This window comes from Coprococcus sp. AF38-1 (assembly GCF_003603945.1).
GTDB classification, from domain to species: domain Bacteria; phylum Bacillota; class Clostridia; order Lachnospirales; family Lachnospiraceae; genus Coprococcus; species Coprococcus aceti.
In genome coordinates this window covers 115,343-173,013 of sequence record NZ_QVGO01000005.1, presented here as the reverse complement: position 1 = coordinate 173,013, position 57,671 = coordinate 115,343, and the positions used below count along the sequence as shown (strand labels likewise).

43 protein-coding genes, 1 tRNA gene and 1 other annotated feature (2 of these 45 running past the window's edge) are annotated in these 57,671 nt (G+C 42.6%); of the genes, 2 read left to right on the top strand and 42 right to left on the bottom strand.

Features of this window, described 5'->3' with window-relative positions:
- The 22 genes from ilvA to DW025_RS08715 form a co-directional block, all read right to left on the bottom strand.
- Window positions 1–249: the 5' portion of a threonine ammonia-lyase gene (ilvA, locus tag DW025_RS08820; protein WP_119999599.1), read on the bottom strand. Its footprint begins 996 nt before the window's first position; 249 of the gene's 1,245 nt are visible here — the first part of the coding sequence; its start codon is at window positions 247–249; its stop codon lies off the left edge, out of view.
- Between the two features lie 107 nt (window positions 250–356).
- Window positions 357–1,334 (bottom strand): signal recognition particle-docking protein FtsY, encoded by a 978-nt coding sequence (gene ftsY, locus DW025_RS08815; protein WP_022216450.1) that lies wholly within the window; start codon window positions 1,332–1,334, stop codon window positions 357–359.
- A gap of 30 nt (window positions 1,335–1,364) precedes the next feature.
- Window positions 1,365–4,922, bottom strand: a complete 3,558-nt coding sequence (gene smc / locus DW025_RS08810; RefSeq protein ID WP_119999597.1) for a chromosome segregation protein SMC — start codon at window positions 4,920–4,922, stop codon at window positions 1,365–1,367.
- Window positions 4,923–4,925: 3 nt separating this feature from the next.
- Window positions 4,926–5,615 (bottom strand): ribonuclease III, encoded by a 690-nt coding sequence (gene rnc / locus DW025_RS08805; protein WP_117548951.1) that lies wholly within the window; start codon window positions 5,613–5,615, stop codon window positions 4,926–4,928.
- Entirely contained in the window at window positions 5,615–6,625 is a 1,011-nt protein-coding gene (gene plsX, locus DW025_RS08800; RefSeq protein WP_118649149.1) for a phosphate acyltransferase PlsX, read from the bottom strand. Before plsX ends, rnc begins: the two co-directional genes overlap by 1 nt.
- A gap of 229 nt (window positions 6,626–6,854) precedes the next feature.
- Entirely contained in the window at window positions 6,855–7,037 is a 183-nt protein-coding gene (gene rpmF, locus DW025_RS08795; RefSeq protein WP_004850916.1) for a 50S ribosomal protein L32, read from the bottom strand.
- 13 nt (window positions 7,038–7,050) lie between these two features.
- Window positions 7,051–7,566, bottom strand: a complete 516-nt coding sequence (locus tag DW025_RS08790) for a YceD family protein (RefSeq protein WP_119999595.1) — start codon at window positions 7,564–7,566, stop codon at window positions 7,051–7,053.
- A 118-nt stretch (window positions 7,567–7,684) separates the two neighbouring features.
- Complete coding sequence (locus tag DW025_RS08785; protein ID WP_118016537.1) at window positions 7,685–8,878, bottom strand: acetate/propionate family kinase; 1,194 nt, start codon at window positions 8,876–8,878, stop codon at window positions 7,685–7,687.
- Between the two features lie 57 nt (window positions 8,879–8,935).
- The gene (pta, locus tag DW025_RS08780; RefSeq protein ID WP_055222666.1) at window positions 8,936–9,967 is read right to left on the bottom strand and encodes a phosphate acetyltransferase; all 1,032 of its coding nucleotides are present in this window, start codon (window positions 9,965–9,967) and stop codon (window positions 8,936–8,938) included.
- Between the two features lie 132 nt (window positions 9,968–10,099).
- Window positions 10,100–10,708: a dephospho-CoA kinase gene (gene coaE / locus DW025_RS08775; RefSeq protein ID WP_242992605.1), complete on the bottom strand. Its 609-nt coding sequence runs from the start codon at window positions 10,706–10,708 to the stop codon at window positions 10,100–10,102.
- Window positions 10,695–13,340, bottom strand: coding sequence for a DNA polymerase I (gene polA / locus DW025_RS08770; RefSeq protein WP_119999593.1), 2,646 nt, complete (start codon window positions 13,338–13,340; stop codon window positions 10,695–10,697). The genes coaE and polA overlap by 14 nt, the downstream gene beginning before the upstream one ends.
- Window positions 13,341–13,382: 42 nt before the next feature.
- Window positions 13,383–13,922, bottom strand: a complete 540-nt coding sequence (locus DW025_RS08765) for an anti-sigma factor family protein (protein ID WP_022216444.1) — start codon at window positions 13,920–13,922, stop codon at window positions 13,383–13,385.
- Window positions 13,923–13,931: 9 nt separating this feature from the next.
- Window positions 13,932–14,429, bottom strand: coding sequence for a transcription elongation factor GreA (gene greA, locus DW025_RS08760; RefSeq protein WP_015534956.1), 498 nt, complete (start codon window positions 14,427–14,429; stop codon window positions 13,932–13,934).
- A gap of 203 nt (window positions 14,430–14,632) precedes the next feature.
- Window positions 14,633–15,658 carry a ketol-acid reductoisomerase gene (ilvC, locus tag DW025_RS08755; protein ID WP_015534957.1) on the bottom strand — a complete coding sequence of 342 codons (1,026 nt, stop codon included), beginning with the start codon at window positions 15,656–15,658 and terminating at the stop codon, window positions 14,633–14,635.
- A 70-nt stretch (window positions 15,659–15,728) separates the two neighbouring features.
- Complete coding sequence (ilvN, locus tag DW025_RS08750) at window positions 15,729–16,205, bottom strand: acetolactate synthase small subunit (protein WP_015534958.1); 477 nt, start codon at window positions 16,203–16,205, stop codon at window positions 15,729–15,731.
- Between the two features lie 186 nt (window positions 16,206–16,391).
- A complete protein-coding gene (locus DW025_RS08745) occupies window positions 16,392–18,818 on the bottom strand; it encodes a homocysteine S-methyltransferase family protein (RefSeq protein WP_117548945.1) in 2,427 nt (808 codons plus the stop codon).
- 17 nt (window positions 18,819–18,835) lie between these two features.
- Window positions 18,836–19,318 carry a ribonuclease HI gene (gene rnhA, locus DW025_RS08740; RefSeq protein ID WP_022216442.1) on the bottom strand — a complete coding sequence of 161 codons (483 nt, stop codon included), beginning with the start codon at window positions 19,316–19,318 and terminating at the stop codon, window positions 18,836–18,838.
- Between the two features lie 15 nt (window positions 19,319–19,333).
- Window positions 19,334–20,149 (bottom strand): purine-nucleoside phosphorylase, encoded by an 816-nt coding sequence (locus DW025_RS08735; protein WP_242849647.1) that lies wholly within the window; start codon window positions 20,147–20,149, stop codon window positions 19,334–19,336.
- A 68-nt stretch (window positions 20,150–20,217) separates the two neighbouring features.
- Window positions 20,218–20,305, bottom strand: a tRNA-Ser gene (locus DW025_RS08730).
- Between the two features lie 9 nt (window positions 20,306–20,314).
- Window positions 20,315–21,919 carry a L,D-transpeptidase family protein gene (locus tag DW025_RS08725; protein ID WP_165854772.1) on the bottom strand — a complete coding sequence of 535 codons (1,605 nt, stop codon included), beginning with the start codon at window positions 21,917–21,919 and terminating at the stop codon, window positions 20,315–20,317.
- Window positions 21,920–22,045: 126 nt separating this feature from the next.
- Window positions 22,046–22,900, bottom strand: coding sequence for a metallophosphoesterase (locus tag DW025_RS08720; protein ID WP_242992604.1), 855 nt, complete (start codon window positions 22,898–22,900; stop codon window positions 22,046–22,048).
- A gap of 10 nt (window positions 22,901–22,910) precedes the next feature.
- The gene (locus DW025_RS08715) at window positions 22,911–24,158 is read right to left on the bottom strand and encodes a D-alanyl-D-alanine carboxypeptidase family protein (protein ID WP_119999589.1); all 1,248 of its coding nucleotides are present in this window, start codon (window positions 24,156–24,158) and stop codon (window positions 22,911–22,913) included.
- A 149-nt stretch (window positions 24,159–24,307) separates the two neighbouring features.
- Between DW025_RS08715 and DW025_RS08710 the strand changes: the two genes are divergently transcribed.
- Window positions 24,308–25,336 (top strand): 3-deoxy-7-phosphoheptulonate synthase, encoded by a 1,029-nt coding sequence (locus tag DW025_RS08710; RefSeq protein ID WP_022216437.1) that lies wholly within the window; start codon window positions 24,308–24,310, stop codon window positions 25,334–25,336.
- A 108-nt stretch (window positions 25,337–25,444) separates the two neighbouring features.
- Here the strand turns inward: DW025_RS08710 and DW025_RS08705 are convergent, their stop codons facing one another.
- From DW025_RS08705 to DW025_RS08665, 8 genes are all read right to left on the bottom strand, one after another.
- Complete coding sequence (locus DW025_RS08705) at window positions 25,445–25,774, bottom strand: hypothetical protein (RefSeq protein ID WP_117548940.1); 330 nt, start codon at window positions 25,772–25,774, stop codon at window positions 25,445–25,447.
- A gap of 14 nt (window positions 25,775–25,788) precedes the next feature.
- Window positions 25,789–26,451, bottom strand: coding sequence for a DivIVA domain-containing protein (locus DW025_RS08700; RefSeq protein WP_117548939.1), 663 nt, complete (start codon window positions 26,449–26,451; stop codon window positions 25,789–25,791).
- A gap of 166 nt (window positions 26,452–26,617) precedes the next feature.
- The gene (gene dtd, locus DW025_RS08695) at window positions 26,618–27,064 is read right to left on the bottom strand and encodes a D-aminoacyl-tRNA deacylase (RefSeq protein WP_118016541.1); all 447 of its coding nucleotides are present in this window, start codon (window positions 27,062–27,064) and stop codon (window positions 26,618–26,620) included.
- Between the two features lie 81 nt (window positions 27,065–27,145).
- Window positions 27,146–27,652 carry an acetolactate synthase small subunit gene (ilvN, locus tag DW025_RS08690; protein ID WP_022058961.1) on the bottom strand — a complete coding sequence of 169 codons (507 nt, stop codon included), beginning with the start codon at window positions 27,650–27,652 and terminating at the stop codon, window positions 27,146–27,148.
- Between the two features lie 81 nt (window positions 27,653–27,733).
- Window positions 27,734–29,458 carry a biosynthetic-type acetolactate synthase large subunit gene (gene ilvB / locus DW025_RS08685; RefSeq protein WP_022216433.1) on the bottom strand — a complete coding sequence of 575 codons (1,725 nt, stop codon included), beginning with the start codon at window positions 29,456–29,458 and terminating at the stop codon, window positions 27,734–27,736.
- A 101-nt stretch (window positions 29,459–29,559) separates the two neighbouring features.
- Window positions 29,560–29,848: a binding site (T-box leader), on the bottom strand.
- Window positions 29,849–29,922: 74 nt separating this feature from the next.
- Entirely contained in the window at window positions 29,923–31,233 is a 1,311-nt protein-coding gene (locus DW025_RS15180; protein ID WP_243104953.1) for a GNAT family N-acetyltransferase, read from the bottom strand.
- A gap of 15 nt (window positions 31,234–31,248) precedes the next feature.
- On the bottom strand, window positions 31,249–32,625 hold the full coding sequence (locus DW025_RS08670) for an MATE family efflux transporter (RefSeq protein WP_119999587.1): 1,377 nt from the start codon (window positions 32,623–32,625) through the stop codon (window positions 31,249–31,251).
- A gap of 211 nt (window positions 32,626–32,836) precedes the next feature.
- Entirely contained in the window at window positions 32,837–33,670 is an 834-nt protein-coding gene (locus DW025_RS08665; protein ID WP_119999585.1) for an Rpn family recombination-promoting nuclease/putative transposase, read from the bottom strand.
- Between the two features lie 172 nt (window positions 33,671–33,842).
- Here DW025_RS08665 and asnB point away from each other — a divergent pair, with 172 nt between their 5' ends.
- The gene (gene asnB / locus DW025_RS08660) at window positions 33,843–35,699 is read left to right on the top strand and encodes an asparagine synthase (glutamine-hydrolyzing) (protein ID WP_119999583.1); all 1,857 of its coding nucleotides are present in this window, start codon (window positions 33,843–33,845) and stop codon (window positions 35,697–35,699) included.
- A 106-nt stretch (window positions 35,700–35,805) separates the two neighbouring features.
- Here the strand turns inward: asnB and DW025_RS08655 are convergent, their stop codons facing one another.
- The 12 genes from DW025_RS08655 to DW025_RS15320 all read right to left on the bottom strand — a co-directional run.
- Window positions 35,806–39,867, bottom strand: a complete 4,062-nt coding sequence (locus DW025_RS08655) for a leucine-rich repeat protein (RefSeq protein WP_165854771.1) — start codon at window positions 39,865–39,867, stop codon at window positions 35,806–35,808.
- Window positions 39,868–39,909: 42 nt separating this feature from the next.
- Window positions 39,910–40,563, bottom strand: coding sequence for a TetR/AcrR family transcriptional regulator (locus DW025_RS08650; RefSeq protein WP_119203055.1), 654 nt, complete (start codon window positions 40,561–40,563; stop codon window positions 39,910–39,912).
- A gap of 163 nt (window positions 40,564–40,726) precedes the next feature.
- Complete coding sequence (locus DW025_RS08645; RefSeq protein WP_117548932.1) at window positions 40,727–41,677, bottom strand: HipA domain-containing protein; 951 nt, start codon at window positions 41,675–41,677, stop codon at window positions 40,727–40,729.
- On the bottom strand, window positions 41,674–42,009 hold the full coding sequence (locus DW025_RS08640; RefSeq protein WP_082418041.1) for a HipA N-terminal domain-containing protein: 336 nt from the start codon (window positions 42,007–42,009) through the stop codon (window positions 41,674–41,676). The genes DW025_RS08645 and DW025_RS08640 overlap by 4 nt, the downstream gene beginning before the upstream one ends.
- The gene (locus DW025_RS08635; RefSeq protein WP_015534972.1) at window positions 42,009–42,209 is read right to left on the bottom strand and encodes a type II toxin-antitoxin system Y4mF family antitoxin; all 201 of its coding nucleotides are present in this window, start codon (window positions 42,207–42,209) and stop codon (window positions 42,009–42,011) included. Before DW025_RS08635 ends, DW025_RS08640 begins: the two co-directional genes overlap by 1 nt.
- A gap of 232 nt (window positions 42,210–42,441) precedes the next feature.
- On the bottom strand, window positions 42,442–43,023 hold the full coding sequence (locus DW025_RS08630) for a dipicolinate synthase subunit B (RefSeq protein ID WP_118757737.1): 582 nt from the start codon (window positions 43,021–43,023) through the stop codon (window positions 42,442–42,444).
- Between the two features lie 47 nt (window positions 43,024–43,070).
- Window positions 43,071–43,982 carry a dipicolinate synthase subunit DpsA gene (locus tag DW025_RS08625; protein ID WP_165852751.1) on the bottom strand — a complete coding sequence of 304 codons (912 nt, stop codon included), beginning with the start codon at window positions 43,980–43,982 and terminating at the stop codon, window positions 43,071–43,073.
- Between the two features lie 66 nt (window positions 43,983–44,048).
- On the bottom strand, window positions 44,049–45,236 hold the full coding sequence (locus DW025_RS08620; RefSeq protein WP_119999689.1) for a D-alanyl-D-alanine carboxypeptidase family protein: 1,188 nt from the start codon (window positions 45,234–45,236) through the stop codon (window positions 44,049–44,051).
- 101 nt (window positions 45,237–45,337) lie between these two features.
- Entirely contained in the window at window positions 45,338–46,012 is a 675-nt protein-coding gene (gene scpB / locus DW025_RS08615) for an SMC-Scp complex subunit ScpB (RefSeq protein WP_015534975.1), read from the bottom strand.
- Between the two features lie 13 nt (window positions 46,013–46,025).
- The gene (locus tag DW025_RS08610; protein WP_022216424.1) at window positions 46,026–46,784 is read right to left on the bottom strand and encodes a segregation and condensation protein A; all 759 of its coding nucleotides are present in this window, start codon (window positions 46,782–46,784) and stop codon (window positions 46,026–46,028) included.
- A 122-nt stretch (window positions 46,785–46,906) separates the two neighbouring features.
- Window positions 46,907–48,373, bottom strand: coding sequence for a stage IV sporulation protein A (gene spoIVA / locus DW025_RS08605; RefSeq protein WP_119999580.1), 1,467 nt, complete (start codon window positions 48,371–48,373; stop codon window positions 46,907–46,909).
- Between the two features lie 174 nt (window positions 48,374–48,547).
- Window positions 48,548–57,671, bottom strand: the 3' portion of a protein-coding gene (locus DW025_RS15320; RefSeq protein WP_119999578.1) for a Cna B-type domain-containing protein. 1,559 nt of this gene lie beyond the right edge of the window; the window shows 9,124 of its 10,683 coding nt (coding positions 1,560–10,683); its start codon lies off the right edge, out of view; the stop codon is at window positions 48,548–48,550.

The window sequence follows — 57,671 nt, the reverse complement described above, 5'->3', positions numbered from 1 at the left end:
AGAAGCTGTTATCAGTCCCTTCTGTCTCTCTTCATCTGAAAGAGTGCTTATCTTGTAATATGCACCCCTGATCTTGTATGCACCGGTCTTCTGAAGGTTCTCAGGTTTGAAGTATACCTTGTTGCCTGTTATCCCACTGAAATAGTCACTGTATATGAGCTTTGTAGGGAGAACCACCTTATGTACAATGTCGTAGGCCTCCTCAAATTTCGCAAGTGTCAGTTTGTCTGTTGTGTTCTGTTCTGCCATTTGTTAATGTCTCCTTATGTAAAAATCCTTTTGAAAATCATATATGGTTGTGCACAGATATAAGTACATTGACATACATACATATGATCATTATATATGCCGTAGTATTACATGTCATCGCCGATGAGCATATCGATCTCGGATCTGTCCTCGTCAAAATCTGCGAACAATGCGTTGACATATTCCTGAGGGTCAAATCTCTGGAGATCACCGATCTTCTCACCAACTCCGATAAACTTGACCGGTACGTCAAGCTCTGCCTGGATCGCTATCGCAATACCACCCTTGGCAGTTCCGTCAAGCTTGGTGATAACTATACCGTCAAGCTCAGTTACATTGCTGAACTGTCTTGCCTGTTCAAGGGCATTCTGACCTGTTGTTCCGTCCAGAACTATGAGCGCCTCAACATTTGCCTCCGGATAATCCCTTGTGATGATCCTTCTCATCTTTGCAAGCTCGTCCATGAGATTCTTCTTGTTGTGAAGTCTTCCCGCTGTATCAACGAGAAGGATATCCGTATCTCTTGCCTTGGCGGCAGCCACTGCGTCGTATACAACTGCAGCGGGATCAGCGCCCTCATTGTGTGAAATTATATCAACCTGTGCCCTGTCAGCCCAGGTCTTTAACTGATCTATGGCGGCAGCTCTGAATGTATCGGCAGCAGCCATGAGAACCTTCTTGCCTCTCTGGCGGTACTGGGCAGCAAGCTTTCCGATGGTCGTTGTCTTGCCGACACCATTTACCCCGATGACCAGCACAACGGACTTCTTATTCTCGAAGTCGTACGCTGAATCGTCCACAGACATCTGGTTCTTGATTATATTGATCACAAGTTCCTTGCAGGCAGCAGGTTCTTTGATGTGTGAATCCTCAACCTTCTGCTTAAGTCCCTCTATAACCTTCTCAGTCGTCTCATATCCCATATCAGCCATGATAAATGTCTCTTCAAGATTCTCATAGAAATCATCATCTATATGGGATGCACCGAATACATCTGTAAAGCTTTCTACTATATTATCTCTTGTCTTTGCAAGACCTGCCTTAAGTCTCGCAAAAAATCCTTTTTTCTCTTTTTCCTCTGCCATGACATACCTCCTGTTTAATATCTTCTATTGTTATTTATCCAGATCGTTCTCAATAAGGTTGACTGATACGAGGGTAGATACACCCTTCTCCTGCATGGTTATACCGTACAGGATATCAGCAGCCTCCATGGTTCCCTTTCTGTGTGATATAACTATGAACTGCGTATCCTTTGTAAGCCTGTTGAGATACTGTGCAAATCTTCTTACGTTCGAGTCGTCAAGAGCCGCCTCTATCTCGTCCAGCAGACAGAAAGGTGATGGCTTCAGACTCTGAATTGCAAATAACAGTGCTATGGCGGTGAGGGACTTCTCTCCACCTGACAACTGCATCATATTCTGGAGCTTCTTTCCAGGTGGCTGTGCTATGATCCTGATACCTGTTTCAAGAAGATCCTCGGTATCAACCAGCTCAAGTGCACCACGTCCACCACCGAACAGCTCCTTGAATACCTTGTCGAACATGACCTGTATCTCCTTGAACTTCTCGGCAAACTGCTCCTGCATTGATTTTTCAAGCTCCGCAATGATATTTACAAGGTTGGTCTCCGCACTGACTATATCGTCATGCTGTCCCTTGAGAAATTCGTATCTCTCAGAGACTTCCTTGTAGTCATCTATGGCATTGACGTTGACATCTCCAAGGGATTTGATCTTGGCCTTTACTGCAACGATCTCCTTCTTTAGTGCCGGCAGTTCAGGAAGATTATCGTCCTTGAGTTCCTGGGCACTGCTGTATGTAAGCTCATACTCCTCCCACATATAGTTGCTGAGTTCGTCTGCTTTCTCAGTGTTCTTCTCGATTATCGATGTGAGCTTGTATGAGTCCTTCTCGAGTCCTGCAATCTTTTCGGAAAGTTCTTCTCGTCTGGCAAAGAATTCCTTGTGGCTCTGCTGTAATTCCTCTCTCTTGACTGAGAATTCGTTTACCTTGTCCTCGTTGTCAGCGATACTTCCGGTTCTGCTTGCGATATCTGTCTTTATAGCAGCTATCCTGTCTTCCAGCTCTGTGATCTCACTGAATGATGACTCCACGCGGCTTGTAAAGCCCTCAAGTTCTTCCTTGTATTTTTCGATATCCATATTTATTCTTCGGATATTTTCTACAATGAAGTCCTCTTTCTGCTTGACGGAATTAAACTTAATCATAAGCTCAGATACCCTTGCGTTTGCAGCGGTGAGCTTATCCTTGTTCTCCTGTCCCTGTCCCTCAAGTTCTTCCACTCTTGCCTCAGCTTCAAGCCTCATGGCTTCATGCTTTTTGTTGTTGTCGGCAAGAGAATTCTTATTGTTGTTTATCTCCGTTATCTGATTATTGAGCTCTGCTACCTCTTTCTCAATCGAGACAAATACTCTTTCAGATTCGGCAAGCTTTTCTTTGACCTGTTCAATACTCATGGTCAGAGTATTCTTTTTCAGATATGCCTGCTGCAGTTCGGAGTTGTATTTGTCTATATCCTGTCTGAGCTGATCTCTTGAAGTCTTAAGTTGTGCGTCGAGAGCCGCAGCCTTTGACGCTGTTGATTTCAGGTTATCGATCTGCTCCTTGAGTTCATCCAGCTCCCTCTTCCTTCCGAGAAGGTTACTGGAATTCCTGAATGCACCTCCGGTCATTGATCCGCCCGGATTTATCAGTTCTCCCTCTATGGTGACAAGTCTGAGCGACTGATTGTTCTTACGCGCTACAGCCAGGGCATTATCGATATTGTCGACAACTATGATCCTGCCTAAAAGGTTCTTTACCAGCGTGTTGAATTTGGAATCGACCTCAACAAGATCTGATGCAACTCCTATGACTCCTTTTTCCCTGAGCACATCATTTCTGACGGAACCGCGGTCTGTTATGGTGTTAAGCGGAAGAAATGTTGCACGTCCGAGTCTGTTGGTCTTCAGATATGAGATCATTCTCTTGGCAGTGGCATCGTCCTCAGTGACAATGTTCTGTATACTTCCGCCAAGGGCAGTCTCCACAGCGACCTCGTACTTCTGATTTACCGTGATTATGTCCGCAACAACGCCTATTATACCCGGATTCCACTGCTTCTGTTCCATGACTCGTCTGATACTGTTGCCGTATCCGTCGTATCTCTCAGTTATATTTCTGAGAGCCTCCATCTTGGACTCTGTTGCCGAAAGCTTCTCGTTGGTGTTGTGGATCAGCTCACGGTTAGTTTTGTTTCTATTCTGATTCTGGGCAAGCTGATCGGTTGCACTGTCCAATCCCGCGAGAATGGCCTTTGCTCCCGCCTCAAGTTCGGCAAGCTGTGATGACAGTGACTCATAGTCCTTCTTGTCCTCGGCATCGTCGCTCTTAAACTGCAGAAGTCTCTGGTTGAGCTGTGTCTTTCTAAAGTTGATATTCTCCAGCATGGCGTCATATCTTCCGACCTTTGCCTGGAGATTACCGCTCTCATGCATATATTCTATGATGTCAGCCTTGCAGCTCTCAATCTCCTGCTGGCAGGCCTCTATGTAGGAGGTCATGTCGGAGCTTTCCTTCTGGGCTGTTTTAAGTGCCTGTTCAACTTCTGAGATAGAGTCATCCAGTTCATCTTTCTGGGATGTGTAATCTGTGAGTTCTTTCTCGCCGGACTCGATCTGACTGTTGATTCGGTCTATCTGATCATGTATGTTCTGATCGTTCATTTTGAGTGTGATTATCTGCTGGTTGATAACATTTATCTCACCTTCAGCACGCTCTTTTGCAAGCCTGTTCTCATGAATCTCGTTTTTAGATGACTCAATTATGGAATTGAGCTGCTCTATAGCAGTCTCTATCTGGTCGTATTCTTCCTTTGTCTGTTCATACGCCTGCTTGCTCTCATCTATATCATCGTTTACGATAGTGAGCCTGTTCTGATCTTCCTCGAGAGCTGTTTTAAGTTTCTCTGTCTCGAGAAGGAATGCATTCACATCGAGTTTTTTTAATTCATTTTTAAATGCCAGGTATTTCCTTGCGGTCTCAGACTGCTCCTTGAGTGGTCCGACCTGTTTTTCAAGCTCCTTGAGAATGTCGTTGACACGGCTGAGATTGTCCCTCTCTGCTTCAAGTGATTTCTCCGCAGCAGCCTTGTTCTTCTTGAACTTTACGATTCCGGCAGCCTCGTCAAAAAGCTCTCGTCTCTCCTCAGGTTTACCATTGAGGATCTTCTCGATCTGGCCCTGTCCGATGATTGAATAACCCTCCTTACCGATACCAGTGTCAAAGAAGAGAGAATATACATCCTTCAGTCTGCTGACAGTACCGTTAATCAGATATTCAGACTCTCCTGATCTGTATACTCGTCTTGCAACTGTGACTTCATTATAATCTATAGGAAGGCTGTGATCGCTGTTGTCAAGAGTTATGGCAACATATGCGGAGCCCTGCGGCTTTCTGAGCTGTGTTCCCGAGAAAATGACATCCTCCATCTTGGAACCACGGAGACTCTTGGCACTCTGTTCACCCAGAACCCATCTCACTGCATCCGCTACATTGCTCTTACCCGAACCATTAGGTCCAACGATACAGGTTATTCCGTGATTGAATTTGAATACTATCTTGTTTGCAAATGACTTGAAGCCATTTACCTCTATACTCTTTAAATACATAAATTAATCCTGCTTTTTTCTTAATTGTAACAATGTTTTGTATGCAGCCATCTGTTCGGAGTTTTTTCTGTTTGAACCCTCACCTCTGGCTGTAGCCTGGCCATCTATCATGGCATCCGATACAAATATCTTGTTATGTTCAGGCCCCTTCTCCTCTATGAGCTCATACTTTAATTCTTTTCCATTCTTCTGGCAGAATTCCTGAAGGGTTGACTTTGCATCGTAGAACAATGATTTTGTCTCAACGTCATCCAGCAGGAACTGATGGACAAACTTCTTGGCGACATCCATTCCGCCATCAAGATACATCGCACCGAGAACGGATTCAAAGAGATCACACAGAATGGATTTCCTTGTTCTTCCGCCTGTCTGGGCTTCACCCTTGCTAAGAAGGACAAATTTGCCATATCCAAGACTCTCGGATATCTGTGAAAGAGTAAATTCGCATACGAGACTTGCCCTCAGCTTTGTGAGTTTTCCCTCCTCATATTCTCTCTTCTTGTGGAAGAGATAGTCACTCACAATATACTCAAGGATGGCATCCCCGAGAAACTCAAGTCTCTCATATGACTCAGTTTTATTAACCTTAAGCTCATTTGCAAATGACGTGTGTGTCAGAGCCGTTATCAGAAGTCTTATATCCTTGAATTCGTATCCTATTCTTTTTTCAAGCTCACCATAATCCTTCTTCATTATGCCTGCTCCTCACTCAGCTTATCAGCTATCTTGGCATTTACACCGGTCTCGCTGAAACTGATACACTGGAATATTGCACTTTTAACTTCTTCGTTATGTGAATTGCCGTGGATCTTGACAACAAGACCCTTGAGACCGAGGAGCGGTGCGCCACCCTTAGTCTTGGCATTAAATCTCTCCTTGAGCTCGCCGAGTGAACCTTTTATCAGTGCGCCTCCGATCTTGGATTTGAATGAGGACATGACCGCCTTCTTTATCTCTCCAAGAAGCATTTTTGCAAGCCCCTCATAAAGCTTTAATATTACATTTCCCACAAATGCTTCACAGACAATTACATCTGCAGCACCGTTTGGTATCTCACGAGCCTCTATACTTCCGATAAAGTTGATATCCTTACATTCCTTAAGAAGCGGGTATGTCTCCTTTACGAGAGCGTTGCCCTTCTCTTCCTCGTCGCCGATATTCACAATGGCTACTCTAGGTTTTTTGATCTTCTCTATGTTCTCCATATATACAGTGCCCATCTTAGCAAACTGAACAAGATGCTCAGGTCTTGCATCAACATTCGCACCACAGTCTATGAGCAGGGAGTATCCTTTTGTTGTTGGGATGAGAGGCGCAAGTGGTGATCTCTTAACACCTTTAGATCTTCCAACTATTAGCTGACCTCCTGCAAGTATGGCTCCTGAGCTTCCCGCAGATATTATCGCATCTGCATCACCGCTTTTCACCATATTCATTCCAACTGTAAGTGATGAGTCTTTCTTGCTTCTGATTGCCTGAACAGGTGCATCGTGACATGTGATCTCCTCAGTACAGTTCTTTATCTCTATCTTGGAGGTGTCATATGTGTATTTTGCAAGCTCACCCTTTATGACAGCCTCTTTTCCAGTGAGAATTATATGAGCCTTTGCCCCTTCGTTCACAGCTTCTACAGCACCTCTTATGATCCACTCCGGTGCATAATCTCCGCCCATAGCATCTACTACAATTCTTGTATCGCCCATATCAAAACTCTCCTATCTTACGTGTATTATGGGATATCCCACCATATAATTATTTTTAGGTGCAAACGCACAAGGTCATTATATATTTCTGAATTGTCAAAGTCAAATATTTCAGTACAAATATACAAACCGCTATGTATATATGTGCACGAAAAAAGACCTTCCTTATTATAAAAATAAGAAAGGTCTTGTTTATTCTACTACTCAAATACCGAGTGAGAACTGGAAATTACTCAGCAACTGAGATAATCTCTTTCTTGTTGTATGAACCGCAGTTCTTACAAACTCTGTGTGGAACCATTAACTCGCCACACTTGCTGCACTTAACTAATGCTGGTGCAGACATCTTCCAGTTAGCTCTTCTCTTATCTCTTCTAGCCTTTGAGCTCTTATTCTTTGGACAAATTGACATTATTCACACCTCCTCAATTCTTTAAGATGTCATTAAAAACTGATAATCTCGGATCAGGAACAAAATCATCACAGTTACATGTACCATGATTCAGATTCGTTCCACACACCTTACAGAGTCCCTTGCAGTCATCCCTGCACAGAATCTGTATTGGAACTAAACCCATCAGTTCCTTTTTCAACAGTGCGTCCATATCGATATTACAGTCTTCAAAATAGCTTAACTCATCTATCTCATCTACCTTATCAGAATCCAAAACGGAAGTATCAATAACTGTGTCGATATCTATATGGAAAGTTGTCTCAAACTCCTCCAGACATCTGTCACACACAAGCTCCATGACAACATCAGTGCTTCCGGTAACCTTGACTCTGTTCTTGCCGTCATTCGACAGATTCAGTTGAAAATCATCTGCCTGTCCAATCCGGTAGTCCATTCCCTTAAACTGGAAATTATCAAAGTCTACATGTACTTCAACGCTTTTAGTCAATCCCTCAGTGGATAAAATCTCAGATAAATCAATTAACATAATATCTCCTAAAAATCGCACATCTGCTATTATACATATACAGATATTTATTGTCAACAAAATATTGCAAAATTTTTATACAATTCCGTCAACAGAATCCTGTCGTTATACAGAAGACTTATTTTGTAACAAGCTCTACAGTCTCTCTTGCAATGGCAAGCTCTTCGTTTGTAGGAACTACCCATACCTGAACCTTTGAAGCGTCAGTGGAGATCTTCTGCTCTTCGCCGCGGATCTCGTTCTTAGTCTCATCTATATCGATACCCATGAATGAAAGATCCATTGTTGAAACTCTTCTTACATATGGATTGTTCTCTCCGATTCCTGCCGTAAACGCTATCGCATCAAGACCTCCCATTGCAGCTGCATATGCTCCAATATATTTCTTGACACTGTAGCAGAATACATCGAGAGCGAGCCGGCATCTGTCATTGCCTTCCTTCATACCAGCGTCAAGATCTCTGAAATCACTTGATACGCCCGAAAGTCCTGATACACCTGACTTCTTATTAAGAATAGTTGTTATCTCCTCAACGCTCTTGCCTTCTTTGCCGGCAATGAACTCAAGGATAGCAGGATCTATATCACCGCTTCTTGTTCCCATAGGAAGACCTGCAAGAGGTGTGAGTCCCATGGAAGTGTCCACTGACTTACCGCCGTCAACCGCAGTGATACTTGATCCGTTTCCAAGGTGACATACGATAAGCTTGGTATCTTTGATATCTTTGCCTATGAGCTCTGCCAGTCTCTTGGATACAAAGCTGTGGCTTGTTCCGTGGAAACCGTATCTTCTTATCTTATAATTCTCGTAATATTCGTAAGGTATTGCATATGTATATGCTTTATCAGGCATGGTCTGGTGGAATGCTGTATCAAATACCGCAACCATAGGAACACCCGGCATATGTGCCTGACATGCTCTGATTCCAATGAGGTTGGCAGGGTTGTGAAGTGGTGCAAGATCATTACACTCTTCTATGGCCGCCATTACTTCGTCTGTTATAACTACTGAATTCGCAAACTTCTCACCGCCGTGAACTATTCTGTGTCCAACAGCGTCGATCTCTGACAGTGAAGCGATAGCTCCCTTATCTGTATCAAGAAGAGCGTCAAGAACAAATTTTACAGCAGCATTGTGATCCGGCATAGCGGCATCCACTGTATATTTATCCTTACCCATGGTCTGATGTGTGAGCTTTCCGTCGATACCGATCCTCTCACACAGTCCTTTTGCTATAACAGCCTCTGTATCAGAATCAATAAGCTGATACTTCAGTGATGAACTACCACAATTAATTACAAGAACCTTCATTTCAATCCTCCTGCACAACTTATGTGTAAATAAATCATCTTTAAAAATTATCTTTTACTATCTCTCTTTTGGAGTTACCTTCATTCTGCCGTCCTCCTGAGCCTGAGCCTGGATAGCTGTTATGGCAACAACTCCAACTATATCGTCTGCAACACAGCCTCTTGACAGGTCGTTTACAGGCTTTGCAATACCCTGTGTAACAGGACCATATGCATCAGCCTTTGCGAGTCTCTGTACAAGCTTGTATCCGATGTTCGCTGCATCAAGATCAGGGAACACAAGAACATTCGCATGTCCTGCAACCTTGCTTCCAGGTGCCTTTGATGCTGCAACCTCAGGAACGAGTGCTGCATCTGACTGAAGCTCACCATCACACAGAAGGTCAGGGAACTCAGCGTTAACGATCTCTGTAGCTTCAATAACCTTGTCAACGTCAGGATGCTTTGCGCTTCCCTTTGTTGAATGTGACAGCATAGCCACAACAGGTGTCTCATCAACCAGAAGTTCAAATGACTTCGCTGACTGCTCTGCGATATCTGCAAGCTCTGACGCTGACGGGCTCTGATTGAGTCCTGCATCTGCAAATACAAATGTTCCATTGGCACCATACTGACAATCTGGAACTACAACCAGGAAGAATGCTGATACGATTCTTGTTCCCGGAGCAGTCTTCAGTGTCTGAAGTGCTGCACGGAGCACATCTGCTGATGCGTTGATCGCACCGGCAACCATACCGTCTGCATCATCCTGCTTAACCATCATACATCCAAAATATAATGGGTTTGTTAAAAGCAGTTCCTTGGCTCTTGCCTCGGTCATGCCCTTCTTTCTTCTCATCTCTACAAAAGCATCCACGTATTCATCAAATTTCTCATAATTCTTAGGGTCAACAAATGATGCTCCGCTGAGATCGATATCACCAGCTCTGCTCATGATATCTTCCTTGTCTCCAACCAGGATAATGTTCGCAATGCCCTCTGCCAATACCTTGCCGGCTGCCTCGATTGTTCTCATGTCTGATGTCTCAGGCAGTACGATCGTTTTCTTATTCTGTTTGGCTTTTTCTTTTAACTGATCAATAAACTTCATGTTTATTTCCCCCTTTGAAATAATGAAAACACACATAGTTAAAGTTTAACTCATTGCCCCATTATTCTCAATAGAAATAGCCAAAAAAATTGTCTTTTTATCCGTACAATCCGTGATAATAACTAAAAAAATCTAACACTCAATTCCCATCGCCAGCTTAAGCTGGTTTCTCAATTTTTCTAAATTGCCTGAATTGTCTATCTTTTTTGAACAATTTTCCTCATAATAGCTGTCAGGCTCCTGCGAAGCGATGACTTTTCTTGCTTTTTCATCGGTAAACCCGCGATAAGCGCACAAACGTTCAATTCGTTTTGAAACGTCTGCATAGACATACCACATCTCATCGCAGATGTCCAAATACCCATCCTGGATAAGCAGTGCAGCTTCAAGAACGTATAGTCTGCATCCTGACTTTTTCTGCTCCTCCATGGATTCAAGAATGGCCTTTTTTACATTTGGGTGAGTTATGGAATTGAGGATATCGAGCTGCTTCTGATCGCTGAAAACGACCGCTGAAAGCTTTGCTCTGTCGATCCTGCTGTCTTCATCAAGAATATCTCTTCCAAAGTGTTCCACTATGTCATTGTATGATATCTGTCCCGGTTCCATGAGTCTGTGAGCCAGGGCGTCGGCCTCCATAATGAATGCTCCGTAGTCTCGCTGCATTATATCAAGCACAGCGGTTTTTCCAGAACCGATACCACCAGTTATTCCTATGATCTTCATATTATTTTGCCTCATACCAGTTATTTCCTGATGCAACGCCCACCTCAAGAGGTACGGTCATATCTGCGGCATGCATCATCTCATCAACGAGAAGCTTCTTCACTATGTCCACTTCATCCTCGGCAGCCTCTATAAGAAGCTCATCGTGTATCTGCAGGATAAGCTGTGACTTCAGTCCGAGCTCCTTGAGCTTCATGTTAACTCTCACCATGGCGATCTTGATTATGTCCGCAGCGGTTCCCTGTATAGGCGAATTCATGGCAACCCTCTCGCCAAAACTCCTCTGCATAAAGTTGGATGACTTCAGCTCAGGGATAGGCCTGATCCTTCCGAACATAGTCGTCACATAGCCTTTTTCCTTTGCGTGGGCTACCTGTTCATCCAAATACGCTTTTATACTCTTATAGGTGTCGTAATACTTTGCAATGAAATCGGAAGCCTCTTTTCTGGATATACCCAGATCCTCACTCAGACCAAATGCGCTGATTCCGTACACGATTCCGAAGTTGACAGCCTTGGCATGCCGTCTCTGGAGAGGTGTCACTTCACCAATCGGAACCTCAAACACCTCAGATGCCGTAGTGGCATGAATATCCACGTTATTCAGAAAGGCATTCTTCATAACCTCATCTCCTGACAGATGGGCAAGCACACGGAGCTCTACCTGTGAGTAATCGGCATCTACAAATACATATCCTTCCTTAGGGATAAATGCCTTTCTTATAAGTCTTCCAAGCTCCAGCTTCATAGGTATATTCTGAAGGTTAGGCTCTGTTGAGCTTATTCTTCCGGTTGCCGTGATAGTCTGGTTAAAGGTTCCGTGAATACGTCCGTCATCCGATATATAGTTCACAAGTCCCACTGCGTATGTGGAATTGAGTTTTGTGAGCTGTCTGTATTCCAGAATATCTCCGATGATAGGATGTTCGTTTTTGACCTTTTCAAGTACATCCACACTTGTTGAGTAGCCCGTCTTGGTCTTTTTGCCGCCCGGTATGCCCATATCTTCAAAAAGGATAGGTCCAAGCTGCTTCGGAGAATTGATATTGAACTCTTTTCCTGCGTAACCGATTATCGAATCGTGAAGCTCCTGAATCCTCTTCTCAAGCTTTTTGCTGTATTCCTCAAGCTCTGCCTTATCGACTCTTATTCCGCGTTTTTCCATGTCGTATAAGGTGTAAACGGTAGGGAGCTCAACCTTATTGTACAATTCAAGCATGCCTTCTTTGGCAAGCTTATCCATGACGATATCCTTTGCAAGGAGCGGAACGACCGCCTTGTACGAAAATACTTCAAGGAAATTATCACTTATAAATGTAAATATATTCAATTCATCTTTGCCGATGAGTTCCTTCTCAGAAGGAAGTATGTTGCCAAGATATTCCTTTGCGACATCATCATAATCGTATGAATCCTCCATCGGATTAAGGAGATATGCTGCCACTCCTATATCAAGTACATTTGTGTCACATTCATGAAAATCTACATATTTCAGCGCGCTCTTAAGATCCTCCATGCATATGATGATTCCGGCATTCTTCAAATCGTATATGAATTTGACTGCCTCATCAGGATCTATACCCGATGAACAGTTTATCACATACACATTCTTTGAATCACAGGCAACGGCTATGCCGAGCATCATGTCATCACTGTGGGCAACGTATACACCGACAGCTTCTGATTTCTTTGCAGCATCCTCAATATAAGCAAAGTCGGCTGTAGAATTTACCACTGTTATATCCGGTTTCAGTTCACTTACGGTCTGCTTGTTGTCAAACTTCTTTAAGAGACTCTTGAATTCCAGCCTTTTGAAAATGTTGTATGAACTGTCATTAAACGCGTTCTCATATGTGGTATCCTCAAGCTTGAAATCCAGTTCACAGTCAAGCTTGATCGCTGCAAGTTCCCTGGACATTATTGCCTGTTCTGAGAACTCCGCAAGATTTTTCTGGGCTTTAGGAGGTTTGATCTCGTCTATATGTTCAAGAGCTCCGGCCACAGATCCCCACTGCTGAATGATCTTGGATGCGGTCTTCTCGCCTATTCCGGGAACCCCTGGGATGTTATCTGACGTATCTCCCATAAGTCCCTTCATATCTATAAACTGGACTGGTGTAACTCCGTAGAGATCCTTCACATCATCTGCGTAATAGTTCTCTATCGTGGTTCCACCTGCTTTTGTCTTCGGAATACGGACGAGGATATTGTCTGTTGCAAGCTGCAGAAGATCCCTGTCACCCGATACTATCACGACTTTGTATCCGGCAGAATCTGCAACTCTTGACAATGTTCCTATAATGTCATCAGCCTCATACCCACCCTTCTCAACTATGGTTACGTTCATCGCTGTCAAGACTTCTTTTATGAGTGGTACCTGCTCCCGCAGTTCATCCGGCATAGGCTTTCTTGTGCCCTTATACTCTTTGTACACAAGATGTCTGAATGTAGGCTGTTTAACGTCAAATGCCACGCATACATTTGTCGGATTCTCTTCGTCGATTATCCTGAATATAATATTAAGAAAACCGAGGACAGCATTCGTGTGAAGTCCCTCATAGTTGGTGAGATCCGGAAGCCCGTAAAAAGCTCTGTTAAGTATGCTGTGTCCATCTATTATCAATATCTTTTTACCTCTATCTGGCATGAAAACCTCCTCTTATTTACCGCTCGCCATAGAGTATTCTGACTATTCGATACCCTTATGATTTGCATTATATTTTTTGATATTCTGCATAAATTCCGTACTTTCATCCCTGACTTTGTTTTGTTCTTCGTAATATCTGTCGATATCACTGAGATCATAGCGGGAATCGTCCAAAAGTCTTGAGCCAAAGAATTCAGCATAATAGTATTCAGGTTGCTCACTGAGTTTGGAATTCTGTTCATAGTTGTAGACCTTGTCAAGAGCACCGCTGTACAACCATATAAGTCCGGCAACAACGGCTGCAATTCCGACCAGTATCGTGGAATTTGCTATTCTCTTTACCGTGGTAAGTCTGTTCATCTCTTCCTCAAGATGCTTATCCAGGGCATTCTTAAAATCTGTAGATATATTATCAGACTCGTCCAGTTGTTTCATACCAACTATAAGCGTGTAATAGATATCCAGCTCTTCATAGCAGTTTTTGCATGATCTGACATGCTTAATAAACTCTCTGAGTTCATCGTCAGGGAGTTTATTCTCAATAAACGCCATTATCTTTGACTGTGCTTCCAAACAATTCATATGATCCACCTAGTTAATCTCAAATGATCCATCATCCTGTGTGTTTTCAATCTTTCTTATGACTAGATAATACGGTTCACCCTTCTCTGGAACGACCTGGACTCTGTCGCCAACCTTGTGTCCCATGATCGCCCTGCCTATAGGTGATACGTTGCTCACCCTTCCGTCAAGCACATCAGCACGAACGCTTGTGACAACTCTGTATGTTTCCTCCTCGTCGTCATCCTCAAAATAAACGGTTACCGTGTTATCAATTCCAACCTCATCGTCTGCTGAAGTATCATCTATTATATCTGCAGTCCTGACAAGCCTGTCCAGATATCTGATTCTTCGCTCATTGGCATTCTTGTCTTTCTTTGCTGCATAATATTCGAAATTCTCACTGAGATCCCCCTGAGCTCTGGCCTCCTTTACGGCTTCAAGCTTCTCCTTCCTGACTACACATTTTCTATATTCGATCTCCTGTTCCATCTTTTCGATGTCTTTTTTTGTAAGCTGCTTACCCATATCGATACGCCTCCAAATCTAACGCAATACTTTATATATACTATCACAAAATCCATTCAAAGTAAAATGAGGTGTTGCTGCACTGGTTATCATAGCGGCTGCCTGTATCCAGTGCGGATACGGCCCTCAAAAAAAATACCCGGCAACCACTGCATGCAGTAATTACCGGGTAAAGTGTATACGTTTAAATATATAACCAGAAATTAGTTGTTGATAAGCTTGTCTGACTCGTTGTTCCAGCTATAAAGTGCTCTGATCTGCTCTCCAACCTTCTCTGATGGATGCTCTGAAGCAAGCTTTCTCATAGCCTTGAAGTGAACCTGACGTCCTGCTGGTGACATGTCAAGGAGGAACTCCTTAGCAAATGAACCATCCTGGATGTCCTTAAGGATCTGCTTCATAGCCTTCTTTGTCTCTGCTGTAACGATCTTAGGACCTGTTATATAGTCACCGTACTCTGCTGTGTTAGAGATTGAATATCTCATTCCAGCGAATCCTGACTGGTAGATAAGGTCTACGATAAGCTTCATCTCATGGATACACTCGAAGTATGCGTTTCTTGGATCATAACCAGCCTCGCAAAGTGTCTCGAAACCAGCCTGCATAAGTGCACAAACACCACCACAAAGGACTGCCTGCTCACCGAAGAGGTCTGTCTCTGTCTCTGTTCTGAATGTTGTCTCAAGAACGCCGGCTCTTGCTCCACCGATTGCAAGTGCATATGCAAGTGCAAGGTCAAGTGCCTTACCTGTAGCATCCTGCTCTACAGCAACAAGACAAGGTGTACCCTTTCCTGCCTGGTACTCTGAACGTACTGTGTGTCCAGGTGCCTTTGGAGCAATCATTGTTACGTCAACATCCTTTGGTGGCTTGATACAACCGAAGTGAATGTTGAAACCATGAGCGAACATAAGCATGTTACCTGGCTCAAGGTTTGGCTCGATATCCTTCTTGTACATATCTGCCTGTAACTCATCGTTGATAAGAATCATAATTATATCAGCCTGCTTTGCAGCCTCAGCGGCTGTGTATACCTTAAATCCCTGTGCCTCAGCCTTAGCCCATGACTTGCTTCCCTCGTAAAGACCGATGATGACATTGCATCCTGACTCCTTAGCGTTGAGGGCATGTGCATGACCCTGACTACCATATCCTATGATTGCGATTGTCTTTCCATCAAGTAATGAAAGATTGCAATCCTGCTGATAATAAATCTTTGCTTCTGCCATTTCTTTAATCCTCCTAAATATGTATAAAATGACTTATATATTAACTACCACTTGGATAATTAAAAACGTATTAACCTCTGATGAGACCTGTGAGACCTGTGCGTACAAGCTCAACTATCTCATGTCCATCGAGCAGTCTGAGGAACGCCTCACACTTGGTTGTTGTTCCCGTAAGTTCTATAATAACCGAATCTTTTGAAACGTCAACTATATTTGCTCTGAAAATATCTGCAACTGAGATAATATCCTTTCTCTCGGACGGATTCGCTTTAACCTTGACAAGAACGAGCTCTCTGCATACAGACTTGCCAGGCTCAAGCTCCACTATATCCACTACATCCTCAAGCTTGTTGAGCTGTTTCTTGATCTGGATAAGGCTGGCTTCATCGCCGCTAACTGCAACAGTCATTCTGGAATAAGCGGGATTCTCAGTCTCTCCTACTGTCACACTGTCAATGTTATAACCTCTTCTACTGAACAGTCCTGACACTCTGCTCAAAACTCCCGATGTGTTGTCAACAAGCAGTGACAAAACAATATTACCCATCTATATGTACCACCTTTCAACTCGTCTCTTTAAAATGTACTAAATTATTATAGTTATAAACCACTTTAATGTCAATTTATAACGTGAATTTTGTAATTATTTTTATCTGTTATTTCTGATAATTTTTGTTGTGTATTTACAAATACCCCAAAACTTATAGTGAGATATCCGGATTTTTCCAAATATTTACTCTATGCCCAGAAGATTCTTGACTACAACCACGCAGTTTGCCGCATCCTCGGAATATCCATCCGCACCGATCTCCTCGGCGTAGCTCTCGGTTATAACTGCACCGCCTATAACAACTTTACTGTCCAGGCCATTCTCCTTCACAGCTTCAACAACATCCTTCATCTTGACCATGGTGGTTGTCATGAGGGCTGACAGTCCGATTATGCTGGCGTTATTATCCTTTGCCGCTTGTATTATCACATCACAAGGAACATCCTTGCCGAGATCTATAACATTAAATCCATAGTTTCTGAGCATAAGAACCACGAGGTTCTTACCTATATCATGTATATCGCCCTCAACTGTCGCCACGACTATGGTAGGCATATCAGAGCTGTCCTTGTCCTTCAGAACAAGTGGACTTATAACACCTATCGCCATCTCCATGGTCTCAGCACTTGATATGAGCTGTGGCAGGAAATATTTTTTCTTCTCGAACAGCCTGCCCACCTCATTTATCGCACCTATCAGATCGTTATCTATGATGGACTGGGGATCAGCTCCGCTGTCAAGCACAGCATGTACATCGTCAAGTATGGTTCTCTTATTTCCCTTGAGGACATCTATATAAATCTGACTTTTTCCTTCCAGATCAGATCCTGCTTTGCCGCCGGATGCACCCGCTCCCGGTGAGGCAAGCTCAAGAGGTTTGACATTCTCAATATAACGAACATCGCTCTCCTCCTTGAAAAGCAGCATATCAGAAGCAAATGCAGCATTCATAAGCATGGTCTGGGAAGGATTTGCTATAGCCATCGTAAGTCCACGAGAAATAGCCATGGTGAGGAATGCTGTATTTACAAACATTCTCTCAGGGAGTCCAAATGAAATGTTGGACAGACCACAGATGGTTGCAAGTCCGTTGTTATAACAGTAGTTTATGGTTTTCAGGCAGTTGATGGCAGCGTCCTTCTGGGCACCGACCGTTGCAACAAGTCCGTCCACAACCACATCATTCTTCGTAAATCCCATCTCATACGCAGTGCCAAGCACCGTGTTGATTATGTCCTCCTTCTCCTGTGGACTCTCCGGAAGCCCCTTATCCGACAGAGGAAGAAGAATAAACATAGCTCCGTACTTCTTTACAAGAGGCAGTATCTCTTCCATCTTCACCTTCTCAAGGGATACTGAATTGACAAGCGCACGTCCCGGATAGATACGAAGTGCCGCTTCAAGTACCTCTGGTGAGCTGGAATCAAGGCATAACGGAAGGTTTACAGCCTGCGATACCTGATATACTACCTTAAGCATCATATCTCTCTCATCGATACCATTCATACCGACATTGATATCAAGTATTGAAGCGCCTTTATCTACCTGCTCTTCGGCCATATTCATGACAAGCTCAAGAGATCCCTCCCTGAGCTCAGCCTGAAGCTTCTTCTTTCCAGTCGGGTTGATTCTCTCTCCAACAACCTTAAACGGAGCATCCAGATCTATTATGAGAGATGAACGCTCAGATGATATACATCTGACATGCTCTGAACTTATCTCAGGAACAGGCATCTTGGAAGCCATATCAGCAAGAGCCTTTATGTGTTCAGGTCTTGTACCGCAACAGCCACCAACCATTCCGGCCCCGGCCTCGATTATCATCTTCATATCTTCAGCAAATTCCTCAGGGGTCATCCGATATACGCTTTTATCATTTACAAGCTCCGGCATTCCGGCGTTCGGCTTTGCAAATACAGGGATAAATGCGATGCTCTTCATCTGTCTAACAAGCTCGACCATCTTATCAGGGCCTGTGGAACAGTTTACACCTATAGCTGCCACTCCAAGATTCTGAAGAACATTTACTGCTGTCACAGGATCGGTTCCATACAGGGTACGTCCATCCTCGTTGAATGTAAGGCTGGCGATTATAGGGAGATCTGACACTTCATTTGCCGCAATAACCGCAGCTCTGGTCTCAGCGAGGCTCATCATGGTCTCGACCACAAGCAGGTCACAACCACTCTCGTCTATGACCTTTATCTGTTCCTTATACACGTCGACCAGCTCTTCAAACTTCAGTTTTCCCATAGGATAGAGCATCTCGCCGGTCATGGTGATATCGCCCGCCACAAGGCCATGGCCTGCAGCCTTGACCGCTTCCTTAGACAATTTTACAAGTCTTCTGTTCATGTCCTCAAGGTCATCGGCAAGCCCATACTCGTTGAGTTTTATCCTGTTACATGTAAAGGTTGGAGCATACAGAATATCTGTGCCGGCGTTCAGATATGCAACCTGGAGGTCAAACATTATCTGTGGATGTTCAAGTATCCATTTCTCGGGGCACACGCCAAGAGGCATGCCTGCATTCATAAGATTTGTTCCTGTGGCTCCATCAAGTATAAGTATCTTATCATCAAACAGTTTTCTGAAATCTGTCTTTTTCATGTCTTATCTCCTCGTACTCAGGCCTGATCCAGGCCTTCATCAGTTATTTTTCCATCGCCGTCTGCGGCTGCTGTTGCAAGCATGTCACATCTCTCATTTCCAGGGTTGCCGGCATGACCCTTGACCCACAGGAATTCCACGTTGTGTGGTGCTTTTGCTGCAAGCAGACGTTCCCACAAATCCCGGTTTTTGACCGGTTCATTCTTGCCGCGCTTCCATCCTTTTTTGATCCAGCCCTCTATCCAGTGCTGGTTAAATGCGTTGCACAGATACTGTGAATCTGAATACAATTTCACATTACATGGCTTTATAAGAGCCTCAAGCCCGACTATCGCCGCCATAAGCTCCATTCTATTGTTTGTTGTCTTTATATATCCCTGGCTGTATTCTCTCTCATGAAGCTGTCCCTTTGCATCGATAAACTGAAGAACAGCGCCATATCCACCAGGTCCATTTGGATTGCCTCTGGCAGATCCATCAGTGTACAATATTACATCCATATATGATCTCCATAATTATATTTTCTGTATAAATGAGTCTATGATACGAACAAGTCTTCCTGACGCTTCATCGCCCGCCGCAATGATCTCCTCGTGCGAAAGCTCTCCGCCGAGGCCTGCAGCTTTGTTGCATATTGAGGAAAGACCTGCGACACGCATTCCCATATGTCTTGCAGCTATGGCTTCACATACAGTGCTCATTCCAACTGCATCTGCCCCCATTCCCGCAAACATTCTTATCTCTGCAGGAGTCTCATACTGAGGACCGGTGACCTGAATATATACACCCGACCTGAAATCAATATCATTTTCAGCAAATGCTTCTCTGATATAGCTATTCAGCTCCACATCGTAGACATGTGTCATATCGGGAAATCTCACACCCAATTTATTGTAGTAACTGCAAATGAGTGGCGATGGTACAAATGTTGAAATGTGATCACTTATCATCATGATATCGCCCGGCTCAAGCTTCTCAGATATTCCGCCTGCAGCATTTGTGAGCAGAAGTTTATCTACACCAAGCAGCCCTATGACACGGACAGGCATGACAACCTGGCTCATATCGTATCCTTCATAATAATGGACCCGTCCCTGCATGATAAGGACCTTTTTCCCGTGGATACATCCGTATACGAAGCGGCCTCTGTGTCCTGCTACTGTAGATACAGGAAAATGTGGAATATCTCCGTAATCCACATACACAGGGTTCTCAATAACGTCCGCCATATGTCCCAGACCACTGCCCAGGATAAAGGCTATATCAGGAACATCTCCTATCGCATGTCTCAAATACGAGGCAGCCTCCGTCAACTGATCGTATGTTACCAAATCATCACCCCCATAATACAAAACAAGGTCAGGATATTATTCCTGACCAGGATCTATATAAATTATAACGGAGACGGAGGGATTTGAACCCTCGCGCCGGTTGCCCGACCTACCGCATTTCGAGTGCGGACCCTTCAACCTCTTGGGTACGTCTCCAATTACACTTTAATAATAGCAGATGACAGGCATTCCGTCATATACTATATTAAACAACTGTTCTGCCGCGGATACAGGAAGATTTACACATCCATGGGATCCGCTGTTCTTGTATATATCACCGCCGAATGAACTTCTCCACGATGCATCATGGAATCCGATTCCCAGCTCGCCTATGAATGGCATCCAGTATGTTACAGGAGTCTCATAGTCATCGCCGATAAGCACAGCAGGTGTCTTCTTATACAGGATCGTATATACACCTTCAGGTGTTCTGTATTTGCCATTGTTTGCAAGGCTTCCGGTTACGCAGTCGGAATCCCACACAAGATTGCCGTCTACATATGCATATACATGCTGCTGGCCAAAATCACATTCGATATATGAATCACCGATATCATCGCCGCCATCGTGATAAACTGCAGCGTAGCAGTCAAACGGCGGTGTATGTGTTGTAGACTCTCCGGCTTCAAGAAGCTTCATGAGCTCTTCTGTCTCACCGTCCACATCGATCATCCAGCCATACCAGGTATTCGCCAGAGTGATGACATCACCATTATGAGTTCTGAAATTCCTCGGCACACCGTATGTATCGTATCTGCTTGCGATATTCTCGACATACTCACGCACCTTGTCTTCTGAGAATTTCCATTTTCCTTTTACGTTGCTGATCCAGTCGCCATATTCCTTGCTGGTAAGCTTCCATGACACCTGATCTATCTCATATGTAATGGTCATCTCAAGGATCTTTGCAAGTTCCTTCTGCTCATTTACTATCTCTTCACTGTCGGCTGTGAGTTCAGGACTCTCGTATGCGTCACTTTCCGATACATCAAGCACGGATTCACCTTTAACAATAGCCTCATCTATTATACAGCATAATCTGTCAAAATCAAGATAATTTCCTTCAGATTCAGGAATAATTGTTGATTCTCCATCCTTGATCGTAACATAGGCGTCTTCCGGTTTCTCCATCTTGGACTCGTCAAGGCTGTCATAGCTCTTCAAAAGCTTCTCGAGAGCATCCTTGTCATACGACGCTGAATAGTAAAGGTCATAATCTTTTCTCTTTAGCATGTAATAAGGCCAGAGAAAACCATTCTGTTCGCTTATGATCTTCTTGGCTGTTATATTCGGCTTTATATCAAGCGATATATCTTCTGGTTTTATGACATGTTCCTCACCGCCCCTGAGCTTGAGTGCGAGGGAATAATCCTGTATGTAACTCTCTATGTATGCATCGACATCATCAAGTGAGTAAAACGAATAGTCTATATCATTGATGTATGTCTTGTAGTTGTAATGGAACATGAACCATATCGATATAACTATATATGTACATACGACCACCGCTCCACATATAGCCGCTGTGATCTTCAAAGCTCTGTGAGTCTTTTTTGCAGGCTTGTCATCCGGTTCGTCCGCTTCATCAGAAGCTTCATTATCTGGGAATATCGGTATCCCTGCTCCATCGGGAATGGCTGCATCCGATGCCGCAGTCTCCGGTTCGGTCTCTGTCCCTCCGAATATTGTCTCTTCAGCAACTGTCTCTTCAGTGGCATCAGTGTTCACATTATCTTTATCTATATTGTTATCATCTGTGTTATTGTTCATAAAATCACGCTCTTCCCCTTCGCACATAATTCCATGCGAACTTATGTCCAACATACATAATATTATATGCTATATTGCTATAATTCAACTCTTAATTATGTTTAAATATAATAGGCTAACGCACTGTTATCTGGACAAATTGATGGTCACCAGATCCGGTTCGTTATTAACTCTGATTCGGATAGTGTGAAGTCCGAGTCCTGCACTGACTATCATATTATGTCCATCGCAGGAATATAACCCCTTATAGTATTTCGGAAACAGTCTGATCATAGGCGATATCACGCCTCCGAGAAATGGCAGGATCACAAGTCCGCCATGTACATGGCCGGATACAGTAAGATCAGCGCCCCATCTGGAATATTCTTCAAAATAATCGGGATCATGTCCTATAAGTATATTGTAATCGGATCTGCTTATCGGTGGAAGTTCATTCAGCAGATACTCTTCATCCATATCGAGCTTTTTGAATCTTCTGTAATATTCCGTCTTCATGTCAAGTCCGTATATCGTGACATTGTATTCATCAAGATGAACACTTTCATTTATAAGCCAGGTGATGTTATCTTTTGTTCCTTCATATAACCTGTTCCACATATCACCATATTTTTCATATATGGATGCGCGCATCTCATGATTTCCTTTTCCCATATACACAGGAAAACGCTTGCCAAGTTCATTCAGGAAATGTATACCTATATCTACTGTAAGTCCCGGCTTCCCGACTATTATATCCCCCGCCACCAGTATGAAATCCGGATTGATCTTTTCTATACAGCTTATAAGCTTCTCGTTGTCCTTTCCAAATTCCGCATTGTGGAGATCTGATATCATGACTATCCGGGCTTTTTTTCTTATTCTCCTGTCATGCAGTTGATAATTTGAAAACGAGATTCTTCTGTTTTCGCGGTAACTCTCTATCAAAACATTAACAAGCGTTATAATGCATAGTACGATAACTACAACTAAAAAAATCTTCATGTATTTAACCTCAATATGTAAATTGTAACTTGAGCACTTTAACGAAAGCGTACTTCATACTCATGGAATCAACCTTCTCCGCCGCATATATCGGCACTGAACCGATGCACCTCTCGCCAATATAATAGCTCATCTTTCCAAGCTCTTCACCACTGTCAACCGGGGCAGTCAGAGGATCTCTCATCTCCAGTTTCTTCTTCACATCCTCCGCGTGTTCTCCCGCAAGCAGGATCCCGGTGAATTGTGAGTCGGTCTTAATTGTAACACAACTTTCGGTGCCATTGTCTATGGAAATCTCTTTTTCCTGAAGAATATTCAGATCTGTATATTTCTGGCACATCGAATATCCATAATCAAGCAGCCTGCAGGCGTCTTTGTTTCTGATATCCTTTGTATCAGCTCCCATGATGACAGCAATAAGCTGTATGCCGTCCCTCTCAGCAGTCGCCGACATGCAATATTTTGCGGTATTTGTGAAACCTGTCTTAAGGCCGGTTGCTCCTGTATACATATTCAAAAATTTATTTGTGTTGACGAGATCAAACTGACTCTCGCCTCTTCGTGTTTTATGTATGATCGAATCCATCCATATGCCTGAATAATCAAAGATGGCAGGATATTTTGTTATGAGTTCTCTGGACATTATGGAGATATCCCGTGCTGACATTTTATGTCCATCCGCATCCAGGCCACATGCATTTTTGAAACTTGCATTTGTCATCCCCAGCTCAGCAGCCCTCTCATTCATCTTTTTCACAAACGCTTCTTCGCTTCCGGCAACCTTTTCCGCCATGGCAACAGCCGCATCGTTTCCGGATGCAATTATAATACACTTTATCATATCTTCAACAGTCTGTTCTTCTCCTGCCTCAAAGAAGCATTGCGATCCGCCCATGGACGCAGCATGTTCACTCACAGTTACAATATCATCAAGAGTCATTTGTCCGGCCTCTATCGCCTCAAAAGCCAGAAGAAGCGTCATAACCTTTGTAACCGAAGCCGGAGCCATGGCTTCATCACAGTTTTTCTCAAATAACACCTGACCTGTGGATGCCTCAACGAGTATACAGCTTGGAGATTCCACCTCCAGAACTTCTGTCTGGTCTGCCGCCTGAGTCTCTGTCTGTTCCTCTGCATATACCATAAGATTCGTACTCATTGTGTTTGCAAATATGATAAAGATGAGTACCGTTATAACAGATAATCTTCTGATATTTTTCTTCCTGCCCATCTTTTTTCTATCCGGAAAATGCTGCATACAACTCCTCTTTCAGTTTCTGTTTATATATTATATTATGCATTTATCCGGCAATATGACTTTTTATCCCACCAATATAGTATTATTTTCTTTATTTTGTAAAGTTTTTCTGATATAATCAATGGCTAGAAAAAAGGAGGACATGTTTCATGAGTATGAAATTAGTTAAACGAGTACCAACTGGCGATGAGATCAAGGAACTATACCCTCTTTCAAGCGAGTTGAAAGCCATCAAAGCCAGAAGAGATGAAGAGATCAGAAAAATTTTCGTAGGCGATGATGACCGATTTATATTTATCATCGGACCTTGTTCAGCAGATAATGAGGATGCTGTTTGCGATTATCAGAATCGTCTTGCAAAGGTTGCAGATGAAGTTAAGGATAAGATACTGGTCATTCCACGTATATATACTAACAAGCCAAGAACTACTGGTGATGGTTACAAAGGAATGCTCCATCAGCCTGATCCTACAAAGGCATCAGACATGCTCGAGGGCCTTTACGCCATCAGAAAAATGCATATAAGAGCTATCAGGGAGACAGGACTCACCGCTGCTGATGAGATGCTTTATTCAGAAAACTGGCAGTATGTAGATGATATCCTCTCTTACGTTGCCATAGGCGCACGTTCTGTTGAGGATCAGCAGCACAGACTTACCGCAAGTGGAATGGATGTTCCTGTAGGTATGAAGAATCCTACAAGTGGTGACTACAACGTTATGATGAATTCCTGTATAGCAGGACAGCATCACCACACATTCCTCTATTCTGGATGGGAGGCACATACAGACGGAAATCCTTTGACACATTGTATATTGAGAGGTGCACTGAATAAGCATGGACAGTCTATATCCAATTATCACTATGAGGATCTCAGGCTCCTTGCTGACACATACAAGAAGTTCAACCTCGTAAATCATGCATGTATAGTTGATGCCAACCACAATAATTCTGGCAAGAAATTTATTGAACAGCCAAGAATTGTCAAAGAGATAATCCACAGCAGGAATTACGATTCTGAGATCAAGAATCTTGTAAAGGGTGTTATGGTTGAGAGTTATATTGAGGATGGCAACCAGCCAGTAGATGGTGGATGCTATGGTAAGTCTATCACAGATCCTTGTCTTGGATGGGATAAGACAGAGAGACTTCTCAAAGAAGTTGCTGATCTTCTGTAAAAAATACATTTTAAGCCTACGCGCTTATACAATTACACGTGCTGTGCTTATACAACAAAAAAAACCGGCGGATCTATCATGATACCACCGGTTTTCTTTATTTATCTGTCAGGCCGAAGCCTCGCAGAGTTTGACGAGTATGCATCTTCCCAAAGACACATCTCCCATCATCTTATATTTACTTGTAGTATACGCATACATCGGATCGACAACTCTTCTCAAAAGTCTCGAAAGAACTGGAACTGTAAATACATATTTAACCTTATACTCCCTGTCCGAATCCTCTGTTAATCTGGCAACATGATCCCTTATATCTATGTAGAACACCCCACTATCATTGCCGATAACATTGAACTGAAGACAACAATCACCAATATCCGCCAATTCCAAAGAACTGAGAACGCCGTCAATACACTCCACGCATTCTTTATACGTCATATAAACACCCAATCTTATAAGAACTCGAAATCTGCATCCTCATCGCCATCGCCGATAAGTACCTGATTACGCTTAACGCCCTCTTCAACTTCTCCGATGATAAGCTCTTCTTCCTCTTCCTCCTGAGCAGCCTGAGCACTCTTACCTGTGAATGCTGCCGGCTTTGGCTCTGCCTCTGGAGCAGCCTTTGGTGTCATCTTAAGCTTCTGAGGTGCATCTCCGCCCTGCGACTTCATCTTAAGCTTTGTTATAGGATCCGCCTCAACTGCAGCTTCAACCTTATCTGCAGCCTCAGCAACCTTTGCACTTGATCCGCTCTTGAGTGTCTCCATCTCTTCCTTGAGCTTGGCAAGCTCAGCCTTTGCATTTGCGATAACCTCGTTAGCCTTCTTCTTAGCGTCGTTTATTATCTTGTTAGCCTCAGCATTTGCTGCGTTGGCTTCCTTCTTGGAACCAGGAGCAGCCTGCTCGAGCTGCTTCTCAAGCTCATAAATCTTTACGCTGTTCTCCATAAGGTTCTTCTTTGACACTTCGTTCTCTGACTCAAGAGCTGCATACTTTGTCTCAAGTTCTGCATAATCTTCTGCAACTGAGCGCAGGAAGCTGTTAACCTCATCCTTATTATATCCAAAAAGTCCTTTTTTAAAGGTTTTAGATTCAATCTGATCCTTTGTCATTGTATAGTTCTCCTTTTCAGTATTAGTTCTCTCTATAATATTATCCTTTGCATATAGAAACTCCACTTGTAATTATATTAACAAATATTCATTTTTTCAACAATATTGTTGGATTTTATAAAATTTTCCCAATATATTACAATTTTTTCGGCAAATCATGGATATATTACAATTCATTACTGTCAAGTAATATGGTAAATGGCCCATCATTGGACAGATCTACTTTCATATCTGCGCCAAATTCTCCATGTTCAACCACAGGCACAAACTCACGGCATCTTTCAATTATATACTCATACATCTCATTGGCCATATCAGGTGCTCCTGCACCAGTAAATGATGGTCTGTTGCCCTTTCGGCAGTCTGCACACAGAGTGAACTGAGATACGATCAGGAGCTGTCCTTTTACACTGTTTATATCAAGATTCGTCTTGCCGTTCTCATCGGCAAATATCCTCATCTTCACAAGTTTGTTTATCATCTTGTCAGCGCTCTCTCTGGTATCCGAATCGTATACTCCGACAAACACCAGAAGACCTTTTTGGATGCTGCCTATCACATTTCCATCTACCTCGACTGATGCGTGATTGACACGCTGTATTACAAATTTCATTTTATTTTACGGATCCTTTCATAATCTTTTTACAGACTATTTTTTCAAAAATATCATTGTGACAGTTATTTTCTGGTCATACTATCTGTCCGACATGCTTATCGCTTCAACTGCAACACTGCCGCCTCTTACAACTTCTATCCTGTTAGGGAAACTCTCCTTGAACAGTTTTATGGCATTGTCATTCTTTGCATCAGTCTGAACGCACTCTACAAGCACAGATTTCTTATTGTAGTCAGTTATCTTGTATCCAAATGCATTCGCAATTCTGAATACTTCATCTTTATCCTCATTTGAACAGCTGTTGACCTTGACAAATAAAATCTCGTTGTTGTGAATGGCTATATCAGTGTAGTCAACTACCTTGATAACCTCCACACTTCTGTTGAGCTGTTTTTTCACCTGCTCAAATGTCCTGTCATCACTGGTGAAACCGATGGTCATTCTGGATATTGTCTCATCCTCGGTTACTCCAACGGTTATAGTATCTATATTGTATGATTTGCTTGAAAACAAACCTGAAATTCTTGCAAGTACACCTACCTCATTCTCTACGAACAGGCATATCCATCTCTTCTTTACGCTCATTCTATATACCCCTTTCATCTGGATAATATACAAATATATATATGTACATTCTATTACCAATATAAAGTCAATTTATCAATATCAGCAGTCAAGTATCATGTCATTCAGTGACTTTCCACCCGGAACCATAGGAAATACGTTGGCCGTAGGATCGATGAAGAATTCTATAACTGTAGGTCCGTTTGTATTTGCCCTGGCAGCCTCAAATGCCGGCCTGATTTCCTCAGGCTTTGTAACTCTGATGCCCTTTGCATCATAGCTCTCTGCCAGTTTTACAAAGTCAGGAGAATACTTTGGACAGCATTTATCCGGATTCTGACAGTCTCTGTTACATCTTCTTCTGTATCTGAGACATGTACTGCTGTATCTCTTATTGAAGAACAGCTCCTGCCACTGGCGTACATTGCCGAGATAGCCGTTGTTCAGTATACAGAGGGTAACAGGAAGCTCAAGCGCAACAGCTGTAGCCATCTCCTGAATGTTCATCTGGACTCCGCCGTCTCCGGATATACAGATAACATCTTTATCCATGTTGCCAAGCTTTGCGCCTATGGCAGCAGGAAATCCATAACCCATGGTTCCAAGGCCTCCAGAAGTTAAGAGCTGTTTGTTCTCGTCTATATCAATGTACTGCGTTGTCCAGAGCTGATTCTGTCCAACATCAGTTGTAACGATGAGATTGCTGTACATATCGTTTATGGTTCTGATGATAGCCTCAGGGGTCACACCATCATATCTGTTCATGTTGATAGGATACTCAGCCTTGACATTCATAATGTCATCCACCCAGCCTTTGATATCAAGAGGTTCTGCATATTCAAGCATCTTGGATATGGCAACCTTGGCATCAGCAACAATAGGTATATCTACCTTTATATTTCTTGATATGGACGCTGCATCTATATCAACATGTATGATCTTGGCATTCTTGGCAAATGTATCTATAGTACCTGTTATTCGGTCATTGAATCTACATCCGATGGAGAAAAGAACATCGCTCTCCATGATAGCCTTGTTGGATGCCATGTTACCATGCATACCGATGTTACCGACATAGAGTGGATGGTCAGTAGGTATAGCACCCTTACCCATAATTGTAGTAACTACAGGTATACCGGTCTTCTCTGCAAGCTCCTGCATTTCTTTTCTCGCATGTGCGATATTGACTCCGCCGCCGCAGAGGAACACAGGCTTCTTTGCATTCTTAAGCTCCGCAAGGGCTCGCTTGATCTGTCCAACATGTACACCCTCTGAAGGCTTGTAACCTCTGATATTTACTTCTGTAGGATACTCGTCACTTCCCATGGCAAGCTGTATATCCTTAGGAATATCAACAACTACAGGACCTGGCTTTCCGGTTCTTGCTATGTAAAAAGCATTTTTAATGATCCTTGCAAGATCTTCTCTCTTTCTTACTGTGACTGCATACTTACATATGCTTCTTGTGATTCCAACTATATCAACCTCCTGAAAAGCATCATTTCCAATAAGATTCATTGGAACCTGTCCTGTAAAACATACCAGTGGCACGCTGTCGTAGTTGGCTGTGGCAATTCCCGTTACAAGGTTTGTCGCACCCGGACCACTTGTTACCAGACACACTCCAACTCTTCCTGTTGAACGTGCATATCCATCTGCTGCGTGGACAAGCGCCTGCTCGTGTCTTGGAAGTATCATATCGATACCTTCTGCATCATACAACGCATCAAACAGGTCTATCGCCGTTCCACCAGGGTATGCGAACAGAGTGTCTACCCCCTCTTCCTGCAACGCTTTTACAAACATCTTTGCTCCATTGATCTCCATATCTTATACCTCCTGTAAAGTTCATGATAATCTAAACTTACGCCTCGGGATGTATATATGCACCCCATGCATAGAAAAAGCCCTAAGCGCAACTGTTTTACGCTTAGGGCGAATATGTTCATATCCGTGGTACCACCTAAATTCAGACAAATGTCTGCACTCATCAGATACTATAATAAATTATCACTGTAATCATTATTAATATCTTATTCCTGTAACGGGGAAAACCGTTGAAACCTACTCGACAACAGCCGACAAATATGTATGCTGCAATCTTTCAATCCACTGCTCGAAGGCTACCTTCCACACATTCCTGATGAAGACTCTCACCATCGTCTTCTCTCTGTTGATCTGGGGGATGCATGTACTCCTCCTCGTCATAGCATTTGACTATTTCCCGGTCGTTTTACGACCCTTAGATGTGATTATTTTATCATTAACATGAAGATGTGTCAACGATTCTTTTACTTGCCCGCCAGCAGTTCAAACCAGAACACATCATAACCTGCCGCAGCGGCAACTCTCTGGGAGACTATATGGGACATGCCAGTTCCATAATATGGAATTTTGCCACATCTGAGTATATCCTTGGTCAGTTCAGATACCAGCGATGTGCCCACATGTCTTCCCTCAGCTTCTTGAACAACATTTATACCAATCTGCCAGAAGTTGTCACTGTCAGCGCTTGCGCCAGCCATACCAATAATCTCACCATCTGATACAGCAGCCACAGCCAGCACATCAGGTGTGTTATCATCAAAACAGAAAGCTTCATCCCATCTGTCATCTCCTTTAAATTGCAGGATTTCATCCCCAGTATACCTGACAAGGTTAAAATCTTCTTTAAACTTCGAATCAATCAGTTTATCTGTAATATCTTTTCTCACTGCCTGTTCGCTCAGTTCCGTCGGAAGGTAAAATGGGTGGGCAGATTTCAATTTACATCCGTATCTGGAAAGAATACTGTCAAGCTCACGAAATTTCTCTATATCCATGAACCATTTGCCAGATGTATTCTCATAGCGTTTTCTGCATTCATCTACAATCTCTCTACGACCGGTAAATAACAGCTTGCCATTTACCACAGCTATTTTGAGCGGGCACTTTTCCTGTCCTTTGAACTGCCTCTGCCCTGCTATCTGTCTGTATTCAGAAAATATATTGTCACTGGAATATATATCGGCCGCATCACAGCAGTAATCCCTGGCCAGCTGATCATACAGTGCATTCTTCATCTTTCCAGACAGCCAATGTTTTCTCGTCAGAATATTCGTATGTCCTATCCGGACTTCATTCAAAAGAGGCACATCCACTTCATCACAGGTATGATGAAACACAAATCCGAGCTTTTCCTGTACTATGCGTGACTTGGAATTGCCATCGTAGTAACCGCACCATATCGTTCTCATGCCCAGATCAAGGAATCCATGTTCTATAAGCCTCCCAGCCGCCTCCGGTGCGTATTCGTTGCCCCAGTGAGGCTTTCCTATCCAGTATCCAAGTTCACATTCGTCATCGCGGTCTGTCATATCTGTCCTTCCATTTAACAGTAATTCGATGGCACCGACAACCAGACCGCTGTCCTTCAGACACACAGCATAACACTCCGGCCCATTAAATACATTCCGTATCATATCAAGGCTGTACTCCCTGCTCTCATGCACAGGCCAGCCAGCTATAGGTCCCACATCAGGGTCACTTGCATATTCAAATAATATATCTACGTCACTCTCCTGCCAGTGACGTAATATCAATCTCTTAGTTTCTAAAATCAAATCATATATCCCCTTTCATATAAGACTTTCTTTCCCCCAGTCTGTGCTTTCCCAGTTCTTCACTATCCTCAGATATTTACCAAGATTGATAAATGCTCTCACGATCTCGTCCACTATGACTGCAAGGAAAACGCCTGCGATTCCAAGCTTAAGGACGAACACGAACAAAAGTGCCACAGAAACCACCCACACCGTGCCAAACAGCTGTGTTATGAGCATCCATATCGTGTTGCCGCTGCCCCTGATCGCATTGCCAACAACTATGTTTGCTGATTTTGCGAACAGATTGATACTGATAAAGATCAGATATATCCCACACGATGCAATTATACTCTTGTCGTTGGTGAAAAGTGATATGATCTGCTGCGGAAACGCAAAACAGACACCGAGTGTAATGATTCCAACTACTATGCACAAGCCATACGCACAGACACATACTCCCTTGTATTTACCCAGATCATTGTTTCCTTTTGCCTCACCGGTTAGTGTCATTGTACCATTTCCTATCGCTCCAATGATGACAACCGCCAGAACCTCGACACTGAATATGATGGAATAAATTCCGGCAGCCATCTCATTTATGGCGTTGAGAATCCTTATAAGCAGCAGATTACCGAGGTTCCACGCAAAATCCTCAAGAGCTGTGTTGACACCAAGCTTCGCAGACAAAAGATACGGCTTTATATGTGCCTTTAACACCCATTTCATTGATGGTTTAGTGTTAAGCTTCTTGCTTGATACCACGAATATCACTGCGAATATAAGTCCAGAGTACTCCGCTATTGTAGTCGCTATGGCTGCACCCTTTATCCCCATGGCCGGAAGCCCGAATCTTCCAAATATCATAACCCAGTCAAGGAATATATTTACACCAGATCTTAATATTCCATATATGACAAGCGGCTTTGTATAATTAGACGTCTGAAGTATTACACTGAAAGCACCGCCAAGTCCTGTTATCAGAAATACAGGCGCATAATACCTGGAATAATCAAGACACATCGGCATCAGGCCATCTGACACACCCATGAGTCTAAATACAAATTCAGCGCAGAATGTCCAGAAGAAAAATAACAGTATCGGTATGATATTGTTGTATTTCACCATGGCACCGGAGTATTCCTCTATATGTTCATTATCTCCTGCACCAACACTCTGGCTTATAAGTATGGACGCTCCTGTCACTATGGAAAAACAGAACGACATGGTTGTCCACATCGGCGAAGTCACATTGCCGAGTGCGCTCATGTACATGCTGTTTACATGTCCTAAGAATATTCTGTCTATAAGCATCTGAAGCTGTGATATCAGATTGCTCAGCATGATCGGAACCGCAATATTTAACAGTCCCGGAAGGTATTTTTTATTAGTCTGTATTATTGTATTTTTCACGATAGATTTCCTCTTTCTGTATTGTTTCTTATGGATATGTATTTCTATAAACTCCAAGCTCTATTGTCGCAATAATCATAACATGACAGCATATTCAATTATATCAACGCATGCTTTATTCTGCATTACACCTGTGGTGTGATATAACAAAATAAAGTGCATGAAAAACCGATTCATGCACTTTGCTTTACATACATTTATCTACAAATTATCAGTCCAGATCAAGCCAATATGCTATATGTTCAGCAAGATCATCCTCGTCCATCTCAGGATGTTCTGCTATGTAATCTTTTATCTCATATATTTGCTGTTCTTTGATTCCCAGTATTTTAGCAGCAATCTCGGCATCTTTTACATCTAGCTTCTTTACCTGATCAATCAGATGCATATATTTGCCCAACAGCTTATTTTCGTTATCTCTCATCAACAATGTCATAAATTCGCGCCTCCATTTCTTATTGCTTTTAACATTATTAACCTCTTCATCAAGCAATTTTGTTAGAGTGCTTGATGGTTTATCTCCACCAATATAGTGGAGAAGCTCTTTTACTTCATCGCTCACATCATCCATAGTGCCTTTTGTATTAAGTATAATTTTTACAGTATCATCATTAAGCTTAAGTGCAGGTTCCTGAATGCACGTATTCTCAAAAGTATAGATATGACGACCCATGCCAAATTCATCATAATCACATATAAATATTACATAACTCTTCTTTAACTTGTTATAATCTTCGCCCTTGTCGATGATATTGATATCTATTATACCTTGATAATATCTCATCCTTTTAGGAAGATTTTTCTTATTTGTTGTCTGCATCTCAATGTTGTATATTGTGTCTAATTCATCTTCAATATACACATCAAGTCGAACACTTTTTGAGCCTACGCCTTTGCTTATCGTCTTTTCAAGCTCTGGATATTTTATCTCCCGTATTTTTATGTTTAAAATGCATTCCAGCAGTGCTTTACACAATTTCGGATTCTGCATTACAGCGCCAAAAATAAAATTGTCCGTTATAGTCTTATCTTTAAATATCGTCATTTTATATGTCCTCCTGTATGTGCCTCTCCAAGCGCAATGTCAGTCCTTCATATAAAAATCTTGTTTAGATTATAACTTTTATTTAATCATACTACAACCGCATATCATCTAAAAGTTCTATAAAATCAACTCCCCAATATAATATATAGATACCACAAAAAGAGGTAAATATATGTGTTCCATCGCAGGATTCTATAACTCCAACAGGGATTTCAATACCGAACATGAACGATACTCATACATATTGAACGACATGAATAAGGCGCTTGCTCACAGAGGTCCGGATGCACAGAATACAGTGCTGTCATCCCACTGTGGGCTTGCTCACACCAGACTATCCATACGTGACGTGACAAGAGGCGAACAACCCATGAAAAAGACAATCGGAGAAAATGATATATACATAGTGTACAACGGCGAGATCTACAACACAAAGGAGCTGAAATCGGAGCTACTCGCCCTTGGATATACATTTGACACAACATCTGATACAGAGGTTATACTCAACTGCTTTCTACATTATGGCCCGGACTTTGTACATAGATTGAACGGTATATTTGCATTTGCAATATATGATGAGCATATCCAGACAATATATCTGTACAGAGACCACTTCGGTGTCAAGCCACTGTATTACTCAGTGACAGACGACAGGACTCTTGTATTTGCATCGGAGATAAAAGGGATACTATGCTATCCGGGCATACGACCTGTCATAGATGCAAATGGACTGTGTGAAGTGTTTGGAATTGGTCCGTCCAAAACTCCCGGCTGCGGTGTGTTCAAGAACATAGATGAAGTGAAACCGGGACATTTCATGAAATTCTCACCCTACGGAATGACAGACTTCACATATTACCGCATAACCAGCAATCCTCACACTGACAGCTATGAAGACACTGTGGAAAAAGTCCGTTATCTTGTCAAGGACAGTATAGAGAGACAGATCGTATCGGATGTGCCTGTATGTACATTTCTCTCAGGCGGCATCGACTCATCAATCGTCAGCAGTGTGTGTTCGGCAAAGCTTAAGGAGCAGGGAAAGCAGCTTCACACATTCTCATTTGACTTCAAGGACAACTCCATATATTTCAAGTCAAACGCATTTCAGCCGGAGCAGGATCGGCCATATGTCGACATGATGGTCTCGCACATAGATTCAGACCACACATATCTGACTTGCAATTATAGTGACCTTGCAGATTACCTCTACACTTCCGTAGAATCCAGGGATATGCCTACCATGGCGGATGTGGATTCTTCCCTTCTCTACTTCTGCTCACTTGTGGCAAATGAATACAAAGTAGTATTGACCGGAGAATGTGCAGATGAGATATTCGGAGGCTATCCTTGGTTTTACAGGGATGAACTGCTTTCATCTGATACATTTCCGTGGATGAAAGACCTGTCACCGAGACTGTCCGTACTGTCGCCCGAACTTCGTGAAAGTCTTGATATACCGGGATATGTGTCATCACTGTACAATTCTCTCCTGTCCGAGATCAATCTTCTTCCGGGGGAATCCGATACAGAAAAGCGGCGCAGGCAGATATCTTATCTGAATATCAGGATGTTCATGCAGACATTGCTTGACCGAATGGACAGAACAAGCATGGCAAGCGGACTTGAGGCGAGAGTTCCATTTGCAGATCCACGAATACTTGATTATGTGTTCAACGTTCCATGGGAGTACAAATATTCCGAAGGCTGTGAGAAAAAGCTTCTCAGGGAGGCCATGAAGGATTATGTACCGCACGAGATCATGTACAGAAAGAAAAGCCCTTATCCAAAGTCATATGACCCTCATTATGAGCAGGAGCTTGCAAAGAGGCTTCTCTGTGTGCTAAACGATCCGGAAAGTCCTCTTCTGCCTCTCATCGACAGAGAATATGTGAAAAGTTTCATAAATGCGCCAAAGGATTACGGCAGACCTTGGTTCGGTCAGCTCATGGCAGGCCCTCAGATGATGGCATATCTGCTTCAGGTAGACTACTGGCTGAAAAAATATGCCATTGTCCTTGACATATAAAAAGACTTCCAGCCTTCTGTATACATGTGGCGTATCGAAAATGGCGAATACGCTACATGTACAAGAGGTCTGAAAGTCTTGTTTTTGCAGGCAATTTATATATTTGTTATTTATAGATTGCTTTCGCAGAAGGACTGCCCTTCTTTATCAGTTTCTTATATGCTGTGGCCTTATTCCCAGGTACAGCAAATGTAATTTTATTGTATGTTCCACTGAAGGCTTTAGCTCCAACGCTCTTAAGTTTAGCTGACTTTATCGTCATCTTCTTAAGGTTTTTGCATGATAAAAATGCGTTTGCCCCTATGCTTGTCACATTGTTACCTATAGTGACATTCTTTAGAGCCGTATATCTGCTGAATGCATTTGCGCTTACAGATGTTATCTTAAACCTTACATCTCCTATAATGACAGTATCTGCGATGGTCAGTGATGCAAATTTCTTATCTGACCTTGAGTACGTTGTACCGGCAATTGCAACTGTTCCGGTGCCGTCTGTCTTTGCTCCGGTTATAGTGTATTTGAATTTTCCAACTGTATATGTCTTTCCCTTGGCAGCCTTTACTATGGTAAATGTCTTTGTTATCTTTCCTGAATATGCATTTTTACCACGTATTATCACACTCGCCTTGCCCACCGCTTTGTTCTTGCTGTAGGTTACAGTGTAATCCTTGTTCAGTCTAAGTGTCTTTGCACCAGCCTTTACAACAAGAGACTTCTGGGTATGTACCTTTCCGTTGTAGATCTTGTTCTCTATTCCAGAAACAGTGATCTTGCTTGTCTTCTTGCTTATATCTGTTGTTGCAAGTTTGGCAATACTTGCTGTTTTCGCAGCCTTGCACACGGTACATGTGAATGTCTTCACACCTGTCGCCGTGTATGTCGGTTTCCTTGTCACCCTGCCAGAATTCCACTTATGTCCAAGTTCCTTTACATATACACCTGTGCTCATGACATCACCGCAGATTGAACACTCTGTATGCCCAGTTCCTGCCCTTGTGCAGGTTGGAGCCTTATCTCCTTTTAGTGTATACTTTACAGTCTTCCCCTCTGAACATGCCGCTCTGTATATGGTTATCTTAAGCTCTGTGCTGTCATAATTTTCCTTGTCATCGCCAACGTATATAGCGATTGCTTCCACTGATCCGCCTGCCTTTATCACAGTCTCAGTGTCTTTATCAAGCCATGTCCAGTCACCCGGAAGTGCTATACTTCCGACTGTCTTATGTGTATTATCTACACTTAACAGCAGATTCGGCATTGCAGCCTTGCTCACATTTACCGTGATCTCAATTTCTGCTGTGTTGTAATTCACACTGTCAGCCGGCGTAAACACAACGGTGTACAGCGTCTTGTCGCTGTCAGATACAAATGGCTTTATGGATTCATCTTTCCATGCAAATGTTCCCGGTATCTCAACCTGATCAATACCATCAAAGGACACTCTTCCTCCAGATATAACAGCTTTTGCAAGATTGTCACCGTATGTTATTCCGCTTGCCGCTGGTAATTCAACTACTTCTACATCGGCCTTTGAGACATTTGCCTGAACAGTTCCACTGATCGAATTGTAATGCTCCTGGTCATCCGGGGTAAATACAACATCATAACCTGAATTGTCCACTGTCGGTACAACAGAGGCATCTGCCCAGCTCCAGCTTCCTGGTACGTTTTTCCCTGAAGGGTCAAGTACATTTCCACCAGAAAGGTTTATAGCTCCTAAAGTTTTATTTGGATCATAGCTTACAGCATCTGCCACTGGAAGTTCGTTTATAATAACTGTATCAATTTTAACTATATTGAATTCAGCCTTACAATTCACCTCGTAATTTCCGCCGGAGGCATCTTTGATGGTTACTGTAGCTGTTCCAACTTCTGTGTTATCACTGTATATGACTTCATACTCGCTTGGTGGAATGACTGTATCGCCGTCCCAAAGGGTAAACTCAGGCTCTACCTTCTGTCCTGTGTATGTGTACTCAGACTTAAGTCCGTCAAATGTTGGACTGTCAATCTTCTTTGGCTCGATGGTAAATGTGACATTCTTTGATCCTGAGTAAGCGCCGATTCCTGTTATGGTTACAGTTGCTGTGCCGGCATTGATGTTGTCGGAATATGATACGATGTAATCCGTGTTTTCTATTAACTGTTCATCATCCTGTAAAACTTTATTAATATATACTTTAACAGTTGGTTTTAATTCAGCGCCAGAATAAGTAAACGTTGCGCCTTCCTCAAATCCGGTCTTCACTTTTTCATTGATCAATGCTCCAATTATAAGTTTATTATCCTTTATGCTGGATGTCATATCACGTTCCGTAACCCCTGACAATATATTGAACCAATTTACATCCAATGTAATATTATTTCCTGCCCCGACAAGTGGAGTATTTGCTTCAAGTCTAGACCAATTTGGAATAATAGGAATAATATTGTGAAGTTCGGCATTTATAATCAGTCCTTCAAAATATTCATCCCACCAATATATACAATTGTTGATTTTTATATCACTGTTGTTAAAGAATACTTTCGCACTGTTTTCATATAAATTTATTCTTTCTAAATCTCCGCCATTTAATACCAGTTGTCCATGGACTTTTATTAACTCTGATATCTTCACATCGCCAAGCGTTACTATTGAATCACTACTTACTACTAAGCTGCCGCCCTGCATTTCACCGTTCGCTTTGGAATCAATTATTGTTATTTTCCCATTGTTTACTGTAACCCCATTTACATTATTTCCGTTTATATCAATGGTAAAATCGGAATCAGGATTATTTACATAGCAAGTTTTATGTTCTGTATCTGCAATAACAGCAACAACACTGCTAGGTATGTTTTCGGCACAATCTATAGCATCCTGAAGTGATGGATAGTATGTGATAATCTCACCACTTGTTACGGATGCCAATGCTTCTTCGTCACAGTATCTGCACACTCCGTCAACATAGTCATGGTCTCCGTAAGTTGTCTTATCTTCGTTGCTATACACAACTGAGACAACGTCAGACAAATCGTTACAGCCCAAATAAGTTATGTTCTTGTATACCTTTTCACCATGTAATAAAGGATATGTGTCTGTCCCGATGGGCTGTCCCCAGATGGAGCCATCGTAAGTCACAGTGTTATCACCTTCTCCGGTTGAGCAGCCCTGTGACAGGAGATACGCAATTTCACCGCTGGCGAATTGTGCGGCGGTTTTGCCGCCATTTTCATCTTCTGTGTCTGCGAGGTAATAGCAATTTTTGACTGGCCCAAAATTGTATCCACATATACCGCTTATATCAGTACTTGAGCTAGTAGCAGTAACAGTTCCTATGTTATAACAGTTTGAAATTGGTGCAGTACTACAACCACACACACCACCTACAGAAGCTACTTGGCCGGTAGCGGTAACAGTTCCTGTGTTATAACAGTTTGTGACTGTGCCATCATTGTATCCACATATACCGCCTATAGTAGCAGATGACTCAATAGCGGTAAGATTCCCTGCATTATAACAGTTTGTGATTGTGCCGCTATTGCGTCCACACACACCGCCCACAAAATCATTCCCTTTGAAATAGGAATCAACAACTCCAACATTTTTTATGTTGCCATCGGATTCTGAACTTCCGAATAATCCAATACGTGTTGAATTACCATTAAAGTACAAACCACTTACGGTTTTATTATTTCCGTCAAACGTTCCTGAATACTGTGTTATATGATCTTCCATACAATCTGCAATCGGTGTCCAGCTTATAAAATCACTTCCGTTGGAAACGTTGCCCTCTGTATCGTATTGTAAGGAATCAAGAAGATTTTCATTTACTGTGATGTTGGCTGTCAGAACTGCATTGGCTAATGTGTTTTGTTCAACTCCATCAAGAGTACCGTTTACAAGTCCTGCAAACCAGTACAGCTGACCTGCATTTCCAATCTCGTACACATCGTCCTTGCTATTATCATCGTCAATATCATACTTGTCTGTAGTGAGCACCGCCGACTGGTAAGCATCACATTCTGTACAAAAACCCTGTGAATTATAGTTGTGCGATTCTGTTCCTTCAGCTTTCGCAGTGATTGTTTTTAAGCCACCTGCCCCGATCACAGGCGCCAGCGACGTAACCATCGCCACCGTAAGTGCTGTTATAATTCCCTTCTTAAATAGTATTTCTTTTCTCATTCCATACCTCCATTTCCATAACATTCTATCCTATAAACTCTGTTACTTTATCCCTTTTGTTGCATAATCAAGAATCATTTCCTTGATCATTATAAGCTCGTCCGTGTAATCCTTGTTGTCGTCCGATCCCCATATGAAGCCCTCCGCATAATGAGCGCAGGCCGTCATCATGGAGTGGACAGTGACACGCATGAATTCTGCTTCAGGAATGTCAGTCCGTATAGTTTTGTCCACCTTCGCTTTCTCATACATCATGTGAAGTCTTGTATCCACCGAATACAGTGAGCTGTGAAAATCTACAAGCTGATCATTGTTCTTGCCCTCATGGGTTACATAGTAGTTGAAGTTATCGTTGTACTTCAGCAACGCCTTGTGGTTCTGATACATGTCTATGTAACTGTCCATGGTGAATATCAGTCTGTCTATGGCTGGTATGTCATGTACAGACGATATAGGTCTTCTCGCGTCCAGGCCATCCAGGTATCTCTTCCACTGATCAGCACATACCGCTATGACCAGCTCAAGCTTACTTGGATAGTACCTGAACAATGTAGCCCTTCCCACATCGGCAGCCCTTGCAATATCTCCCATGCTAACCGCCTCTATCTTCTTGTCTACGAACAGCTCAAATGCAACGTCAAGGATCTTTCTATTGCGCTCGTCCATTTCCTCTTTCAGTTTTTCCGGATCTCTCATATATTACTTTACACTCCAAAATTACATTGTGATACTCCCTGTCTCACAATGAATATTTTACAGGACTATCTTATGTCAGTCAACCAAAATCCCAGAAGTCACATTTCGAATCACATTTCGATAGTAAGTAACTTCTGGGATTTCGTATTATATTAAATTTTTATCAATCTGCCAAAATCAGCATTCTTTCCTCAATCAAATGATTGAAGTCTGATTTCATTTTTTCAGGTATATAAGATTCGTCACACATCTTTTTCATTTTATCCTTATTTTTAACTACCAAACTTATCATCTTCTCCGCTGATATCCGACTTAAACCACATACATCAGCAAATATAAGGAAATCTTTTCTTCTCACATTTCTCTTTTTCCCATTCATCGGTATCGCCAATTGCTCTGTATCCTCAGGCATGATAACATTTACCGGCAGCAGATCATAGGCTGGTGAGAGGACATAATCTCCGCTTCCCACCTCTGTTTCAATAAGCGAAAAATTCTTCAAATGCATATCGGAATTGCCAGTCACGAAAGAAAATACAATTCTCATATAGAATTCTGCCATATCCAGACCTACACGACTTGAATATTTTTCTATGATTTTTGCGCATCGCTCGTATGAACCTTTATATTTGTCCTGTGTAAGACGATAGTCCAACTGACAGAAATCTTCCATTGCAAGCATTTCAACAGTTGTTTTCTCGAATATCCTATCCACTCTTTTAGTAATATATGCCATCTGCCCATTTCCTTTGATCAACGCATGCGGCACCGTTGAAATTCCTATCATATCAGCCATAGACATCACAAGTTGCTCCGCTTCAGGCATCGCTTTAAACTGATCAACCTGAGGTTTAAGTATATATCCTGTTGGGTAGTTTACCAATGTAAGTCTTGGATTACCTGGTTCAGAAAGCAGGTGTAACGACAGTTTCTTCTGCACACCCGGGACCGTATAACCCTTGTTTATACTTTCCTCTGCAAGAACTTTTAGTTTCTGATCATCTATATCTATATCTGGCAGCTTAGTCGTCGTAAAAAATCTCTTCACACAAGCTTTATGCCAGCCTGTTCCGTCGTCATTTTTCAAAGTTTTTCCACAGCACAAACAATTCATACGCGATCCTCCATGACACTTACATTGCCTATCGCATCGCGGCATGCAACAAGCAGCAATCCAAACCTGTCCCTTACATCTATTTTCCAGTTTCTGCTGACAACATCAAGCAGCCAGCCCTCGGGGATTAGTCCATCAAAAAAAGAAAATAAAGTCTTGGATCGATACATGTCCTTCGACAATGGCATGGTAAGTGATACAGCACTGGCATTTTCTCTCTCAAGATATTCTTCATCGTAAGAAAATGTATATCCCTCGTCGGTCTCACATAAAATTCCCGCAAATTCATTTCTTATATATACATAAGCCGTTCTAAAAGTATTATCCACCATCAATCATCCTTTCTCCCTGGAACCGCCTCCATGCCGAACATTGCAAGAGCTTCATTGACCTTGTCCATACGCACAGTTTCTTTCCCCTGTTCAAGTTCGCGGACAAATCTGAGTCCAAGGCCTGATCTTATTGCAAATTCTTCCTGTGTAAGACCCGCTTCTTTTCTGTTAGTCTTTATAAATTCAGCTATCTTATTCATCGTTATTACCTCTTATATGTGATTCCTCCTACACGTGATTCCTCTTACACGTGATTCTTCTTATACGCTATTCTCCTTATATATTACACCCGATAAGGTATAATTTCAATCAAATATAATATTTTTTATACCATAACGGGTATAAAAAATATTATATAAAGCAAAGCTACACCCGATAGGGTATAATAGCCGCAATAAGCAACAAACTTATACCCTATCGGGTGCAGTGAAACTACTTTATGAGAACCGGCTGTATCTGCCTTCCCTCAAGAGCCTCCTCTATGGTGGCTGGGATTAGATCAAGTCTGCTTATGAGTGAATTGGGTTTTTTCACACAGTTATCCTGTTCAAATGGAACAAAATAAATATTTTTCATATTCATGAGCTGGCCGATGTTCTTGAAGTTCATACCCATGGCATCATTTGTCGAAACAGATATGATGAGTGGCTTATTGTTCCTCAGATGTGCCTTTGCAGCCATGAGAACCGCGGTGTCAGTTATGCCATTTGTCAGCTTGGCGATGGTGTTTCCGGTACAAGGTGCTATGACCAGCGCATCAAGATAGGCCTTGGGACCTATAGGCTCAGCCTCCTGTATAGTGTAAATACCCTTTCGCCCTGCTATCGTCTCAACGTCATTTACGAATTTGTCAGCTTTTCCAAATCTTGTGTCGTACTCTGCGGAGTGAGGCGAGAATATCGGATACACATTTATTCCCATCTCAACCATTTTCTTTATTTCTATCTTAATCTTATCAAAGGTACAAAATGAACCGGTTATAGCCATACCTACATTGCACTTTGATAAATCCATGTTATATACACTCCTATTTATTAAGCGTCAGTTCATACAAATCCATTTCAGCGGTGAGCCGACACTGCCTCTACCACTGCATCGGCAAGAATCATCCCCGAGGTCTTTGGAGACAGCTTACCCGGGATTCCCAGGCTGTGTTTATAAGGAATATCATGTTCCTTGCAATAATCAAAATCCACCCCTCCCGGCATAGATGCTATATCTATTACAACCGCATGTCTGCTGAGCAGAGACAGGATATCTTCACATACAACTCTCGCAGGTACTGTATTGAAGCAAAAATCCACTTCTGACAGTATATGCCTATATATCGGAATATCCTCAAATGACATAACCTTGTAGCCTATGAGCGCCGCATCACTCCTCTGCTTTGGACGTCTTGCCATAACTATTACATCTGCTCCCCAGGATGCAAGCCTTTCGGCAAGAACCCTGGCACATTTGCCAAATCCCGTCACCAGACATACGCTTCCGTCTATATTAATATCAGACAGCTCCTCCGCATCGCAGACTGCCCCCTCCGCGGTTGCAACTGCATTTCTCTCGGCCACAACATCATCTGCAAGAAAATCAAATACATAAGGACTATTTTCGTTTGTATCAGACATATATTTGCCTATCCCGCCTCCAAACACAATGTCAAATTCCTTGCTGCATTCCAGAATGCTGTTCACGGTGAGAAGGGTTCTGCCGTTGACAAATTCACCATCCCTCGTAACAGGCACAGGAAGAATGATAGCTTTCAGCATTTCTACAGATGGAGACGCACATTCGCCCTCTATCAGTCTGCGAAAGCCCACTCCTGAAGCCCCCGAAATAATGGTGACCGGCGAATGTCTCAGCAGATCGGCATCATATGGATCGAAATGAAACACATTACTGCCTTTCTCCGCCAGACTGAGAGACATATAGCAGCTTCTCCTGTCACCGCCTACCACGTAGTATACACAATCCATATCCATACCTCAGTGCACCGCCCTTATATTATTGATAATTTAGGATATGCCTGTGCCAGGCAAATGTTACATTGCAGCACGATATAAAACTTTTATTATCTCATCCTTAAATGTCACATCTGCTATCTCCTCGGACACAATAACATTCTCAACATCTATAAGTTCATCGTCCAGGTACACTTCAAGCGAACCGGCCACAGCGCCTTTATGCACAGGTGCCTTTAATGTATCCGCGACTTTGTATACATACTGTATACTACCTTCAGATGCTGTCACAGTCCTGTTCAGCCTGCATTTTGTCGCTGTGCTTCCATCTGCCGACGAGCCCGATGAATATGTTATCCTGATGTCAGGCGAAGCAGGCGCCTTAAGCTCCGTGTATATGGTGTGTTCCTGCGCAAATGCCACAAGTGCCCTGGAATCTTTCCATTTATAAGTCTTATTATTCGGCCATCCGCAGCCAAGGAGAGCCCATATATATGTATGTCCCTCAACCTCCGCAGCTCCTATATAGCAATATCCAGCATCGCAGGTAAAGCCGGTCTTTCCTGACAATGCGCATGGCATCATATCGAGAAATACATTGTGATTAATGCATGCAAATGTTCTATTTCCGGTATTATCAGTGAATGTGTATGATTTTGTTCGGGTAATCTTCAGAAATTCATCCTTTTGGGGTGAAATAAGAATACAATACCTCATGATCCTGACAAGATCCTCCGCAGAGGTGCCATGGACGCCATTTTCGTCCTGGGCATCCAGACCATTTGGCGTGATAAAATATGTAGAATGGCAGCCTATCTCCTCAGCCTTTGCGTTCATCATCTCCGCAAAGTGCTGTACACTGCCACCGATATGTTCCGCTATGACTACAGCGGCGTCGTTGTAGCTCTCGAGCATCATGGCGTACAACATGTCTTCAAGTGTGTACTTCTCGCCGTCACGAACCCCAAGTCTGACCTCAGGCATCTTGGATGCATAGGATGAAGCTGTCACATCATCCGCCAGATTCCCGCACTCGATTGCAAGTATACATGTAAGTATCTTGGTCGTGCTGGCGTTGGGTCTGTGCTCATCACTACATTTGTCATATAGTATATCTCCAGTCTCCCCATCCAGCAGAATCGCATTTCTGGCAAATAGCTGTACATCCGCTGTATTGTCTTCCTCAGCATACGCTTTTATAAATATATTGTTACCAACGAGAAACTGTATTACCAGACTTGCTGCAGTCCAGGCTGCAACAAGCAACATAAACCGCCTTATGCGTGATCTTTTTCCTGTAGAAAACATATGCATATACCGTCATATCCTCATAATATTGGTCATGATATTATATTACAGGAACATGTCTGTTATTCTTCGGATGTCGTATCTACACTGAGCGTGAAATCTGCTTCCTCCAGCGCTTCTTTCTTGAAGTCCTCTATCTTATCAGGGCTTATCATCGGAAGATCATTTGTCGATGACACTCCAAAGCATCTGAGAAATTCCTCTGTTGTTCCAAACATGATAGGTCGTCCAGGAGCATCAAGTCTTCCAACCTCCTGCACGAGATTGTACTCTATGAGCTTGTTTATGGCATGTACACATGAAACTCCTCTTATAGCCTCGATCTCGGGCCTTGTTATCGGCTGTTTGTATGCAATTATAGACAAAGTCTCAAGAACAACATCCGTGAGGGAAAGCTTCTTCGGTGTATTGACAACCTTGGCGAGAATTCCATAGTATTCGTTGCGCGTACAGAGCTGAAGCGAACCGTCAAGATCTATGATCCTGATACCCCTGTCGCTGTTGTTGTAATTATATATGATACCCTCAAGCTGCTTTGTAAGCTTCCTCTTGTCCATCTCAAGAGCTGAGGCAAGTCTGTCGATCGATACAGACTCACCCACTGAGAAAAGTATAGCCTCGATGGCGGATGTGAGATAATCGTCACTGTACTCCTTGTCCGTCCTGGCCTCCTCATTCTCTTCTGAAGGGGTATTTACTTCATCTATTTCCTCATTCTGTAAATCTTCGTTATTCATCGTTACCTCATCTCTATATAGTATCCAGAGAATCAATGATTATCTCTCCGAATATATCTTCCTGTCTGATCGCTATTGCGCCTATCTTCATAAGCTCAAGTATGGCAAGGAATGTGACTATGATATTCATCTTTGATGCCTGCATCTCAAGCAGTGTCCTGAAGTTTATGCCCTCCAGTCCTCTGACTTCTTCTCTTACCTCCGCCATCTTCTCCTCAAGGGAAATCTCCTCCCTCTCGATCTCTTTGAATTTGCTTCGTATCGGATCTACCTTGTCGACCTGCTTACGCATAACCGATTTGAATATCTCATTGAGCTTCTGGAGATCCACATCAGCCTTGGAGATCAACTCATAAGGATCGACCTCCTGCTTGACATTCTTCACCTCAGCCGGTATGGTCGCCTTCTTGAAAAATGCCTTGTTTCCCTCAATCTCCAGATCCTTCAGTTCACCGGCAGCATACTTGTACATCTTGTACTCAAGCAGTCGTCTGACGAGCTCTTCTCTAGGATCCTCTTCATCCTCAGGATCCTCCTCATCCTTCGGCAGGAGCATCTTGGACTTGATCTTGATCAGAGTCGCCGCCATGACCAGAAATTCGCTCATGACGTCAAGATCTTCTTCCTCCATGTTGTTCACATATTCCAGATACTGCTCTGTGATAGTGACGATCGGAATATCGTATATATTGACTTTGTTTTTCTCTATCAAATGCAAAAGAAGATCCAGCGGACCCTCAAATACATTAAGCTTTACATCTATCGCAGACATATGTACGTCTCCATCCTGAATTGATAACCACCATAATGTTCCATGCCCGGACAATCAAATGTCTAAGGCATCCACCAGAATACCTTAGACATTTTAACATAGCCTGCCATAAATATGCAATCTTATATTATTATGCACACCATTCCGCCATTTCCGTCATTTACGATCTTCTCCATGGTATTCTGAAGCTTCTGCTGACTCTCCGCACCTATCTTGCTGACCTTGTTGTTAAGTCCATCGTCAACGAGTTGTTCTATGGTCTTGCCAAATATATTAACTCCCCACATATCTCCATCATTGCTGTTGTCAGATATGTATGTGACAAGATCATCCGCCTGCTCCTTGCTTCCCACAAGAGGCATGATCTCGGTGGTGATATTCGCCTTGATCATATGTACCGATGGCGCGCTTGCCGATATCTTCACTCCAAATTTTCCTCCGGTCTTTATAACCTCAGGACTTCCGAGCTGGACATTCGACTTATCCGGCATAACGAGGCCATAACCTCCATTGTTCACCTGCTCAAGCGCTCCCATGACACTCACACAATACTTACGATTATCTGCCATGGATTTGAGCTCAGTGATAAAATCGTACTCGTTTGTTATATCTGCGCCCATCATATCTGACAGCATTGCGTAATAATAATTATCACAGATATCGACGTCTATATTCACACATCCATCCGCCATATTTATGCTGGAACACTTATACCTCTTGACATACTCATTCTCAGGGTAGTCCATATGATCGATATCCCTCAGGCTGTCTGCAGCCGCCATTATCTGGGCTGCATCACATATAACGCTGCTCTTGATCTCATTGTCATCATCGACAACCTCAAGCCATTTCGGTATCTCAAAATATATAGATGTGACAGGGAAGCTCATAAGAAGTTCTGTAAAAATATATGTAATATCCGATTCTCTGAGCTGCTCCACGTTTACCGGAATAACACTTGCACCATATGTATCGCTCATTTCTGCCGAGAGCGCGGCCGTCTGACTGCTGGATGGTTTGTCGGTGTTGAGAAGAATGACAAATGGCTTCCCAATGGCCTTCAGCTCATCAACAGTCTTCTGCTCAGCTTCAAGATAGCTCTCCCTCGGAAGCTCACCAAAGCTGCCATCCGTGGTCACAACAATCCCAACAGTTGAATGGTTATTTATAACCTTGTTTGTGCCTATCTCCGCCGCCTTGGAAAACGGAATGTCATAGTCAAACCACGGCGTTCTCACCATTCTCTCCTTGCCATCCTCAAACTGACCCTCGGCATCCTTGACGACATATCCCACGCAATCGATCATCTTTACCTTCATATCCAGATTGTCAGCAACATTGATTGATACAGCTTCCTTTGGTATAAATTTTGGCTCAGTCGTCATTATGGTCTTTCCTGATGCCGACTGCGGCAGTTCATCCTGTGCAAGCTGCCTGTCATTTTCCCCTGAAATGTTAGGAATAACCATCTGGTTCATAAATCTTTTTATAAATGTGGATTTTCCTGTTCTCACCGGACCGACTACGCCGATGTATATTTCTCCGTTTGTTCTCGCCTTGATATCCTGATATACCTGATACTCCTCCATACATCCTCCTGACATGCTATTTATTTACATAATTATATTACTGTAAACACAATAGATCTACGGTCATTTTCTATATATAGCATATGAATGTAACTGCTGTTTTATGAACAAAAAAATCCCCCAGAATACCACCATATAAGGTGATATTCCCGGGGGACATGTCACAGCTTTGTATTACTTGCTGCTCTGATTATCTTTTCTCTTTTTAGATGCCACAATAACACCGCATCCGGCAAGACTTATTAAGAGCACAACTGCTATTGGTACAACAGGAGCTCTGTCACCAGTATCCGGCTTGTTCTTGTCCTCTGTTGTTATTTCAGTAGTCTCAGTTGTCTGTGTTGTCTCGGTTGTCTCTGTGGTTTCGGTTGTCTCTGTGGTTTCCGTAGTCTCGGTCGTTGTTGTCTTCTTATCAACCATTGTGATAGTCACTACAATATCCTCACCGGCTGCAACCTTATCATCAGAAACTGTGAACAGTATATCATCAGCCTTGTCATAGCCCGAAGGAGCCTTAACCTCTATGAGTGCATAGATCTTGCCAATTACAAGTACATTGTTGACTTCATGCGCACTGCCATCTGTTACCCACTCATCAATGAGTTTTCCATCAGCATCCTCGAGTCGAAGTGTTGCGCCCTTTACAGGAACACCATCCTCATCTACTTTCTCAAAGCTGTATTTTACTGAAGGTTCAAGCCATGTAATGTTTCCATTCTCATCAACTCTGGCTGTGACTTTACCTGTGTCAGTATTAAAACCACCGTCAAATGATTCAACTGTAATCTTTCCGTTCTCATCTTTCTTGAACTTGATTGATATTGGCTGTTCAGATACATAGTATCCATCCGGCGCCTGTATCTCTCTGATCGTATACTCTGTGCCGATCAAAATACCGTCAAACTTGAGAACTCCGTTGCTGTCTGTTGTAGCCTTAGCGACAAGCTCTTCCTCACCATTCTCGTTCTCCTTGTAGAGTCCGTATACTGAATTTGGAAGCTTAATGCCATTGTTCTCCTCTGCAACCTTCTCTATCTTGAGATCTGTTCTAGGAAGATCATTTATCAGTGTGTTATCCTGAACACCATTTAACACTGCATAAGTGTCAATGTTTGCCTCTGTTACCTCTGCTGTGTAGACTGTGTTATCGATAATATAATCTCCGATAGTCTTACTCTCTTTTACAAGATACGTACCAATCTTAAGATCCTTGAATGTCACAACACCATTTACACTTGTTGCTGTCATTACAGGATTCTCACACTCTGTATCTGTACCCTCATAGAGCGCAAACTCTACACCATCAAGCATTTTTACATCATCAGGTTCTTCAGCACATGACTCCTTATAAAGTCCAGCCTTAGTGAACTTGACAGTGCCAAGCTTGTAGGTATCAACGAACTCTACATCAGCTGTATTTCCACCAATAAGTGTTATTCCGGATGCATCTGTTCCTTCACCGTCTATTCCATCCACAGTATAGCTGACTGTTACCGCTGCTCCATCATATGCATATGATGTTTCCTCAACTGTATATGTACCATCCGGCACATTTACAAGAGTTATCTCATACTTGCCATTTCCAAGCTTTGCCACCTCAGAGTCTGTAAGCTTTATGATCTTACTGTAGCCTGCATTGTTTGTAACATTGAACGTTACATTTGCCGCTGCATCATCTGCTGTAATATCTCCATTTATGGTCTTGGTAAGTTTTATAACATTTGGCTTGTATGTGTTTGTTATGTCATATCCAGTAACAGATGCCTTGTATCCCGAAACAGCATTCTCTGATACAGAATACTTGATCATGGTTCCATTATCTCTGTACTTTGGTAAATCCGTAAAGCTGTAATTCCAGTCATTATCTGCTGTAACCACGAGGCTCTTTATACCAATACCATCTGCAAGAAGCTTAACTGTTATCGAATCTGGTCTCTGACCATCGTGATCATCGTCATCAACCCACGTCTTAGTGCCTGATACATTGATTGTCTCAGGTGTGTGCTGATTGTCAACCACATATCCATCAGCTGCATTTCCTGTTATGACTGTTGTGTAACCATCTATAGTTGTAGTCTCCTCAACTGTGTAGTCGATGGTCTGTCCATTTTTCTTCTCGTCAAGAGCGTTCCATGTATGTGTCCAGTTATTTGCCTCGCTGAGTGTTACCCCAGAGCCAGCTACAACCTGTCCATCAGCCAGAAGACAAACCATTACGCTAGGTGTTCTCTTGCCGTCCTGGTTATCGTTATCACTCCACTTCTTTGTAACTGATACACTTGTCTTTCCCGGTGTGTAACTGTTCGTGATATTATAACCTGTAACCACACCTGTATATTCTGGTACATCAACCTCAGATACAGAATACTTGATCTGAATTCCACCATCTCTATACTTTGGAAGATTTGTAAAACTATACTCCCAGTTTTCTGCCTCGGTTACCGTCTTTGTAGCATATACACTGCCATCTGCAAGAAGGTTTACCTTGATATTTCCAGGTCTCTTGCCGTCCTGATTGTCCGCATCATCCCATGTCTTGCTGCCGCTCACTGATGTCGTCTCTGGTGTATAGCTGTTCTTTATTGTGAATCCTGTCTCAGCATCGCCTGTGACTGTGGTTGTATATCCATCAATTGCGGTTATCTCTCTTACACTGTAGACGATATTCACACCACTCTTCTTGACATCAAGTCCTGCCCATGTATATGTCCAGTTGTTGTCAGCACTGAGAGTTGTTTCTGATCCAACGACAGGAGTTCCATCAGCAAGAAGTTCAACCTTTACTGAACTCTCTCTCTTGCCGTCCTGATTGTCGGCATCATCCCAAGCCTTTGTAACTGATACACTTGTCTTTCCTGGTGTGTAACTGTTCGTGATATCATATCCATTTACAAGTGTCTGATAATCCTCAACAGCATTTTCTGTGATACTGTATGTGATCTCGTTGCCACCTGCGTACTTTGGAAGATCTGTAAAGCTGTACTTCCAGCCGTTCGCAGCTGTAACTTCCTTATCAGCCACCTTCACTCCGTTTGCAAGAAGATTTACTGTGATCTTTCCTGGTCTCTTACCATCCTGATCATTTGCATCATTCCATATCTTCTTACCACTTATTGAAGTTGTCTCTGGTGTGTAACTGTTCTTGATGATATAACCGGTCTTCGCAGATCCTGTGATAACTGTTGCATATCCTTCAACCGATGTAATCTCTTCAACAGTATATTCAATAGGTGATCCATTCTTGTTGATATCAAGATCACTCCATGTATGACTCCAGTTGTTGGCATCACTGAGATCCACCTCAGAATCTGCAACTACGTTTCCGTCGGCAAGAAGTCTTACTTTTATATTTCTAGCTCTCTTGCCATCCTGGTTATCAGCATCATCCCAGGCCTTTGTAACTGATACACTTGTCTTTCCTGGCGTATAACTGTTCGTGATATCATATCCGTTGACAAGTGTCTGATAGTCCTCAACAGCATCCTCTGTGATGGTGTACGTGATTTTATTGCCATTTTTGTACTTTGGAAGATCCGTGAAATTGTACTTCCAACCATCTGCCTCAGTTACTTCCTTCGTAGCATATATGTCTCCATCTGCAAGAAGATTTACCGTAATCTTTCCTGGTCTCTTGCCATCCTGATCGTTTGCATCGTTCCAGGTCTTTGTTACTTCTATATTGATCGTTTCAGGCGTGTGACTATTGGTAAATGTATATCCGTTTTCTGCGTCTCCTGTCACAGCTGTAGTGTATTCGGAAACAGCATCCTCAGTTACTTCATATGTTATCTCTGATCCATCTGCATATTTAGGAAGGTCTGTAAAACTAAACTTCCAGTCATTTGCTGCTGTGACTTCAAGACTCTTGATCTTTGTTCCGTTTGCAATCAGGTTGACTGTGATACTTGGAGGTCTGATACCATCCTGATTCTCACCGTCGTCCCAGATCTTAACGCCCTTTACTGATGTCGTCTCTGGTGTGTAGCTGTTCGTAACTGTGTATCCTGTTGTCATATCTCCGGTTATCACTGGAGTATATCCTTCAGTAATATCTGTTTCTTCTACAGTGTAAGCTATCGGAGCTCCATCCTTGTTCACATCAAGATCTGTCCATGTATGTGTCCAGTTGTTATCTGCTTTTAATATAGTCTCTGAGCCATCTACTGCTATTCCGTTCGCAAGCAGCTGAACCTTTACACTCGTAGGTCTCTTTCTGTCCTGATTGTTTGCATCATCCCAGCTCTTTGTGACTGATACACTTGTCTTTGCCGGTGTATATGTGTTTGTAATGTTATATCCGTCTATTACAGTTGAATAATCATCAACCGCATCCTCTGTGATGGTATAAACTATCTTGTTGCCACTGCTATACTTTGGAAGATCTTTGAAACTATACTTCCAATCTTCATCAGCTGTAACAGTCTTTGTCTTGTATAACTGACCATCCGCAAGAAGATTTACAGTGATGCTCTCAGGTCTCTTTCTATCCTGATTGTTTGCATCATCCCATGTCTTTGTACCAGCTATATCGATGGTCTCTGGTGTGTAGCTGTTTGTTATGACAAATCCTGTCTTGGCATCACCCGTGACCTTCTTCGTATATCCGGTCACTGTGGTGATCTCATCTACTGTATAAGCTATAGCCGTACCGTTCTTATAAACTGCAAGATCTTTCCATGTATACGTCCAGTTGTTGTCCTCTTTAAGAGTTACCTCTGAGCCGGCAACCTCTGTGCCATCAGCAAATAATTTGACAGTGATTTCTTTTGCCCTCTTGCCGTCCTGATTTCCAGCGTCATCCCAGATCTTCGTGACATTGACATCTGTAGTCTCTGGAACATGTGTGTTTGTAATATCATAACCATTTGGAGCTGCTGTATATCCCTCCACACTGTCCTCTGTGATGGTATACTTTATCTCCTGACCATTGCTGTACTTTGGAAGACCTGTAAAGCTGTACTTCCAACCTTCTGCCTCTGTAACAGACTTTGTCTTGTAAGTCTGACCATTTGCAAGGAGATTTACTGTGATGCTCTTAGGTCTCTTACCATCCTGATCATTTGCATCATTCCAGGTCTTTATTCCATCGATATCTATCGTCTCAGGTGTATGACTATTGGTAACAGTGAAACCTGTCTTGACATCTCCTGTAACTTCAGCCTTATATCCTGGCACATTGCTTGTCTCTTCAACAGTATATGTTATATCCTTACCGCCGGACTTAAGTGGAATATCGTTCCATGTGTTTGTCCAGTTGTTATCGGCATTCAGTGTTACTTCTGAATCTGCAACATCTGATCCATCAGCAAGGAGCTTGACCTTAACACTATTTTCTCTCTTGCCATCCTGATTATTGTTATCATCCCAAACCTTTGTCACTGAAATACTTGTCTTACCAGGTGTGTAGCTGTTGGTGATGTTATATCCATCTATCAAAGTTGTATAATCTTTAACAGCATCCTCTGTTATTGTATACATGATCTCTGATCCGTTGTCATACTTAGGAAGATCTGTGAAACTGTACTTCCAGTTATCATTCTTTGAAACCTTCTTTGAAGCAACCTCATTGCCATTTGCAAGAAGTCTTACTGTAATCTCAGAAGCTCTCTTTCCGTCCTGGTTATCTGCATCATTCCATGTCTTTGTTCCGCTGATATCAATTGTCTCAGGTGTATGACTGTTGGTGATGACAAATCCAGTCTTCACGTCGCCGGTTATCTTGGTATCATAACCCGCAACCGCATCCTCTTTAACGGTATAAGCTATCTCATTGCCGTTATCATCGTACTTTGGAAGATCAGCAAAGCTGAAATCCCAGTTACCTGACGCATCAGGGGTAACCGTCTTACTTGCGACCTCAGTCGTTCCATTCATAAGACGGACTTTAATATCCTCAGCTCTCTTGCCATCCTGATTATTATTGTCATCCCAAACCTTGGTTCCACTTACCGTGATAAATGCCTTGTATTCATTCGCCACAGTCACAAGTGATGATGACGATGATGAAATAACAACATCCGCAGCCGTATTGCCTGTTGATGAACCTACAGTATATGTAACTTTATGTGCATATCCATCAAACGCTGCACTTGTCTCTGTTACAGTGTATTTTCCATATGGAGCATTATTGATAACGTAGCTTCCTAAGTAAAACTGATCATATGTTACGATTGTAGGTCCCTTGTATCCCTCAGGGCCTGATATTGTAAATGTGATCTGCTTCTTCTGTGCATCTGTGAGCTTTGTATCATCGAGGTCTCCGCTGAAGAACTTCGTGATAACAAGGCTTCCAACATTCAACTTGTTTGTGATCGTTGCAGCGGTAACTACATCGTTCTCATCCTTTGTGAGCTGAACATCGCTTGTATATCCTTCTACGTCATCCTCATCTACAGTGTAGTTGATAAGATTACCATCGGCATCCTTCTTATCAAGATCTGTAAATGTTCCACTCCAGTTATTTGAATCATTGAGTGTAAGTGTCTTGTCAACGATCTTTGTTATATTGCCCGCCGCATCCTCTGTGGCAAGTGTAACTTTGATGCTCTTTGGTCTTGCTGACAGAATGTTGTCGCTGTCATCCCACTTCTTGGTTACAGGAATATCGATCGTCTCATTTGTCACCTTTGTGTTGGTGTTCGTGATGGTGATCGTTCCGGTTGCTGTTCCATTATTACTTATTGTGACCTGGTAATCAGCATTATCAAAATCCTCTTCTGCAAAGTAGTAGAGGTATTTGCCATTTGCATCAGCTACTTTAAGCTCTATCTCATCGCTTGTCCACTTATTTGCACTATTTAAGGTAATTGTCTTTACAACAGGATCTGTATTCTTGTCGTAACTTGATGGATTAGTTGATGCATAGATCTTAACTGTTATACTGTCAACCGGAATATCCTTCAGTGTTCCACCTGCGGCATCCTTCCATACCTTTTTAACAGTTATCTTTCTGTTCTCAGGAGTGTTATCTACTGGCAGTGTATAATCCTGTGAACCTTTGCTGTCAAGGACTATGTCTGAGATAGAATCAGTTGTCACCTCAGCAGGTTTCGGTCCTGTCAGGCTGGATGAGATATTGTTCTCATATATGTATATAGGATCTGTGAGCTTCTCATAACCCTCAGGTGCTTCCACCTCTATAAGCTTGTAATAGTAATTATAATACAAACTTGATAATGTAAGTCTTCCCTGTTCGTTAGTTACTCTTTCCTCATCGCTTCCAGGTACCATGAGATTCCAGTTAGTGTCTGCACTGTTGTTTGGATCACCATATCTGTAAAGCTCAAACTTCGCACCAGCAAGCTTGATTCCTGTCATTATAGAGTCAGTTTTTATTATCGAAAGATTAAACTGCTCTGTATCAGTTCCCATTGATGAATCCTGATCATTGATGTTCGTGTCCGTCGATGACGAATCTGCCGAACTTGTAGATCCAAGAATACCAACGCTGTTCTTAACATCCGCTGTAAGCTTACCTGTATATACAAGAGTATATGTATACTTCAGGATAAACTTTGTCTCATCCGGCATGGTGAGTGTCAGTGTAGACATCTTAGCTGTCGTATCATCTGCATATGTATAGCTGTATTTGTCCGCCGGAACTTCAGCGCCTGTATCTGCGTACAGAAGCTTAAGCGAACCATCCTTGATAAATACTCTCTTTACTGCATCCGCATTGCTGTAGTCATACTTGTCAACTACAGTTATGGATCCTGTATTGCCAAGAGCCTCACCCTTCTCATTGATATACACAGTATATTCAATACTGTTGGTGTCATTATCATAGTTTCCTGCAGTTTTGGTAATATTCGGTCCAGTCACAGTAACCTTTGCGCTGTCATCCTTGGTCTTAGTTGAACCGTCGGTTCTGACAACTGTTGCCGAACAATTGTTGGTGAATTCCACGTCACTGCCACCAACAACGGATGATATATCCTTTGTGACCTTGACTGCATAGTACATAACGACCTTGGCATTAATGCTATAAAATTTAAGTGAGCTAATATCAAAGCTGATATGGTTATTCGAGACTGTATAATTCTTAATAAAATTAGACGCACCTATGTCAGGATTGTTCTTGCTGTTCTCATAGCCATAATATGTCACAAAATAAATACCCTGTATATTACCTGCCGTTTCACCTTTTCCACCTGGCAACATACTGCTATTTAAATACGTAGTGTCAAGAACCGTCCCTTCAGGTAATGTATCTGTAAAGGAAAGTCTGTCTCCATCTCCATACGCAAAGTCACCGTTGAGAACTACCTTATATACGAACACATTGTTGGCCTTGTCATATCCGACAATACTCTCCTTCTCGTCAGCGCCATTGGTATAGCTGTACTTCTCTACTATAGAACCCTGGGGTATTCCAGATACAGGATGTGAATCCTGTGATGTCTTGGATGAACCATCAATAGTAAGAGTACCCTTATTGACTGCCGTATACTTGCTGTCAGACTTTACTGTCGTATTATATGTGATAACATAATCTATCGGGTTCTCCTCTGTACCTGTTATATCTCTGAGGAATTCTATTGTATATCCCATTATGTAGTTGTCAGATGATGCTGGAACATCTGCAACGCTGTCAACAGTTGCAAACTTTGGCCCCCATACATTTGAGAAGTCAGCGTATGTTACCTTTACCTTGTAGTCAACTTCCTCTGTGAGGCCAGCTATTGTAAGTCCGTTTATCTGATCTGCCGTAAAGTAATGCTTTGGAAGTGCTCCATTATCATATGTTACAGAGTCAGTATATGTATCATTCGCATTGAGCTTGTCAACGCCAGATATTGTAGACTTCCATGCAAGGGTATATGTATCATCGTTCTCCGTCTCTGATACGAATTCCTTCTTTATTGAATCACCGGCCACCTCTACAGTCGCCTTGGCGCTGTCCGTAACTCCGTTCTTCTCTATTGTCGCTACATTCTTATAAACATCAGTCAGCTTATCAAGCTTGGATGAATCTGTTGTGTAGATGAACACGATCTTGGATTTGTTCTCTGTCACCTCAACCCTTGAAGTTCCATCCGTCAAATAAAGTTTACCATTCTCTTCCACAAAGCTTGCAGGAAGATTGATAGTGGTTGACACAGCTGTGTCATTTATGGATACACTGCACGTCTTTTCGTCTGTGAGCTCTGCTCCGTTCTTTGTGAGTATATCCGATACTGACATTCCTGTCAGATTCTTCTTCTTATCCGCATTCACGGTTACTGTCCATGTTATGGTTGACTTGTCACCTGACAGTGAACCGGTCTTACTTATGGATGCTGTAGACTTGCCGGCATTG

Bases quoted from the DNA above. Each gene is read 5' to 3' on its own strand.
- DW025_RS08655 (WP_165854771.1), bottom strand. From the start codon at position 39,867: ATGAGAAAAGAAATACTATTTAAGAAGGGAATTATAACAGCACTTACG.
- DW025_RS08790 (WP_119999595.1), bottom strand. From the start codon at position 7,566: ATGTTAATTGATTTATCTGAGATTTTATCCACTGAGGGATTGACTAAA.
- DW025_RS08640 (WP_082418041.1), bottom strand. From the start codon at position 42,009: ATGGTGGATAATACTTTTAGAACGGCTTATGTATATATAAGAAATGAA.
- ilvB (WP_022216433.1), bottom strand. From the start codon at position 29,458: ATGGAGATCAATGGAGCAAAGATGTTTGTAAAAGCGTTGCAGGAAGAG.
- scpB (WP_015534975.1), bottom strand. From the start codon at position 46,012: ATGAATAACGAAGATTTACAGAATGAGGAAATAGATGAAGTAAATACC.
- spoIVA (WP_119999580.1), bottom strand. From the start codon at position 48,373: ATGGAGGAGTATCAGGTATATCAGGATATCAAGGCGAGAACAAACGGA.
- smc (WP_119999597.1), bottom strand. From the start codon at position 4,922: ATGTATTTAAAGAGTATAGAGGTAAATGGCTTCAAGTCATTTGCAAAC.
- DW025_RS08620 (WP_119999689.1), bottom strand. From the start codon at position 45,236: ATGTTGCTTGTTGCAGCCTGGACTGCAGCAAGTCTGGTAATACAGTTT.
- rpmF (WP_004850916.1), bottom strand. From the start codon at position 7,037: ATGTCAATTTGTCCAAAGAATAAGAGCTCAAAGGCTAGAAGAGATAAG.
- DW025_RS08785 (WP_118016537.1), bottom strand. From the start codon at position 8,878: ATGAAGGTTCTTGTAATTAATTGTGGTAGTTCATCACTGAAGTATCAG.
- DW025_RS08715 (WP_119999589.1), bottom strand. From the start codon at position 24,158: ATGCAGCATTTTCCGGATAGAAAAAAGATGGGCAGGAAGAAAAATATC.
- DW025_RS08710 (WP_022216437.1), top strand. From the start codon at position 24,308: ATGAGTATGAAATTAGTTAAACGAGTACCAACTGGCGATGAGATCAAG.
- DW025_RS08635 (WP_015534972.1), bottom strand. From the start codon at position 42,209: ATGAATAAGATAGCTGAATTTATAAAGACTAACAGAAAAGAAGCGGGT.
- DW025_RS08610 (WP_022216424.1), bottom strand. From the start codon at position 46,784: ATGTCTGCGATAGATGTAAAGCTTAATGTATTTGAGGGTCCGCTGGAT.
- rnc (WP_117548951.1), bottom strand. From the start codon at position 5,615: ATGAAGAAGGATTATGGTGAGCTTGAAAAAAGAATAGGATACGAATTC.
- ilvN (WP_022058961.1), bottom strand. From the start codon at position 27,652: ATGAGCGTAAAGAAGAGATGGATATGCCTGTTCGTAGAGAATGAGGTA.
- pta (WP_055222666.1), bottom strand. From the start codon at position 9,967: ATGAAGTTTATTGATCAGTTAAAAGAAAAAGCCAAACAGAATAAGAAA.
- DW025_RS08650 (WP_119203055.1), bottom strand. From the start codon at position 40,563: ATGAGAGATCCGGAAAAACTGAAAGAGGAAATGGACGAGCGCAATAGA.
- DW025_RS08725 (WP_165854772.1), bottom strand. From the start codon at position 21,919: ATGAACAATAACACAGATGATAACAATATAGATAAAGATAATGTGAAC.
- DW025_RS08665 (WP_119999585.1), bottom strand. From the start codon at position 33,670: ATGACGATATTTAAAGATAAGACTATAACGGACAATTTTATTTTTGGC.
- DW025_RS08705 (WP_117548940.1), bottom strand. From the start codon at position 25,774: ATGACGTATAAAGAATGCGTGGAGTGTATTGACGGCGTTCTCAGTTCT.
- DW025_RS08745 (WP_117548945.1), bottom strand. From the start codon at position 18,818: ATGAAAAAGACAGATTTCAGAAAACTGTTTGATGATAAGATACTTATA.
- asnB (WP_119999583.1), top strand. From the start codon at position 33,843: ATGTGTTCCATCGCAGGATTCTATAACTCCAACAGGGATTTCAATACC.
- DW025_RS08645 (WP_117548932.1), bottom strand. From the start codon at position 41,677: ATGAATTGTTTGTGCTGTGGAAAAACTTTGAAAAATGACGACGGAACA.
- dtd (WP_118016541.1), bottom strand. From the start codon at position 27,064: ATGAAATTTGTAATACAGCGTGTCAATCACGCATCAGTCGAGGTAGAT.
- DW025_RS08700 (WP_117548939.1), bottom strand. From the start codon at position 26,451: ATGACAAAGGATCAGATTGAATCTAAAACCTTTAAAAAAGGACTTTTT.
- ilvN (WP_015534958.1), bottom strand. From the start codon at position 16,205: ATGGGTAATATTGTTTTGTCACTGCTTGTTGACAACACATCGGGAGTT.
- DW025_RS08630 (WP_118757737.1), bottom strand. From the start codon at position 43,023: ATGGATTTATCAAAGTGCAATGTAGGTATGGCTATAACCGGTTCATTT.
- plsX (WP_118649149.1), bottom strand. From the start codon at position 6,625: ATGGGCGATACAAGAATTGTAGTAGATGCTATGGGCGGAGATTATGCA.
- polA (WP_119999593.1), bottom strand. From the start codon at position 13,340: ATGCCAGATAGAGGTAAAAAGATATTGATAATAGATGGACACAGCATA.
- ilvC (WP_015534957.1), bottom strand. From the start codon at position 15,658: ATGGCAGAAGCAAAGATTTATTATCAGCAGGATTGCAATCTTTCATTA.
- DW025_RS08625 (WP_165852751.1), bottom strand. From the start codon at position 43,982: ATGGATTGTGTATACTACGTGGTAGGCGGTGACAGGAGAAGCTGCTAT.
- DW025_RS08765 (WP_022216444.1), bottom strand. From the start codon at position 13,922: ATGAATTGTTTGGAAGCACAGTCAAAGATAATGGCGTTTATTGAGAAT.
- greA (WP_015534956.1), bottom strand. From the start codon at position 14,429: ATGGGTAAGCAGCTTACAAAAAAAGACATCGAAAAGATGGAACAGGAG.
- DW025_RS08720 (WP_242992604.1), bottom strand. From the start codon at position 22,900: ATGAAGATTTTTTTAGTTGTAGTTATCGTACTATGCATTATAACGCTT.
- rnhA (WP_022216442.1), bottom strand. From the start codon at position 19,318: ATGGATGTAATATTGTACACTGATGGATCTGCCAGAGGCAATCCAAAT.
- ftsY (WP_022216450.1), bottom strand. From the start codon at position 1,334: ATGGCAGAGGAAAAAGAGAAAAAAGGATTTTTTGCGAGACTTAAGGCA.
- coaE (WP_242992605.1), bottom strand. From the start codon at position 10,708: ATGAGGCAAAATAATATGAAGATCATAGGAATAACTGGTGGTATCGGT.